Below are 57,000 nucleotides of genomic sequence, written 5' to 3' on the forward strand. Positions count from 1 at the left end.
CCCCGACGGCCCCTCCCACGCCGCCGCGTCCACCCGCCTGGGCCGCCGCCTGCTCCTCGACGCCCAGTTCGCCGTCGTCGCCCCCTTCGCCGGCCTGTTCTGGATATATGTCGCCGGCGGCGGCGTCCCCGCCTTCGCCGGAGCGACAGTGGTAGCCGCCGCCACCGCCACCTGGTTCGCCGCCATCCGCGGGTCCGACCCGAGCTGATCCCCACAGTCCCGTCGCGGTCGCCCGCGGCGGACTCGGCATCCCGGGCAGCGGCCGACCGCCACCTGGACCATCGATGGGCTCTCACATAGCATCGGGGCATGAGCGATAGTGGGGGGAATTCGCCAGGTCCCGGCCAAGATTTCACCGTTGCGCCCGAACGGGTACGCGATGTGGGCATCTACATCTACGGTTTGGCCGAAACACTGCACAATGCATTGGATTCCGCAGCCAAAGATGTTTCGGAATTGCTGTCCGACAGCTGGACCGGCGACTACGCCGACGAGTTCTCCGAAGGCTGGACCGAGGTCCACGACGGCGGCCGACAGATCTTCCAGGCCCTCGCCACCTTGGCCGACAAACTCGGCGTGACGGCGGAGACATTCCGGTCGGTCGACGCGAACAGTGCGGCGGCCCTGGACATCCCGAGACTGAACTGGACCTGACGTGCCCTCACGATTCTCGGTAGACCTCGAACACCTGGACCACATCGTCTCCCGCCTGTCCGGGCTGGCAGGCTTCATCGAGGACCACCTGTCGGATATCGAACAGCGAGTGGCGAGCTTGCAGGGCACCGGCTGGGAAGGCCTGGCCGCCCGCGCCTACGACGACGCACACCGCGAATGGATCAACGGAGCGAGGGAACTGGTCGAAGGCGTCAAGGATATGAGCGACGCGGCCAAAGAGGCCCATGCCGCCTACACTCGCGCGCTGGAACTCAACTGGCGAATGCTGCAGAGCGGACAGCGGTGATCCTCGACTGGGAGACGTACTACGACGCAGCCGCCAAGTGCCGTAATTTGGCCGAAAGCATCCGCACCGCAGACAAACCGGTTCACGAAGCCGCCAAAGGGCAGTGCGACGGAATGGCCGGGGACGCTCCGGGCTGCAAGGAATGGGGACAGGCATACGACGCGGCAGCCCGCAGCACCTTGCAGGCCTGCGCCAGCCTGGCCAATGCACTGACCAACTACGGCGCTGTCTTGTACGCCCAAGGCTACAACTGGGCCGTCGCAAATCGATCAGATCCTCCTCCGCCCCAGCCGGATATCAGTCAGGTCAGTGAATACAAGGTCGTCTTGCCGCCTTCCGCACGCGGCGGCGGGATCGGATTCGGCGACAATGGCGGTGCAAAGGCTTTTTTCGATGATCTGTTTCGAAAGGTTGTCAAATCTTTCGGGATGATTCCCAACGGGGACGCGGACAAACTACAGAAGGCTCATGAAACATGGAAGGCCTTCGCTGAGAATCGAGCGATATCCGGCGCTGCCGATCACATCATGCTGATCTCGGATCTCTTCACGGGAATGGACGACAGTAAACATAGATACGAAATCCAGCATCGTCTCAACGATATAAGGACCAGCGCCCAACTTGTTTCACTGGCCGCCGGTTATCTGGCTCCGCCGATCCACGACTATTACGAAGCAACGACAACGTTGGCCACAGCCTGCGCCGACACGATCAATCTGAGCGAAGGGAGCGTCGGCGTCGAAGCCGTTTCGCGACATGGCCGTTCAGGACGCCTGTTCGATGTAGGACTCTCGGAAAGTATGGCAGCACGCGGCAGTAAAGTGTCCGTCGACGGCACCCTGGACGCGATCCAAAGTGCTTACCGGGCGAGCACAATGCCGATTGTTCTCGGCTTATCCTCCCTCGATGCCCGTTCGAAGGGGGTTGTCGATGCATTCAAGAGTGTTCCGACAGATGGACTCAATCGAACCATAGACAGACTCTCTGTCATAATCGCAATGCGCGCGGAGATCGACTCCAGCGGGAAACCGGGTGCGCTAACCTATGAAAAGTCGCCGAAGCACGGAAAAGACCAGCGCGGCACCGCCGCACCAGAGCCGACCCATGGCCAGGAAACACTGGAGAACTCGGTGCTTATCAAGCCGACAACAAGCAGACGAGTCGGGTACGACGCCAATACTGGGGAATTCGATGTTTTCGATGAAACACACCCAGAATCGGGCATCTATCACGGACATCAGCGAAGCTGGGATCAGCTCACCCCGGACATGCAGAACGCCCTGGTGAACGCAGGTATCGTCGACAGAAAAGGTAAACCACGATGAACACGTACCAACGACTGGAACCTATCGACCGCGAAACCGCTCTGAGCATGATCGACTCGGGAGTATCGGAGTCGGCCGGTGAAGCCATCCTCCGGCTTGCACTGCACGACCCCGACTTGGGGTGGGTGACCGACCGGGCACTGGAGCTGCTTGCCAGTTCTGACTGGCGTATCCGCGCGGTCGCTGCGACGGCACTCGGACACCTCGCCCGTTTGCACGGCGGTATAGACAAGGAGCGCGTCGTTCCTGCCCTGCGAGCGCTTCTGGACGATGAGGCAACGGCGGGTCGGGCAGAAGATGCGCTGGATGACATCACTATGTTTGCGCCTTGAGCGCTTCAGACCATAGCCGACCAAGATAGGCACGGTAGCGCAGCCACTCGAATCGCGGCGGGTGGAGCGCGTTCACCCTTGGGCGCGTTTGGCTTTCGCGGCGGCGCGGCGTTCCATCTCTTCGCGCTCCAGTACCTTCGCCTGCTCCAATGTCGGTGCGGTACCGCCCAGTCGGGCGGGGACCCAGCGTGCGCCGGGTGGCATTTCGTAGTCTCGTTGTGCCGCGTCGAGCAGTTTTTCCATGCTGGAACGCAGGGTGGCGGTCAGGTCTTCGGCGGGTTCGGCGGGGGGTATGGGTTCGCCTACCTGGATGTTGATCGGGAAGTTGTTGCGGCCCAATTGTTTCGGGATGTCTTTGGTCCAGACGCGTTGGGCGCCCCAGATCGTCATGGGGACGATGGGGACGCCGGCTTCGATCGCCATGCGGGCGGCGCCGGATTTGAATTCCTTCAGTTCGAAGCTGCGGCTGATGGTGGCTTCGGGGTAGACGACGACGATTTCGCCGTCGCGCAGGGCGGTGACGGCGCGGGAGTAGGACTCGGCGCCGGCGGTGCGGTCCACGCCGATTGCCTTGCAGTGCTTCATGAGCCACCCGACGATGCCGTGTTCGAGTTCGGCCTTCATCATGTAGCGGACGTTGCGGCCGGATTCGCGGCCGACCAGTCCGACCTCCATGAAGTCCAGGTAGGCCGTGTGATTCACGGCCAGGACCGCACCACCGGTGCGCGGGATGTTCTCGCCGCCGACGATGTCGATCTTCAGGCCCTGTGCCCAGAAGATGGTGCGGACCAATCCCGTGAGGACGTCGAAAACTGGCTCTCGCGTCATCGGTGACACTCCTGGTACTACCGGGCCGATCCTGCCGTCAGGAGTCGGCATCTCCCGCTTCGGCGGCACGACGTGCCGCGCGCGCCTCCGCTTTCGCCTTCGCCTCGGCGGCGTCCATCGCGTCGGCCTCCTCCAGCGTCGGTGCGCCGCCGCCCAAGCGGGCCGGCACCCAATATGCGCCGGGCTCGTGCGTGTAGTCCTTCTGCAGGCCGAGCAGCATGTCCTGCATGGTCGAGCGCACGGTCTCGGTGAGTTCGGCGACGGCCTTCTCGTCCGCCTCGGCGGGCGGCAGGATGGGCTTGCCGACGGCGATCGAGATGGGAGTGTTGGTGCGGCCCAGGCGCTTCGGATGCCCCTTGGTCCAGACCCGCTGCGCACCCCAGATCGTCATCGGAATGATCGGGACACCGGCCTCGATGGCCATCCGGGCGGCACCCGACTTGAATTCCTTGATCTCGAAGCTGCGGCTGATGGTCGCCTCGGGATACACCCCGACCAGTTCGCCGCGGCGCAGATAGTCCACGGCCGCCTTGTAGGAGTCCGCGCCGGCCGCGCGGTCGACCGGGATGTGCCGCAGCACGCGCATGATCGGCCCGGAGATCGAGTTGTCGAAGACTTCCTTCTTCGCCATGAACCGGATATAGCGCTTCGGCGTCCGCGCAGGCAGGCCCGCGTAGGTGAAGTCCATATAGCCGGTGTGGTTGATCGCGATGACCGCGCCGCCCTGCGCGGGGATGTTCTCAGCCCCCGTGACGTCGAATTTCAGTCCCTGTACGAAGAAGACGGTCCGGGCCAGGCCGATGATCGTCCGGTATACGGGTTCCACAATTCCGCTAGCGTAGTCGCTGTCACATTTTCGCTACCGACCGCCGCACAGGAAACGAGGTTCAGCGCAGTGGAAAGCCCCAGTCCAGCATCGCGTGCAGGCGGCCGGAAACCACGAGGGGGTATGGGCGTGGCGCTGCATACCGGCCGCGCGGCGCGACGCGGCAGGCGGCTCTCGGCGGCGCGGGCAGGCGGTCTGGCGATCGTGGTCGCGGGCATCCTCGCCGGATGTGATTCGCAGGTCGGCATCGAGGGCACCGACTATCACAAGTCCGATAATTCTTCCGCGGCAACGCAATTCGCCGCTCCCTCGTCCTCCCGTATCGCCGCTCCCGCGCCCCGGGCCACCCCCGCGCCGCCCGAATCCGCGATCGCGGTGGCCCTCGTGACGGCCGATCCGCAGGCCACCGCGGCCATGACCCGCTGGGTGAACGATCTGCGGCAACTCACTCCGGCGGATATGGAAGCCAGGTGCTGGACGATGGCTCCTCGCAACGTCAAGACGATGTACTCCGACAAGTCGGCCATCGAGTCGGCGCTGGCGCAGCCGGGCAGCGACAACGGCACCGCCCTCGTGTGGAAGTCGGCGAGCGGAACCGCCGATGCCGTGACCGTGGTCGCCGAGCGAGCGGATATCGCCACCGGATACGCCTGCCCACGGGTCTACCCCGCCGGCGCCGAGATCGGTTTCGGCACCGGCAGCGAGGCCCAGACCGCCGACGCCCGCCACGCCGTCCGGCGCTATCTGTCACGCCAGACAGGACATCCGATCGACGCGGCGGACCAGGAAAACTCCCATCCTCTGGTGTGCACCGCCGACACCGCCTGGGATCCGAACGGCACCGGACGCACATCGCGCCCGCCGCTGGCGACCGATGCGGCCAAGCTCGCCACCGCGACCGCCTTCGCCGATCAGTCGCTCAGTTCCGCTGCTCTGAACAGCACTTATCTGTCCATATCGGCCACGGTCACGGCCGGCGGCAGTCAGCAGGAACGGACATACACCGTGAAGGCGACCGATAGCGGATATTGCATCGGCGACGTTTCCGCCTGATGCGCTGAGACGTTGCGGTAGCCCGGTAACCGCAACATCCCGACCTGACAACGGGGGTAACGCCTCAGACCAGTTCGGGGACGCGCAGATGGGCGAGCGCGATCTCGAAATCTCCGACATCGAGCACATCGATGCCGGCTCGGCGGGTGCCTTCGCGGCGCAACGTCGCGAGTCGTTCGCGGTTGCGTTCGATCGCCTCGTAGCTGTCGAACGTCTCGCATGCGACGCCGCGCCCGCCGGCCCAATCGACCAGCAGGCTCGTGCTGCAGAACCCCGGCATCTGCTCCACCTGCGGGACCACCACGGACTTGTAGGTGTCGACCGCGGCGCCGAACCCGCCCTCGGCCTTGGCCCATGTCAGCTGGGCGCATGCGCCCGCGCGGGTGCGATGGTCACGGTGCATGGCCACGACCTCCCACTGCTCGGCCCGCGCTTCGCCGGCACCGAACACCTGCACGGCGCGATCACGCAGCGAGCGCACCCGATCGGCGCTCTCGCGCATCATGTCCTCGGACTCCCACGAGCTCGTCGCGATGCAGCGACCGGATCGGCGGTCGACCAGCAACGACATCCCGATACAGCCGGGCATGTCCTCCAGCGCCGGCATCACCTCGTCGCGCATATGCGCGATTCCGGCGTCGATGGCGGAGAGATTGGCTTGAATAGTCGTAGAACGTGCGTACACGGTCCCTTCCTCCGTACTCGGGGCAGCGCCCCGGTGGCGCCACCGTGCACCTCTACACTGCGCCGGTGCGACGACCGAGGCAATAGCGGCCCTGAGGCCGAACAAGCCCGTTCAACCGCTACCCTGGGTGGCTGGTAGCCGGGTTCAGGAGGGACTTCTTCGTGCAGATCACCAGCGTCGGACATGCCGGATTCCACATCCGCACCGCGGCCGGGACGATCCTCTGTGATCCGTGGGTCAATCCGGCCTATTTCGCGTCGTGGGTCCCGTTCCCGGACAACACCGGGCTGGACTGGGACGAGCTGGGCAACTGCGATTTCCTCTACGTCTCGCACCTGCACCGCGACCACTTCGACGCGAAGAATCTGCTCGATCACGTGAACAAGGACGCCACCGTTCTGCTGCCGGACTATCCGGTGCCGGATCTGCAGCGCGAGCTGGAGAAGCTGGGCTTCCACACGTTCTTCGAGACCCAGAACTCGGTCAAGCACACGATCACCGGCCGGGACGGGCACGAACTGGACATCATGATCATCGCGCTGCGGGCGCCGGCCGACGGGCCGATCGGTGATTCGGGTCTGGTCGTCTCCGATCGCGAGACCGTGTGCTTCAACATGAACGACGCGCGGCCGGTGGATATGGACGTCCTGCACGAGCAGTTCGGGCATATCGACATCCACCTGCTGCAGTATTCGGGCGCCATCTGGTACCCGATGGTCTACGACATCCCGAGCAAGACCAAGGCGAACTTCGGCAAGCAGAAGCGCCAGCGCGGGATGGATCGTGCGCGCAGCTATATCGAGCAGGTCGGGGCCACCTGGGTGGTGCCCTCGGCCGGACCGCCGGTGTTCCTCGACGACGAGCTGCGCTACCTCAACGACGACGGCGAGAACCGCTACTCCGCCGACAACGGCAATATCTTCCCGGACCAGATGGTCTTCCTGGAGCAGATGCGCATCCACGGCAATTCCGGTGGGGTGCTGATGATTCCGGGTTCGGTCGCCGATGTGCGGGGTAAGGAACTGGATCTGACCCATCCGTTCGACCCGGCCGAGATCTACGACGACAAGGCCGGCTACATCGAGCGGATGGCGCAGCGCATGGCACCGGTGCTGGAGCGCGAAAAGGCTTCCTGGGCAACCGAAGACGGTACCCCGCTGCTGCCTCGGCTCAAGGAGCTGTTCGAACCGATCATGGCGCAGAGCGATCTGATCTGCGACGGTATCGGCTATCCGGTCGGGCTGGTGATGGGCGAGGAAACCGTGGTCCTCGACTTTCCGAAGCGGCTGGTGCGCGGGCCGATCGAGGGAGAAGGTAAGTACCGCTACGGGTTCCGCATCGCCCCGCAGCTGGTGCGCACCGTGCTGCGCGACAACGAGCCGGACTGGGTGAACACCATCTTCCTGTCCACCCGCTTCCAGGCGTGGCGAATCGGCGGCTACAACGAATTCCTCTACACCTTCTTCAAATGCCTCACCGACGAGCGCATCGCCTATGCCGACGGCTGGTTCGCCGAGGCGCACGACGATTCCGCCTCGTGTGAGCTGGCCGGGTGGGAGGTGCAGCGCCGATGCCCGCACCTCAAGGCGGATCTATCGAAATTCGGTGTGGTGGAAGGCAATACCCTCACCTGTAATCTGCACGGCTGGCAGTGGGATCTGGAGACCGGGCGGTGCAAGACGTCCAAGGGGCACGAACTTCGTTCCCGCAAGTTGTGAACAAGGGCGAACTATTCGTGCAAACCCAGGACGACTGAGCGGATTTCCGCACGGACGGCTCAGGTTTGCACGAATAGTTCACCCGTCCGCCCATCAGCCTGGGGCCAATCGGCTGAGCGACTCCCAGGCTCGATAACCGTCGGAGCGCGCCGCATAGAGGTCGGCGACCTGATCGAACGAGTTGCCGCCCACGATCAGACGTCGCGGCGGATCCTCCAGTTCGACCAGTTTCATGATCACCGGCGCTGCCGAACTCGGCGCCGGACCGGATTCGTCGCCCCACATGCGTGCGAGTTCTTCGCGCAGTGGTTCGTAGTGCGGCAGGGCCGCGGTGGCGGTCGTTCCCGCGGTGAACAGGCCGGTGTCGTAACCGCCCATCTCCAGGTTGGTGACCTTGATTCCGAAGGGTTCGACCTCCATCGCCAGCGCTTCGGTCAGTGAGGCCAGCGCCGCCTTCCCGGCGCCGTAGTAGCCGACGGCGGCCATACCGCCGGCGGTTCCCATCGAGGTGACCTGCAGGATGCGGCCGTGACCCTGTGCGCGCAGCCGCGGCAGCACGGCTTGGACCACCCACACCGCGCCGAAGAAGTTGACGTCCAGATGCGCGCGGATCTGGTCCTCGGTCGCCTCCTCGACCATGCCGTAGAGCATGCCGCCCGCGTTGTTCACCACGACGTCGAGCTCGCCGACCAGCGCAACGGCCTGCTCGACGGCCTCGAATACGGCCCGGCGATCCGACACGTCCACGCTGAGCGGAAACAGCCGATCCGTATGTGCGACAGCGGATTCCCGTAGCGGTTCGACGTCACGAGCGGCCGCGACCACTCGATCACCGGCATACAAGGCGGCCTCGGTGAACGCACGCCCCAGCCCACGGGAAGCGCCGGTGATGAACCAGGTCTTACCGGTGGTCATATCCACATCCTCTCATCATGAGACGGTCCGTCTCGTCTTGAGCAAGTGTGGTGATCGCGTCTCGACTTGTCAACACGAACCGTCTCGTCTCGGTAGAAATGCTAGGGTCGACCGCGTGTCCACTACCGCGAAACCCGAACCCGACAGCACCCGGCGCAGCGAGACGTCACGGCGGGCGATTCTGGCGGCCACACGCGAGTTGATCTCCGAGGTCGGGTATCGGAAGGTCTCGATCGAGGCGATCGCCGCGCGCGCGGGGGTCGGTAAACAGACGATCTATCGCTGGTGGCCGTCCAAAGGCGCGGTGATCTTCGAATCGTTCCTGCACCTGAGCGAAACCGACGGGCAGGACATCTCGCTGCCGGACACCGGGGATATCGAAGCGGATCTGAAACTCGTGATGCGAGCGACGGTCGCGGAATTCGCCGATGCGGACTTCGAGAAACCGGTGCGGGCGCTCAACACCGAGATCATCAACGATCCTGAACTGGCCGCACAGTACGACCGGCAGTTGCGGCGTCCCGTCGACGAGGCCAAGAAGGAGCGGTTACGCAGCGCGCAGGCGGCGGGGCAGGTCCGGGCGGATGCCGACCTCGATCTGATGCTCGAAATGCTGTATGCCCCGGTGTATCAGCGGTGGTTGCTGCGGTACGGGCCGCTCGACGACGCGTACGCCGACGCGCTGGTGGAGCTCACACTTCGCGCCTTCCGGCCCTGAGCGACCGGGCGCGCTGATTGGTGCGGCAGCGCGCCGATATCGCCGTCAGTCCGGTTCTGCGCGGCCCTGCCCGAGGACGCCTATGGCGGCGGCGAGCAACGTCAGTCCGCAGCCGACGACGGTCAGCGTCGACAGCCGGGTGCCCGTCGGCGCGACGACATCCAGGACCACCGAACCGAGGAGCTGGCCGGACACCGAGGTCAGGCCGAACAGGAGCACTCCGATCCAGCGCACGATCAGCGCCGCCACCGCGATGAAGAAGACCCCGATCGCCCCGCCGAGATAGAGCCACGGTTCGGTGGGAAAGCCGGTGGGCCAGCCGATCCGAGCGAGCTGCGCCGCCTCCACCACCAGCAGGCCCACGGTTCCGGTCGCGAAGTTGATCGTGGTGGCCGGCACGGGCCCGCCGACGGTCGCCAGCCGCCCGTTGACCGCCTGTTGCCACGCGAGACCGAGGCCCGCCAGAGCGGGCAGCGCGATCAGCAGATAGGCCGCACCTCCACCGGCCCCGGATTCGCCGCCGGAGCGGCCCAGGGCGGCGACACAGACCGCACCGACCGCGAGTACCGCCGCACCGAGTCGGACCGGCGTCACGGGCGTCACGCCGGCCGGTCCCACACCCAGACGGTCCACGACGAGTCCGCTGGTCAACTGACCCGCGACCACGGCGATGGTGAAGGCGGTGACGCCGATCGTCGCCACGGACAAGCCTTGGCAGGCAACGAAGAACGCACCGCACAATCCCCCGAGCAGATGCCACCACCGCAACCGGCCGGCGTGCACCGAACGGCGGATCGCGGCCAGGCCGGTACGCATTCGCCCGCTGAAACCGCTGACGAGAAGGAGCAGCAGCAGTCCGGAGCCGAAACTGATGACGGCCGCGGCGATTCCGTCGTTCAGCCGATCGCCGAGATCACCGTTGATTCGCGCCTGGACCGCCACACCGGCGCCGCAGCACAGGCCGAGCAGGACACCGATCCAGCGCCGCACGTCGGTTCGTTCGCGGACTGCGGTCATATCCGCCACGGTAGTTGGTCCGGGCGAGCCGATGCCGCGACCCGAATCGCCCGGCGGTCCGGGTCAGCCCCGATGGCCCAGGCCCTCCGGGTCGAAGCCGTTGTTGTCCACCGGGACCCAGCCCTTGGCGGCGAAATCCCGATCGGTCGTCCCGGCGCCGACCAGGCCGCGGTTGGAGTTCATATCGCTGATCAGCTCGGAGACCGGATGCGAATCGCTGTAGTGATAGCCCTGGGCGAGCGCGAAGCCGAGTTCGGTCAGCACCGCCGCCTGGTACTCGGTTTCCACACCCTCGGCGATCACCTGCAGATCCAGCGACTTGCTCAGCGCCGCAATCACTCCCAGCAGCGGCGGCGCGGGCGAATCGGAACGGATCGCGGCGACGAAGGACTGGTCGACCTTGAGGATGTCGCTGGGGATGGTGGCCAACCGGCTCAGCGAGGAGTAGCCGGTGCCGAAGTCGTCGATGGCGATACGAACGCCGCTGTCGCGCAATTGGTGCAGATTCGCGATGGCGGTCTGGGATTCGGCGGCCAATTCGCTCTCGGTGACCTCGAGGACGAGCTGGTCGGCGGGCCAGCCGGTGTCGGCGAGGATGCCGGAGACCCGGTCGGCGTAGTTGGTCTCGGCCAATTCGAGACCGCTGACGTTGACGTTCAAGGTCAGATCGAGCTGGGCGAAGGTCTCCTGCAGCCGGGCCGCATCCGCACACGCACGCCGCAGGACCAGTTCGTCGAGGTCGGAGATCAGGTCGTATTCCTCGGCTACCCGGATCAGCCCCTCGGTGGTGACGTCGGGCTGGGCGTTGGACGACCAGCGCAGCAGCGCCTCCACACCGACCGCCTGGGCGCCGTCCTCACCGAGGCTCACGATGGGCTGGTAGTGCACGTCCAACGCGCCGGTATCGATGGCCTCGCGCAGTTCGACCGCCAGCGGCAGCTGCCGCGACGATTCCAGCACCGTGCGATTGCGCCCGGCCTGCTTGGCCCGGTACAGGCCGACATCGGCACGACTGACCAGCAGCGAGCCGGACTCGCCGGGCTGCCAGGAGGTGACACCCGCCGAACATCCCGTGGTGACCGCGGCACGCAGCTGTTCGGTCAGCAGAATCGCGGCCTGTTCGGTGGTGTTGGGCAACAGCAGCGCGAACGCGTCGCCGCCGTATCGGGCCAGCAGCTGATCCGGGCCCAGCAGCTTCGACCAGGTGTCGCCGACGCGCTGCAGCACGGCATCGCCGGCGCGATGGCCGAGATGATCGTTGATCTTCTGGAACCGGTCCAGGTCGACCAGAACCAACGCGAGTCCCTGACCGGTACGCCCGGCATGTCCGATGGCGCTGTTGAGCGCGCGATCGAAACCGCGGCGGTTCAACAGCCCGGTGAGTGTGTCGATATCGGCGTCCGAGGCCATCCGGGTGAGGATGCCGACCACGATGCCGACGCCGACCGTGATTCCGGCCGGGATGATGCCCGACCACCAGGGCAGACCCCGGGACGGCACCACCCACAGACAGAGCACGACCGCGAACGCCACATGCGCCCCGGCCAGCCGCCAGGCGAAGAAGATCGCGGCATCCGCGGCGACGAAGACGTAGAAGGCGGCGAGCGTGATCGCGCCGACCGTATTCGGGAACCAGTGCACGGCGATGGTGACCAGCACCGTCGCCACCGCGACATACCCGTGGTGCACCCAGTGCGGCTGGCGAGGACCCCAGATCAGCAGGCTCACGCCGAGCAACAGCGCGACCGCTGCGGCCGAGCCGACCAGCGGGCGGTTGCCCTCGTTTCCCGGTGCGATGGCAGTGATCAGCAGGCCCAGGACCCCACCCATGACGTAGAACGCCCCGGTGGTCCGAGCCATGACCATTGCCGTCGCCAGCGCCGATGCCGCCCGAACCTGCGTGCGGGTATCGCCGCGAGACCCGAGTCCTCGCACGCCGTCCAGCCTAGACAACGCGGTGCATAGCAGTAGTGACAACCGCCGGATTCGAGGCCGAAGTCACCGCGGCGGTGCCGCCATCATCACCGCGGCGGTGCCGCCATCATCACCGCGGCGGCTCGAGCACCTCGCGGCCCACGAACGGGACCAGTGCGGCGGGCACCCGGACCGAGCCGTCGGCCTGCTGGTGATTTTCCAGCAACGCGACGATCCACCGCGTGGTCGCGAGGGTGCCGTTGAGGGTCGCGGCGATCTGCGGCTTGCCGTTCTCGTCCCGGTAGCGCACCGACAGGCGGCGGGCCTGGAAGGTGGTGCAGTTCGAGGTCGAGGTGAGTTCGCGATAGGTCTGCTGGGTCGGCACCCACGCCTCGCAGTCGAACTTGCGGGCGGCCGAGCTGCCGAGATCGCCGCCGGCCACATCGATGACCCGATACGGGACCTCGATCGCGGCGAGCATCTCCTTCTCCCAGTCGAGCAGGCGGCGGTGTTCGGCGTCGGCGTCCTCGGGACGGCAGTAGACGAACATCTCGACCTTGTCGAACTGGTGCACGCGGATGATGCCGCGGGTGTCCTTGCCGTAACTGCCGGCCTCGCGGCGGAAGCACGACGACCAGCCGGCATAGCGCTTCGGCCCGTCGTTCAGGTCGAGGATCTCGCCCGAGTGGTAGCCGGCCAGCGGGACCTCCGAAGTGCCGACCAGGTACAGATCGTCGTCGTCGAGGTGGTAGACCTCGGCCGAATGCTGCCCCAGGAAGCCCGTTCCGGCCATGATCTCCGGGCGCACCAGCACCGGCGGGATCATCATGGTGAAACCGTTGGCGACCGCGCGCTGGGCGGCCAGCTGAAGCAGGCCCAGTTGCAGCAGGGCGCCGTAGCCGGTCAGGAAGTAGAAGCGCGCGCCCGAGACCTTGGCGCCACGTTCCATATCGATCAGTCCGAGCGCCTCGCCCAGGTCGAGATGATCGCGCGGGGAGAAGTCGAATTCGGTGGGCGTGCCCACTGTTTCGAGCAGCACGAAGTCGTCCTCGCCGCCCGCGGGCGCGCCCTCCTGCACGACGTTCGAGATCGCGCGGTGGGCGGTGTCGAGTTCGGCGTCGGCGGCGTTCTCGGCGGCCTCGGCCTCCTTCACCTTCGCCGACAACTCCTGCGCATGCGCCAGCAGCGTCGCACGCTCGTCGGGGGACGCCTTGCCGACCTTCTTACCCAGCGCCTTCTGTTCGGCGCGCAGGTTGTCCGCCGTCGCGACCGCGGCGCGGCGGGCGGCATCCGCCTCGAGCAGGGCATCCACCAGCGCCGGGTCCTCACCGCGGGCACGCTGCGAGGCACGGACCGCTTCGGGATTCTCGCGCAGGAATCGGAGGTCGATCATGGGCAATCAGCCTAGTGGGAGGTGTCCACCGCATTTTCTGAGGATCCGGTGAAATCCGAACCGATCGTGGCAGGCCTCGCACGGGGCCTGCCATGATGGACGGCGATGTCCTCCGACGATGGGGCGCCAGCGGCGCCGGAACCGGGAAACGAAGAATCCGACATGCCTCGCCGCAGGCGTGCCGGGGCCAAACGTCGCCGCCCGTTGCCGGGCGCCGGGAAACGCCTGGGGCAGGATGGCAAGGCGTTGCATCCGCATCGGCTGCGGTGGGGATTGCTCGCGGTCGCCGTCGGTGCTGTGGTGGCGGCGCTGGTGACGCTGTCCATCTCGGGGTTTCGCAGTTCGCACGGACTGGAGGTGCACGATCCCGGATCGGGCAAACCGCCCGCGGGTCGTGCCGACGCCGCCTTCGGCGCCGCCAAGACCGGCGACTGCCTCACCTGGACCAGCACCAAAACCCTGGATCTGACCAAGGTCAACTGCGCCGACAAACATCTGTTCGAGGTCACCGCCGACATCGACCTGAGCAAATATCCGGGTCGCGAATTCGGGCCGGGCTCGGCCTTCCCCGATTCGCTGCGCTTCGGCGAACTGCGCGACGAACACTGCGCATCGGCCGCGGCCGCCTACCTCGGTGGCCGGCTCGACCCGCGCGGGCGATTCGTGGTCGGCATGGTCAACCCGGGTGAACCGGGCTGGCGCAACGGCGATCGGACCATCCGGTGCGGGCTGCAGTTGGTGAGCGCCACGGGCAACGCCACACAGCAGACCGTGGGCCGGGTGCGCGACAGCGACCAGTCCCGCGTCTTCGATCCGGGCACCTGCATCGGCATCAATCAGAACCTGCCGACCAACGAACCGGTCCCCTGCGGCCAGCCGCACGCCTACGAGGTGATGTCGACGGTGGATCTCGGCACCCACTTCAACGGCGGCCCGCCGGCGAACGCCGATCAGGACAAGTTCATGCAGGACGAATGTGGCCGCGCCGCAGGCGATTACCTCGGTGGCCAGGACGCGCTGATCAACAAGACGCTGACCATCTTCTGGGACAACCTCGACGCCCGCAGCTGGCTGGTCGGCAGCCACAAGCTGAACTGCCTGGTGGGCAAGGGCTCTCAGGACGGTTTCGCGACGATCACCGGATCGGCCAAGGGCGATGTGCTGATCGACGGCCAGGCTCCGGTGCCGCCGCCGAGTTCCGGGCGTTCCACCCCGGCGCCGCTGCCGGGCGCGGCTCCCGCGCCGATTCCGCCGCAGCGCTGACGCCATGCCGGTGTCGATGTCGGAGAGCCGGTTCGAAGAACTGGTCGGCGATGCGCTGGATACGATTCCGGCCGCGCTCACCCAGGCGATCGAGAACGTCGTGGTGTTGATCGAACCCCGCAATTCCGAGGATCCGCATCTGCTCGGGCTTTATCACGGCATCGCCCTGACCGACCGGGTGGACAGTCAGTACGGCGGCGCGCTGCCGGACACCGTCACCATCTACCGCGACACGATTCTGGAAATGTGCGACGACGAACGGCAGGTCGTCGAGGAAGTGGCCATCACCGTGATCCATGAGATAGCTCACTATTTCGGGATCGACGAAGAGCGACTGCATCAGCTGGGATGGGGCTAGTTTTTACGCGCGTAGCGGGTAAAGTCGAATCGATTCGTGACTCGAGGGAACCGAACCGGGGGCCGTCGCGTCCAATCATCTCGTAGGGGGAATTCTCGTGGTTCCACCGACGGGTCTGCCGGATTCTCTGTGCCGGAACAGCACTGAGGCTCGGGCAGCCTCGACACTTGCATAGCCGCCACAAGAAGGAGTTCGAGTCATGGTTGGTCTGCTCGGTGTACAGCCCGAAGTCGTCCTCGCGGCCTCGGCGGAACTCGATCTGCTCGCCGAACGTCTCACGGCCGCCACTGCTTTGAGCGGTCCGGCCACCCACGTCGTCCCCGCCGGCGCCGAAGAGGTATCCGTCGCCGCGGCAACCCATCTGAACGAGGGCGCTCTCAGCCACGACCGCGCGGCCGCGCAGGCCATCCTCGAGCTGCATCACGCGGCCGCCATCCTGCGTCAGCAGCTGGCCTCCTACATCGCCCAGGACGCGGTCAACGCGGCCGGCACCGCCGCCATTCAGTTCTGACCGGCGCCGATCCTTCACCACACCATTCGTTCAGGGGAGAGACAATGACCGCAGGGATCACCGGAATTTACTGGCTGCCCCGGCTCGCCGAGGGCAACTCGAGTTTGCTGACCGCGGGTCCGCATGCCGTTCCGGCCGCTGCCGCGGCCACGGCATGGGGTGGGCTGACGGCGGCGTGGGTCGACGCGACCGCGACCGTCACCCGGGTCATGGCCGAACTGGGTGTCGGCATGATCGGCCTCAACGGCGCCGTCGCACTGACCAAACTCGCCGGCTTCACCGGCTGGGCCGAACAGCAGGGCGTGCAGGCGGCGGCGATGGCGGCCAAGGCCTCCGCACACGCCACCGCCAATACCGTTGCCACCCTTGCCATGCCGAGCCTGCCCGAAATCGCCGCGGTGGATGCCGCGCGCGTCGCGGCACATGCCCACGGCGGCGATCTGGACGGTAGCGGCGAGGCGGCCGAAGCCGCCAAGGCCGCACTGGATGTGCAGGCCGCCCTGGTCATGGACACCTACGAATCCACCGTCGAGGCCATGACGGCGACTCCGGCCGAATTCCTGACGCCGCCGCCGATCGCGGCGGGCGCCGGACTGGCCGACAGCGGCGCCGAGGCGGCGTCGCAGAACACCAGCAGCGACCCGGTGCAGACCGCCATCGGTGTGGCACAGGCGCTCGCGAGCGATCCGGGCGTGGTCAGCGCCGCGACCCAGGCGGCCAATGTCGCCGGATCGGTGGCCTCGACGGGTGTCTCCACGGTGGGCAATGTCGCCGGTACCGCGATCGCCGCGGCCACCGGCCATGCTGCGCCGGCCGCGAGCATGTCGCCGATGATGATGGGCGGCATCGGTGGTGTCGCCGCCGCCGGTGGCGCCGCGGCCGCCACTCGCGCCGTGTCCTTCGGTGGAAGCACCGTCGGTATCGGCAACGGCGCCGGCACGCTGCAACTCCCCGAGGGCTGGGGCGCCGGCAATGTGATCGGTGGTCCGGCCGCGACCGCGCCGGTGGCGGAGACCGCACCCGTCGCGCAGATGGGCGCACCGGCTCCGGCCCGCGCGAACAACGCCGCCGGTAACCCGCTGCTGGGCCGCCAGGTGAACAGCGACGACGACGACGAGGGCGAGCACCAGGGCAACGACTATCTGCGCGGTGAGCACTTCGCCGACGGCCGGGTCATCGCGTCCGGTGTCATCGGAGCGGACCCGGTCGCGGGAGCGCGCTAAGTGACCGTACTCGGCGCCGGCCGCGGGCCGTCGATGCTCGAGCCCGTCGTGTTGTCGCTCGACGAGATGCAGTTTCTGCTGGAGAAACTGGAGATCGACGAGGTGCCGGTCGTGCTGAATGCGATGGGCCGCTACGACAACGTCGTCGACCACGACCGGGCGATGTCCGCGGCCGCCGAATCGCTCACCGCGCGTGAGCTACTCGTCGACGGGGTCGTCCATCACGACCTGGAAGACCGGCTGCGCGGGCTGTACCGCCCACACTGGGTGATCTCGATGCGCTGGTACGTCGGCGACCGGGTGAACCGATTCTGCCTCGCGAAGGGCGACAACCTCGATGTCGTCGCCCTGCGCGGGCCGAATTCCTACAGCATCGACGAGGCCGGACACGACCTGCCGGGCACGATCATGGCGGCGCTGGGTCCGGCGGAGGCGCTCGAGCTCAGTGGAATGAACGTCCTGACCGAGGAACTCAAGCCGATCCTCGGTGATGCCGGGGATGCCACGACCACCGCCCAGCGCCTGGGCCGGGTGGGGCGGCCGCCCCGCGACGCGCAGGCGCTGGCCTCGGCGCTGGTCGAAATCCATTCGCATGCTTCGATCGTCGGCGTGGTGTACAACGATGCCAGCCGTGACATCTCCGACGGGATGATCGCGGTGTACAACACCCGCAACGGGCGATTCATCGGGGTCACCACCCGCTCCGACGACGAGGTCATGTGGACCTCGCTGGCGAGCGGAACACCGGGCCGGCTGCGGACCGCGATCAAGGACCTCATCGAAAAGCTTCCGCTCCGCGAGGATTTCAAGCCGACGACGCCCGGCGTCGGCTAACCCATCGGGTCGTCGGCCTTCGGTTCGACCTGGTATCCGAACGGCGGGGTATAGCGGCCCCAGCGGACACAGGTCCAACCGCCGTCGGCCGTCGGGGCCAGTTCGATGGTCTCGGTGTTGTCCAAATGGTTGTTGGTCGTGAACGGCGGTGCGACGCCGGTGAGTTCACGGGCCGCCAGTCGCATCGCGGCGCCGTGACTGACCAGCAGCACGTCGCGCGAATTCGAACCGGGGAGCAGATAGGTGTCCCGGAGTTGTTCCAGCACGGGCAGATACCGCTCGAGGACCTCCTCGCCGGATTCGCCGCCCGGCAGCCGCGTATTCAGCTCGCCCAGATGCCAGGACCGGTAGACGCGCTGGAATTCCCGATGCGCCGCTTCGGAATTCTGCCCCTCCAGCTCGCCGACCTGTACCTCGTACACGCCGTCGACCACCTCGGCCCCCACACCGGTCACCGATTCGATATGGCCCGCGGTCTGCTGAGCACGCAGCGCCACCGAGGAATACAACCGCACCGGCGGCACCGCCAACCGCGCGGCGAAGGACTTGGCTTGAGCCACACCGCGTTCGGTGAGCGGTAAGCCGGGAACGCGGGTATCCAGAAGTTTCGCGACATTGCCCTCGGTCTCGCCGTGACGGACCAGCACCAACCTGCCGGAACCACGGACGGGATCGAGAGTCGCACCGATTTCGGTCATGAGGCGTCCACCCCCTTTTTCACATCGTCCAACCAGGCCGCCGCCGGCTCGTCGGCGGGCGGCGGCGAACCACTCGGTGAACTGGCCGGCCAGGAGCCCAGGTACCGGATCCGCCCGGCGGTCCGGTGCAGCGCTTTCAGGGCCTCGGCGACGGCGGTGTCGTCGATATGGCCGACACAATCCAGATAGAAGCGATAGGTACCCATCCCGGTGCGCGTCGGCCGGGATTCGATCCGGGTCAGATCGACACCGCGAGTGGCGAATTCGGCGAAAACCCGCATCAGCGACCCGGGTTCGTTCGCCAATTCGAGCACCACCAGCGAGGTGCGGTCGGCGCCGGTCCGGGCCGGCGCCTCGCACGGCGGAGTGACCAGCACGAAGCGGGTGATGGCTTGGTCGTGGTCGGCGACGCCGGTGGCCAGTTCGATGAGGTTCAGGCGCTGACCGGCCAGCGTGGTCGAGACCGCGGCGTCGGCATGGCCGGCCACGACATCCTCGGCCGCGGCCGCGTTGGAGGCCGACGTGTACAGCGCTGCCTGCGGCATCCGATCCGCCAGCCACAACCGCACCTGCGCGGCCGCCACCGGATAGGCCGCGACCGTGCGCACCCGCGACAGTTCCATACCGGGTTTCGCCACGATCGTGAACGCCACGTCGAGCTCGGTTTCGGCGATGATCTGCAGCCGCGGGCCCACCGCGAGGGCGTCCAGGGTCGCCGAGATGGAACCCTCCACCGAGCTCTCGATCGGCACCACCGCGCCGTCGGCCGCACCGGAGCGGATCATCTCGAGTGCCGCGCCCTGACTGGGTGCGGCGATCCGCTCGACCGGCTCGTCGAAGGCCCCGTCCGATTCGAGTCGGGCCAGGGCCATCTCGGTGAAAGTTCCCGACGGTCCGAAATAGGCGATACGCGGCACGGATACGACATTACTGGCAGTTGGCTGCGCGCTCGCCGTTTGCGCGTACCCAGCGGTAACAGCCCAGGTCGTGGCGGGCGGCGATCAGGGCGCCAGCACCCGCAGCGCCGCCGTCACCGCCTCCACCCGTTCGGTTTCGACGGCCAGCAGCACCTCGCGCAGCGCCTGAACGGCCGGCGCCGACAGGCCGCGCAGGAATTCGATATCGGGGCTGGTCAGTGCGGTCCGGATATTCTCGCCGCACAACGCGGCCACTGTGGCGGCGACGATCGCGACCGCCCGCTCGCCCGAGGCGGTCACGGCGACGAATCCGGTATCGGAATGTGCCACGCCGACCAGGAATTCGGCGACGCGCTCATCGGACAGGGTCAGGTCGAGCACCGACGCCTGGGGATTCGCCGACGGCAGCCGGACCAGCCCGTCCACCAGATCGGACGGGCCCGTGGTGGGCACGCTCAGCGACAGCAGAACGGGTTCGGAGGCGGGCGTCGAATCGTGCGGCACATTTCCACCGTAGCGAGCGCAATGCTTGCGCAACGACGGGCCGTGACTTAGCTTAGGTTTACCTAATTATCCGCCGTATCCGTCCCGGGTTCGTCACTGGAGGTCTGTATGCGCCGCACGATCACGTCCGCCGCTCCATCCGCCGCGGAGCGGATCCGCAGCGCGTGCGCCCATGCCGAGAGTTCCGTCCTGGCCCTGCCCGGCACCGATCCGATTCCCACGACCGTGCATCATCTGCGCGCGTGCGGCGATGTGGTCGTCGCCGTCGCGCGCAATTCGGCGGCGGCGTCCGCCGCGGCGGCCGAGGTCGGTTCGCCGGGGGTGCTGGAGCTGACCGACCACGCACCCCTGGCGTTGCGCGAGCCCGTGCGGGCGCTCGTCTGGCTGCGCGGGCGGGTGCGCGCGGTACCCGGACATGCCCAGCGCGCCTTGGCATCTCAGGTCGCGAGCGAATATCCGCATCCGGGTCTGCTCGATGTCGGTCACACCAGCACGCTGCTGCGAGTGGTGCTGGAATCGGCAGTCGTCGCCGATTCCGCCGGCGCCGAATCGGTCTGCCCGCACGATCTGCGCAGCGCCGACGCCGACCCGTTCTGGGAGCTGGAAGCGGCCTGGCTGCACCATATGGACTCCGATCACGCGGATGTGATCGCCCGGCTGGCCCGCCACCTGCCGGTCCGGCTGCGCGGTGGTTCGGTGCGGCCGCTGGCCATCGACCGCTACGGCGTCACGCTCCGGGTCGAGGGACCCGACACCGATCACGATGTGCGACTGCCCTTCCACGCACCGGTGGACGATGTGCAGTCACTGAGCCGCGCGGTGCGGATCCTCGCCGGCTGCCCGTTCCTCGACCGCATGCACGGCTCCGATCGCTCCGCCTGAGAGCACGCCGGATACGCGGCACTCGGCGGAGCACCCCTAGATTGTTCCTATGGTTCCGGGTGATCGTTTCGCAGCTACCTGGCCCGATCCCGCTGCGGAGCGCGACCGGTTCGCCGTCCGGGTGGAGATCGCGATCGTCCTGGTCGTCACCTTCGGGACGAGCGGGGCCGGTGCGGCACTGTCGCTACTGGAAAGCGCGCTGGCGCCGGGCGGAATCGGCGGGCAGCAGGTCGCGCTGAATCCCTCGCGGGCCGCGCAGTCGACGATCGATCTGCTGTTTCAGCTGTTGAGCGTCGCACGACTGATCGGCTGGGGTGCGCTGGGACTGTATCTGTTGTGGCGCAGCGGAATCGGGCCGCGACTGATCGGGCTGGCGCGGCTCCGGTGGCGTGGTGACGTGGTCCCCGGCCTCGTCCTCGCCGCGGTGATCGGCCTGCCCGGACTGGGTCTGTATCTGGCCGCCCATGCGCTGGGGCTCAGCGTGACGATCGTGCCCAGTTCCCTGCACGACCACTGGTGGCGATTGCCGGTGCTGGTGCTCTCGGCCATCGCGAATGCCGTGGCCGAGGAGATCATCGTCGTCGGGTATCTGATCAGCCGGCTGCGCACGCTCGGGTGGTCGGAGAACCGATCACTGGCCGCGTCGGCGCTGCTGCGTGGCAGTTATCACCTGTATCAGGGGTTGGGCGGAGGCATCGGCAACCTGGTGATGGGGGTGATCTTCGGCCGGTACTGGCAGCGGACCGGACGGCTGTGGCCGCTGATCCTGGCACACGCGACGATCGATTCGGTCGCCTACATCGGCTACACCGCACTGCACGGCCACGTCTCCTGGTTGCCGTAAGACCGGGCCGACCTGCGGGAATCAGCCACGTTCACCCCCGCGGACGCATTGTGCCGACGAGCACAACGCCCCGGTCAGTACCATCTCGGTGGTGAACGGCGACGACCCCCAGCAGTATCCGCGGACCCGCCGGGTGCCGCCGCCGGCGGGCCCGGACGGTCGGCGCATGCCGCCGCCGGATCGGCACGGCCACGATCCGCGAGTTCCGCCCGGTTCCGGACGGCCGATGCCACCCGGCTCGGGCCGCCCGCCGAATTCGGGCCGTCCTCCCGGCTCGGGCCGGCCGCTGCCGCCCGGGCGCCCACCGATCGAACCGACCCAGGTCATCCACCGCGACGGCAACAATCCGCCGCTGGCCTGGTCACAGGTCCCGAGCAGTCCCGCCCGGCCGCGCGGTAACCCGCAGCCCTTCGAACACGGCGTCGCACCCGGCGGCGAACCGCCCACCCACGCTCCGACGCAGCGCCCGGTTCCGTACCGGGAACCACCGCCGCCGCCCCCGGCACGTCCCCGCCGCACCGAACGCCCGCCGCGCGAACCACGTGCGCCGCGCACCCGCCGGAAACGGCATTGGGGCAGGTGGTTGCTGATTCTGCTGCTCATCATCGTTCTGCTGCCGGTCGCGGGGGTGATCTATCTGGATCGCTCACTGCACCGCATCGACGCCCTGTCCGCCTATCCCGACCGGGTCGCGCAGACCGCCGGCACGAACTGGCTGCTCACCGGATCCGACACCCGCGTCGGTCTGACGCCGGAACAGGAGAAGGAGCTGTCGACCGGCGACAGCGCCGATGCCGGTGGTGAGCGCAGCGACACCATCATGCTCGTGCACATCCCGAAATCCGGTGCGCCCACCGTGGTGAGTCTGCCGCGCGATTCGTATGTGAGCATTCCGGGCGTCGGCAAGGACAAACTCAACGCGGCGTTCTCCGCGGGCGGTCCGAAATTGCTGGTGCAGACGGTCGAGAACGCGACCGGCCTGCGGATCGATCATTTCGCCGAGATCGGCTTCGGCGGTTTCGCGGGCATGGTCGATTCGCTCGGCGGGATCGATATGTGCCTGCCCGATGCGATCGACGATCCCAAGGCCGGCATCGACCTCCCGGCGGGATGCCAGCATCTGTCCGGCTCCCAGGCGCTCGGCTTCGTGCGTACCCGGGCCACGCCCCGGGCGGATCTGGACCGCATGAACAATCAGCGGCTGTTCCTTTCCGCGCTGCTGGACAAGGCGACCAGCGCCGGTACGCTCGCCAATCCGTTGAAGGTGTGGCCGCTGGCTCGCGATGTGGCGTCCTCACTGCAGGTCGACAAGGGAGATCACATCTGGGATCTCGGCCGGCTGGGCTGGGCGCTGCACGGTAAGACGATTGCCACCACGGTGCCGATCGGCGGTTTCACCGACGAGTCCGGCTCGGGCAATGTGCTGTTGTGGGACAAGGATCGGGCGAGCCGATTCTTCGACGCGCTGGCACACGACCAGGCGATCCCGGACGATCTGCTCACCCGGTAGCGTCGGGGACATGCCCGGTACCGGCCCCTTCCCCGAACTCCTGCGCGCGCAGATACGGCACGAATTCACCGCCTCGCAGCAATATCTCGCCGCCGCCGTCTATTTCGACGCGCAGCGACTGCCGCAGCTGGCACGTATTTGCTATGCAGGCGCGGAGGACAAACGCGCCCATGCTTTGCGGATGGTGCAGTATCTGCTCGACCGGGATGTCGCCGTCACGGTCACGGGTACCGACGAGGTGTGTTCGGAATTCGAATCACCCTCGGCCACCGTGGAATTCCTGCTTGCTCGCGAACGGGAGCTGACCGATCTCATCACCACACTGACCCGGATCGCCCGGGATGCGGGCGATTATCTCGGCGAACAGTTCATCCGCTGGTTTCTCGAAGACCAGCTCGAGGAGGTGGCGCGGCTCACCACACTGGTGGCGGTCTGCGAGCGCGCGGCCGGCAATCTGTTCGACATCGAGGAGTTCGTGGCGCGCGAGATTCCGGCCACACGCGCGCCTGATGCCTCCGCGCCGAAACCCGCGGGAAGCGCGCGGCGATGAAATGCGGGCGAGGCTCGAAATCGCAGGCAGTCGACGAATTCACCGAATGCGGCCCGTCGCAAGGGTGCGACTGCGATAACTAAGGCAACACTTGCCTCATTAAGGGTGTACTTGGATGACAGCCGAAGTTGACCAGCACTAATGTCGGGCCCATGTCCAGCCACCCCGATTCCTCGCACAGCAAATTTCACGCCCTGCTCCACGATCAGATCAGGCATGAATTCAATGCCGAGCACCAGTACATTGCGATCGCGGTGTGGTTCGACAACGCCGACCTGCCGGTTCTGGCGAAGCACTTCTATGCCCAGGCCATCGAGGAACGCAATCACGCGATGATGATCGTGCAGTATTTCCTCGATCGGGATATGAGCGTCGAACTCTCCGGAGTCGATGGCGCGCGCTCGCAATTCGAGAATGCGCGCGAGCCGATCCAATTGGCGCTGCAGCAGGAGAAGACCGTCACCGAGCAGATCATCCAGTTGGCCAGTACCGCCCGCGAAGAGGGCGATTACCTGGGCGAGCAGTTCATGCAGTGGTTCCTGAAGGAACAGGTCGAAGAGGTGGCGCGGATGACCACGCTGCTCACCGTCGCGGATCGGGCCGGGTCGAATCTGTTCGATCTCGAGTATTTCGTCTCCCGCGAGATGAGCGGTCCGAGCGATGCCTCGGGGGCGCCCTCGGCGGCCGGCGGAAACATCTGACGCGAGACGAAACGTGAAGAACGAACTCGGCCTGCCGTCCGGCGGGCCGAGTTCGTCGTCTGAAGCCGATGCGAAACGCTTGTCCCGCAGCGGGTTTCGCTAGCGCAGGGTGACCTGGCGCGAGCGCAGCCCGTCGCGCGAGCGCCGCTCGTCGGAACTCATCGGGGCTTCGGAGGCCAGCGCTTCGGCCAGACGAGCGCCGAATTCGTTTGCGGGGGTGACCCATTCACTCGGGTGGCGTTCGCGATCCAGATCGAAGACCGGCACCAGCAGGCCGTGCGTGCGGAACGAGCCCGCGAATCGGGAACCCTCGCCCAGGTGCAGTCCGCCCGCGGCGTGCACGCGCGCGAGGGCCAGCATCAGGTCATCCTCGTCCTCGGGCCGGACCCAGCGCAGATGCGCCTTCTCCCCCGCGTCGACCCACCACGCCGCGCCCACGGATTCGGCGCCGAGAGCGAGCCGATCCGACGGCATGATCGCCTGATCGGCCTGGTCGATCGTCGCGGCGACCTGCGGATCCGGCGTGACGCCCTCCGGGACCCACCACTGGAAGTTCTGGTGGACGGTCAGATCCAGAGGCGCCTTGGGGTCGATCACCTCGGTCAGCGGGGGCACCGTGTCCTGGGCGGCCTCACTTGCCGCGGTGAGCGATGCGCCGGGTTCGGCGGCCTGCGTCCACAGAATCGCGGCGGCCAGGTCGGCGGCCGGATTCTCCGACTGGAACTGCACCTGCGACCCGACGAAACCGGTCGGCTCGTCACCGGCACGGACCAGGGCGGCGACGGCGCCGGGCAGCACGGTGGCCAGGGTCACCGGACGCTCGGCGGAGACGCCGGCGGCCAGTTTCAGGGTCGCGGTCGCCGACGGAACGAACTCGCGGAGTGCGACCAGGTCGCATTCGGCGGCCAGCCCGGCGAAGGGACGCGTGACGGCCGAGGCGGCCTGCTGTTGCGCCGCACGACGTTCGGCGAGGCGCTGAGCCCGATTACTGTCGGGCTTGGGAGTATTGCGCTTCTTCTTACCCACGAACGCAGAACCTACATGTTCCGCGGCCATCGGCGCGCAGGGGCGCACCGAATCCGCCGCGCAGGGGCGCCGAATCCGCCCCGCGGGACGCATCGAGTCGGCCGCCGGGGCCGGCCGGGTGGATCAGATACCGTCCAGCACGGTTTTGGTCCGGCCGGGATGGTTGGTCGCGACCCAGCTGACGCCCAGCTCCGCGCACAATTCGACGTCCTGGGGATCGTCGACGGTCCAGCAGTAGGTGGCGCGGCCGGCCGCCGCGGCCTTGTCGACGAGTTCGGGATGTTCGCGCAGGGTTTTCACCGACGGGCCGACCGCGGTGGCGCCGACCGTCGTGGCGGCGCTGCCGCCCAGATACCGCGAGGATTCACCGAGCAGCACGGTCGGCAGCAGCGGCGCGGCGCGGCGGATGCGCCATACCGCGGTGGCGGCGAACGACATCACGACCGCTCGGGAATGGTCGGCCGAGGCCGGTGTGGCGATGCCGAAGCGCTGCAATTCGGCCAGCACCTTGTTCTCCACCAGCGCGCCGTAGCGGACCGGATGCTTGGTCTCGATGAACAGTTTGGTCGGCCGGCTGCGCCAGTCCAGTACCAGCGTGATCAGCTCGGTCAACGTCAGCACGGGTGCGGGGCTGCCGTCACCGCCGAAGTCGAGTTCGCGCAGCTCGTCGAGGGTCATCTCGCTGACCAGGCCGGTGCCGGACGAGGTACGGTCCACGGTCCGGTCGTGCACACAGACCAGGTGACCGTCACGGGTCAGCCGGACATCGCATTCGACACCGTCGGCGCCCTCCTCCAATGCCAGCTCGTAGGCGGCGAGGGTGTGTTCGGGACGGGTCCCCGACGCACCCCGGTGCGCGACCACGAACGGTGCGCGATTGCCCTGGCTCACTTGGCCATGACCTCCTCTTGTTCGACGCGCTCCGCTTCGGTGTGCTCGGCTTCGGTGTCCGGTGCTTCGACGTGGTCGCCGGCCGACCGGTTGTCGGCTTCCACCGCGGCGACCGGATGGACGGGCTCGATCACCGGCACCGCCGGACCGGTCGCGGGCAACCAGCGCTTGGGCATCCGGATCCGGCCGCGCAGATCACGACCCTCGCACATCCGCAGCACCCACAGCGACAGCACCGCCGCCGCGACCGCGACCAGATCGGTGTAGACCGTGAAGATCACACCGTCGGCTTGGCCCTGCAGCGTATCGGCCGTACGCCAGAACAGCGACGCGATCACCATCACACCGTTGAGAACCCAGACACACCACCAGATCCGCACCGCGCGCAGCGCGCGCGGATCGCCACCCAGCTGACGCACCAGTTCGGTGAGGAAAACGCCGGGCCAGACCAGATTGACCACCGGAATGATCCCGCCGCACAGCAGCGCCCGCAGGGAGCGGGGATCGCGGCGGCCGTTGTCGGCATAGGCGCTGCGGCGCGCGCGGACCAGCCAGCCGATCAGGCCCACCGCGGTGACCAGCGCGCAGATCAGCGCGGCGACCGAGGTCGCGTAGACGGTGAGGTCGGAGAAGAACAGCAGCAGCGGCTGGATCAGCCGGGTGCGGTTGCGCAGCAGAATCAGATAGCGGCCGAATTCGGCGACCGCCGACAGTCCGAACAGGATGACGGTGGCGAGCAGCAGACCGGCCACCCGTTCGGTCAGCCAGTGCAGGACGGCCTGGACCCGGTTCTGCGGCGTGACGGCGACGTGCGGCGGCCGATCCCGCAGTCCCCAGCGCGGAATCTCGGTGTAGCGCGGGGTGGCGGGATCGACTGCGGGCGCCGGACGCGGACGTTCGCCCCGCGGGCCGCGCCCCGGCGGGCGGGCCACCCAGCGGTAGTTACGCCGTTCCGGCGGCGCGTCGACGGGTGCCGGCGACAGCAGCACACCGCGACAGCGCGGGCACCAGTGCATCGGGGTGCCGTGCACCGCCCAGCGGGCGCCGCACCGGGCGCAGGGTTGCACGACCGTACTCACCGGGCTGCTCCCCCTTCCATCCAGTCGACCTTCATCATCGGGTGTGCGGTTGCGCTCGTGGTGTTCGACGGCTCGTCAGTAGATTTTCGCCTCGTGATCGCCCGGGGTGCTCAGTGGGCGTCCGGCCTGCTGCCAGGCGACCATGCCACCGACGACCTGGTAGACCTCGAATCCCACGTACGCCAGATATTTGGCGACCTCGATCGAGCGCCCGCCCTGCCGGCAGACCACGTAGATCTCGGCGTCGTAGTCCAGTTCGTCCAGGCGTGCGGGCACGTCGACCATCGGGATGTGCAGCGCGGCCGGCGCGTGGCCGAGCTGCCATTCGTCGGCTTCGCGGACATCGAGCAGGATCGCGGACGGGGCGCCGGTACCGGATCCGGCACCCGCCGACGGTGCGGCGTCGAATTCGGCAGGCAGATCCTGGACCGGCACCGAGGGGATTTCGGAGCTCGTCACAATGGACGATCCTGCCATGTCCCCCGGATCGGCGGGGAGACCCGGCAGTCGATCGCCCGGGTGAACTCCAGGTTTGTTCCGGCCGTCGATACCGTGCCGCACACCCCGGGCAAACCGACCTGTGTATATCTCACCCCCAGTTATCCACATAATCCACAACCTCATCCACAGGTTGCGACTTGCGAGACCGGTCGGTTCGCATCATCCGATTCGGGAAAACGGAACGGGGGCCGCTCCGGGACTCCCCTCCTCGTCCCGGAGCGGCCCCCGCCGCCGCCTGCGGGCCTCTGCGCTGGTCAACGGCGTATGACCGGCCGCTACGAGAACCCGACACATACTTGGACGGGCCGTCTGACCGATCGGTTCCCTCTCTCCGGCAAAAAACCGACAACACTAGCGAGAAACCGAAATACCGAGCTCGACGGCGGGGAATCGGTAGCCTGACGCTATGGACGCGAGCAGGGCGTTACTCGACGGATTGGATACGGCCGGGCTCAACACCGCACTCGCCGAGGCGACCTGTCTCGGACTCGTGGTCGACGCCGCGGACGCACGACTTCGAATCGAACTGGAGGTGCTCACCCTCCCCGGTGACGGGCAGCCCGCCGACGGCCGGGTGTCGCTCACACTGTCCGGGGTCAGCCGGGTCGCGGCATCCCTGCGCCAGCAGCGCTGGGATGATCTGGAACCGCATATCTTCCCCCTCACCCTCGACACCCTCGGGGACGCCATCGCCGGATTCGGCGGCGGCGCCCTGCACGGCTGGGATTTCATCGACGTCGACGACAGCGGCTGGGCGCTGTGGCGCGAGCTGCTGAGCTTCGACACCACGATCAGCGATCGGACCCCTGCCCACGTCCTCGAGTTCTCCCAGCAGGAGGGCACCGATCCCCGCGAACTGGATGTGCGGGTCTGGTTCGAGGACGTCACCATCGAGACCGCCGACGGAAGTCTGGTCGGTCTCGACGAATTCGCGGCCGGCGCGCGGCGCTGGTGGGAGGCACACGACTCGTGCGATCCGCGCACCATGCTGCCCGACGTCGCACCGCCGATGTAGGCCCGGATCGCGCCGCCGAAGTGGCGGAACCCGGTATCGGGATCCACGCGAAATGTGCGCCGACATGCGTTCAGCGTGAATAAATCTCCGAGCCGGGGCATATCTCGGGCATGCGCCCTCGATCCTGGCCGCACAGTCGATTTCGGGCCGTGGGAATCTAGGGTGGACCGGACCCGGTTGCATCGAGCGGGTGTACGAATGAAGGTTGGTGTGCTCGACAAGACCGGGTACACGCGCCGACATCATGAGGAAGGGACATCGTGGCTGAGTACACGCTGCCAGATCTGGATTACGACTACGGCGCCTTGGAGCCTCACATCTCCGGGCAGATCAACGAGATTCACCACTCGAAGCATCACGCCGCATACGTCGCCGGCGTCAACACCGCGCTCGAGAAGCTGGAAGCCGCGCGCGAGGCCGAGGACCACGGCGCGATCTTCCTGCACGAGAAGAACCTGGCCTTCCACCTCGGTGGTCACGTGAACCACTCGATCTGGTGGAAGAACCTGTCCCCCAACGGCGGCGACAAGCCGGTCGGGGACCTGGCCGCCGCGATCGACGACCAGTTCGGATCGTTCGACAAGTTCCGCGCGCAGTTCACCGCTGCCGCCAACGGCCTGCAGGGTTCGGGCTGGGCCGTGCTGGGTTACGACACCCTCGGCCAGAAGCTGCTGACCTTCCAGCTGTACGACCAGCAGGCCAACGTGCCGCTCGGCATCATTCCGCTGCTGCAGGTCGACATGTGGGAGCACGCCTTCTACCTGCAGTACAAGAACGTCAAGGCCGACTACGTGAAGGCGTTCTGGAACGTCGTCAACTGGGCCGACGTGCAGGAGCGCTTCGCCAAGGCCGTCGCTCAGGGCAAGGGCCTCATCTTCGGCTGAGCCGATCCGCCTCTCCGCGTACTCAGGCCATACCGTTCCGGTATGGCCTGAGTTGCGTTCGGGGCCGTGTTTCGACCGTGTTACCTGCGATTTAGCACTCTCTGGTACTTGTGTGCCAGACATTGTTCGAGTCATTCTCGGGTACTCCTATCGCACGATAGGCCGAGGACGGGCTCGCTCACCGCGGAGCCGCCCCCGTTGACAGTTCGGGAGGCATCCGATGCGTACGAACAATCCGGTCGGGGTCACGCCGTTCCAGGCCCGCGGCCTGCTGCGTGGCTTCGTGATCTCCGGGCGCTGGCCCGATACGACCAAGGAATGGGCGCAACTGCTGGCGCTCGCGGTGCGGGTGGCGAGCCTGCCCGGCCTGCTGACCACCACGACGGTCTTCGGGGCGCGCGAAGAACTGCCCGACGACCCTCATCCGGGCACCGTCGGACTGGTGGTGGCCGAGGGGCCGGTATTGGGCGAGGAAGCGATCGAGCCGGGGCGCTTCGCCGATCATGTGCCGCCCGCGCTGATGATGTTGCATCCGCCCTCCGAGACGAATCCGTCGCTACCCGAATGTGTCGGCGCCGCGTCGGGATGCGTTCTGCTGCCGGGCGTTCCGCATCTGGGGCTGGCGCACCGGGCGGCGTGGGTGGAGGCCGAACTCGACGGCACCGTCACCTCCATGGTCAGCCGCGTGGGCGTGGATCCGATCTCGGATCCCGATACCGCGGTGCTGGCCATGCTGCTCGCCGCCTGAGGTCCACGACGCCCCTTCCCACCCGCGACACGGCGGTCCGAACGAGGTGCCCAGCCCCGGCGAAACCCCTTCGACGGGTACCCGAAACTTTTCGGCCGCATCGCCAAACTTATTGCGCGCATTGCGATTTCGGCAACAGGGAGTTGGCAGCCGGGTAGGGGTAAGGGTAAGCTGAGATACAGCGAAGGGGAGTAGCCCGCAATCGCATGGTCGACATACTGATCCGCTGGACGGATCCGGCCATGCGAACCGGTTTTCCGGTGGACGAGACCTTCGGCCGACGACACACCGTTCATGCGGCGTGGTCGGCTGAGGGCGCCCGTCTTCGGCCGATACGCCGGAGACCTGGGAGCCGATAATGATCGCCGCGATACTACTGAGCTTCGGCGTGCTCTTCGTCGCCGAACTCGGCGACAAATCGCAGCTGATGGCCTTGACCTTCGCTCTGCGTTACCGCTGGTGGATCGTGCTGGGCGGTATCACCGTCGCGAGCGTGCTGGTGAATGTGATCGCCGTCGGCGTAGGACATTTCCTCGGAGCTGCCCTGCCCACCGAGTTGATCGCACTCTGCACCGGCATCATCCTGCTGGCGGTCGGTGTGTGGACGCTATGGGCGTCCCGGCACGAGGAACCCGATCCCGACGAACCCGTACCCACCGGCCCCACCTCCGCCGGCCGCGCCTTCCTCATCGTGATCTCGTCGTTCCTGCTCGCCGAACTCGGCGATCGGACCATGTTCGCCACCATCGCGCTGGCGTCCAATCACAACTGGGTGGCCGTCTGGGCGGGTTCGGTCGCGGGCATGGTCGCGGCCGGCGGTCTCGCCATCGCGATCGGCATCACGGTGGGCAAGCACATTCCGGAACGAGCGGTCGCGGTCGCTTCCGGCCTGCTGTTCCTCTACATCGGTGCCGCCACCCTGCTCGGCGCGGTGGCGCCGGACCTGGGCAAACTCGGCGAATACTCGCTCGCGGCCGTCGTGCCGCTGCTCGGCGGTGCGGTGTGGGGCCTGCTCGGGCGCCCGGATCGGCCCGAGGAGGAGCCGGCGGAACCGCATTCACTGCAGGGGCGCTGAGCGGCCGGCGGCCCGGCCCGGTTCGGCTATCGCCGACAGATCGCGGGCCAGACGGGCCGCGGCCTCCCGCAATTCCGGCGGCTCGACGACGTCGACCTCGAAACCCAGGCGCACGATGCGGACCGCGAGCGAGTCGAGGTCGTCGCCGGCCACCGTCAATACCGACCAGCCGTCGCGATCGTCTTCGACGCGGCCGACCTGGGGCGGAATCAGGTCGCGCACCCGGGCGGAGTCGGCGTGCACACGGATTCGGGCGAGGTGGCGGTACGGCGCCTCGGTCACCGATCGCTGGACGTAGCCGACCGGGTCCGGATGGTCGCGGGGACGGAAACGCCAGGTCGTGGCCTGCACCTCCCGCATGCGGTCGAGGCGGAAGGTGCGCCAGTCGTCGCGGTCCACATCGCGGGCCATGAGATACCAGCGCTGGCCGGTGGTGACCATGCGGACCGGTTCGACGGTGCGTTCACCGGCGGCCCCGGTGCGGCCGGCGTAGTGGAAGCGGACCCGGACGGCGTCCCGGCAGGCCCGGGCGAGCGTCATCAGCAACTCGGCGTCGATCTCGATTCCCGGACCGGCCATGGTCTCGGTCGCGTCGTGGACCGCGCGCACCTCGGCCCGCAATCGGGGCGGCATCACCTGATCGAGCTTCGTGAGCGCCCGCAGCGCCGCCTCACCCGCGCCCGCGACGGTTCCTCCGGTGGCCAGGCGCAGCGACACCGCGGTGGCGATGGCCTCCTCGTCGTCGAGCAGCAGCGGCGGCAGCCGCTTACCCGCGCCGAGTTGGTATCCCCCGCCGACACCGGCCGTGGCCTGGACGGGATAACCGATCGCGCGCAGACGCTCGACGTCGCGGCGCACCGAACGATCGGTGACGCCCAGCTCGGCGGCCAGTTCGGTGGCCGTCCACGACGGCCGCCGTTGCAGCAGGGCCAGCAGCCGCAGCACCCGTTCGGTAGTCGCCTCGACGGTCATGTGCTCATGGTGGCACAGATTGCGGAAGGTTTCTGTCCGCTATTCGCGCGAAGCTGTGTCCATGACCGACTGGAACAAACTGCTGCGCGAGCAGATCGACTGGCACTGGACCAACCAACTCCGGCCCCGGCTCGACGGGCTCACCGACGACGAGTACTTCTGGGAACCCGTGCCCGGCTGCTGGAACCTGCACCCGCGCGGCGCCGGCAGCGCACCGATCCAGGGTGGTTCCGGTGCGATGACCATCGACTTCGCCTTCCCGCCGCCGGAGCCCGCGCCGTTCACGACGATCGCGTGGCGGCTCGGCCATGTGATCGTCGGCGTACTCGCCGTGCGCAACGCCGCGCACTTCGGGCGCGCGGCCACCGACTACTATTCGTTCGAGTACGCCGAGACCGCGAAAGAAGCACTGGCCCAACTCGATTCGGAATATGCCACCTGGCTGGGCGGCATCGAATCGCTGGGCGAAGACGGCCTCGACCGTCCGTGCGGTGCGGCCGAGGGGCCCTATGCCGAACTCCCGCTCTCGGCACTGGTTTTGCACATCCATCGCGAACTGATCCACCATCTGGCGGAGGTCTGCCTGCTGCGCGACCTCTACCTGCACCGGAACCGACAGGAGGCGAGCTGATGGCCCGCGATGTCCAGATCACCTTCGACTGCGGCGATCCCGCGACATTGGCCGAGTTCTGGGCCGACGCCCTCGGCTACCGGCTGCAGGATCCACCACCCGGATTCCGGACCTGGGACGAGGCGCTGGCGGCCATGAATGTGCCGCCCGAACGGCGCAACGACGCTTCGGCGCTGATCGACCCCGAGGGCGCCGGTCCGCGGCTGTTCTTCCAGCGGGTGCCCGAGGGCAAACAGGCCAAGAACCGCGTACACCTGGATGTGCGGGCGGCCCCGGGCCTCAGCGGCGACGAACGGATGGCGGCCTTGGAGGCCGAGGCCGAGCGGCTCGTATCCCGCGGCGCGACCAGGCTGCAGCGCCACGAACCCGCTCCCCCGCTGGGCAACGGGCATATCGTGATGGCCGATCCGGAGGGCAACGAATTCTGCCTCGACTGAGTCGGCATCCCGCGGTGGTCACCAGGGATCGAAATGCTCCCGCGGATCGGTGCGATCGAGGGCGCCGGGGTCTGCGGGCACACCGCCGAACAGATCGCCGCTGCGGCGGACCAACTCGAGCATGGGCTCGCGCAACTCGCGCAGCCCGTCCAGATCATCGGCCGCGACGTGGGCTGTCACCATGGCGCTGAGGGCGGCCACCATGGTGCGGCACGCGAAGCGCTGCTGATCGGTGCGGGCGTCGAGAATGTCCGCGACGAGCGAGACGAACGATTCCTGCAGTTCCGCGCGCCGCGCGATCGCCTTGGGCCCCGCGGCGTAGACCTCGACGAGGAACAGGCGCGCATAGGCCGGTTCGGAGGCCAGACCGTCGAGGTAGGCGTCGAGCAAGGCGCCGATCGGCGGGCCGGCCGGGGCATCGGGCCGGCGCGCAGGATTTCGTGCGGAATCGCTGCCGCCGGTGCCGGTCCCGGCGGACCGATCCGGGACCGGTGGCAGCGCGTCCTGCATGCGTGCGATCAGCAGTTCCACCGCTCGCTCGTAGGCCGCCTCGAAACATTCCTCTTTCGAGCGGAACTGCTCGTAGAAGGTCTCCCGCGACACACCCGCTCGCTTGAGCACCGCCGCGACCGACGTGCCCACATAGCCGTGCGCGGCCATCGCATCCGCCATCGCCGCGAGGATTCGGTCGCGCTGGTCCTGGACGACCGTTTCCCGTGGGATTCCGTGCCGGCCCCGAGGGAGCCGGCGGTCCGCGGGGGCCGAGGCGGTCATGTGGTTACTCCATCGATCGATCGCGTACCGGTTCGCAAACGAAACTAGCTGGTTGTCTTCCATTCTGCGCGGTGCCGGCTTCCCACGCGGCGCACCCCCGGCTGTGACCGCACCCACGCCCGATATGGTGCTGTTGACGGAAGGCCAGTACCCATAGGGCCGTCACTAACGAGAGGACCAAACACCGTGGAGATTTCGGGCTCCGCCGCGATCATCACCGGAGCTGCGTCCGGTCTGGGCGCCGCGACCGCAAAACGCTTCGCCGACCAGGGTGCGACCGTATTCGGTCTCGATCTGGCTCAGTCGATCGAACGGGCCGGCGACAGCGTCCCCGCCGGTGTCACCCTGATCCCGACCGACGTGACCAGCAACGACGAGGTCGCCGCCGCGGTGGCGAAGGTCGTCGAATCCGGTGTGCCGCCGCGCATCGTGGTCAACTGCGCCGGTGTGGGCTGGGCGGGACGCATCCTGTCCAAGAACGGCCCGCACGATCTGGAGCTGTTCCGGACCGTGATCACCGTGAATCTGCTGGGCACCTTCAACGTGATGCGCCTGGCCGCCGATGCCATCTCCAAGACCGAGCCGGTCGACGAGTACGGCCAGCGCGGCGTCGTGATCAACACCGCGTCGGTGGCGGCGTTCGAGGGCCAGATCGGCCAGATCGCCTACTCCGCCTCCAAGGGCGGCGTCGCCGGCATGACCGTTCCGGCCGCGCGCGACCTGGCCCAGTTCGGCATCCGCGTCAACACCATCGCCCCCGGCATCATCGACACCCCGATGCTGGCCGGCGTCACCGAGGAGTACCGCAAGGGCCTCGAGGCCGGTGTGCCGTTCCCCTCGCGCCTGGGCCGCCCGGACGAGTACGCGCAGCTCGCGCAGTACATCACCGAGCACGACTACCTGAACGGCGAGACCTTCCGCATGGACGGTGCGCTGCGCATGGCGCCGCGCTGACGCCGGCTCGCGATTGCGCTCGAGGCCGACACGGGATTCCGTGTCGGCCTTTCGATTTCGTGGACGAACGGCTGCGCGGGCCGTGGGCTGCGCTCGGGGCCGGCGGGTCGACGGTTGTGAACGGCCACAATTTTTGCGGCGCGGTTTCGGGGCGGCTGACGATGAATTTCTCCCCAGCGGGAAATACGGCTATGTTAAAGCCTATTCTACTGGGAAGTAAGTTCATAAGGCCAGGTCGTAACGATGAAGTTGGATCGCAGTGCACAGGACTCGAGGGCGAGTGGATCGCCGAGACGGCGCCGCGGGGGCATACGTCGGATCGTGGCGCTCGGGGCCGCGGCGTGTGCGGGGGCGACGCTCGGTGGCGTGGCCGCCGGTACCGCCACCGCCACCCCGGTGAGCGAGTTCTACACTCCCCCTGCGCAATTCGCGACCGCGCCGGGATCGGTGATCAAGACCGAGCCGATGCCGGTGTTCATCGCACCGCCCGGACTCGGGCCATGGCCGGTGAGCGCGCAGAAGGTCATGTACACCTCGCAGACCCAGGACGGTGAGCCGGTCGCGGTCAGCGGCACCTACATCGACGCGACTCGCCCGTGGCAGGGCACCGGGCCGCGGCCGACCGTCGTCATCGCGCCCGGCACCTCCGGTCAGGGCGATCAGTGCGCGCCGTCGGAGGCCTTCTCCACCGGCCTCTACGCCGACATCACGCCGCCGAGCGTCTCCGCGAATCAGGAGGCCGTCTCGGCCATGGCCTGGAACTCGCTCGGCGCCCGGGTCTTCGTGACCGACTACATCGGGCTCGGCACCCCCGGCGTCCATACCTACGTCAACCGCGTCGAGGAGGCGCACGCCGTCCTCGATGCCGCGCGCGCCGCGAATGCGCTCTCCGGCACCGGCCCGCGCACACCGCTGGCCTTCTGGGGCTATTCCCAGGGCGGCGGCGCGACCGCGGCCGCGGCGGAACTACAGCCGAGTTACGCCCCCGAACTGGACCTCAAGGGCGTCTGGGCGGGCGCGCCGGTGGCCGATCTGTCGGCGGTCCTGCAGAAGATCGACGGCAATCTGATCGGCGGCGTGGTCGGATACGCCCTCAACGGATTCCTGGCTCGTTATCCGGACCTGAAGCCCGAACTGGACAAGCGGGTCACGCCGCAGGCCCAGGAACTGCTCGCGGATCTGCAGAACGAGTGCATCGGCGATGTGATCCTGAAGCACCCGTTCCTGCACGGCAGTGATTTCACGGCCGATCACCGGTCGATCCTGGACAACCTGCGCGAGGTACCGGCCGCCATCGACATTCTGGATCGGCAGCGCATCGGCACGCTCACGCCGAGCGCGCCCGTCCTGATCACCAGCGGCATCAACGACGACACCGTCCCCTACGACCAAGCCCGGCGGCTGGCCGGCGACTGGTGCGGTCACGGCGCGACCGTCACGTTCCGCACCGACACTCTGCCGCCGATCCTGCCCGGTGCGGCGCTGCCCAATCACTTCGGACCCGAAATCATCGACGGGTTCGGAACCGACAACGCCATCTCGTATCTGGTCGATCGGCTGAACGACAAGCCGGTCGCCGGCTGCACCGTCGACTGAGGACACGGCCATCGGCGCACCGCGCCGAAAGGATAAGGCTCGCACGGACTTCCGTGCGAGCCTTACCGTGTTTCCGGAGGTGCGGTCAGACGGTCTTCGTGAGCCGGTCCGCCAGCAGTTGCGCGAAGTGGGCCGGATCCTTCAATTCGCCACCTTCGGCGAGAATCGCTGTGCCGTAGAGCAATTCGGCGGTAGCGGCCAATTCTCCGGACTCCTCGGCGGTGTCCTTGTTCGCGGAGTACGCATCGCGCAGTCCGGTGACCAGCGGGTGCTCCGGGTTGAGTTCCAGAATTCGCTTGGATTCCGGCAGGGCCTGGCCGGACGCCCGGTACATGCGCTCCAGCTGCGGGGTGAAGTCGAAGACGTCGCCGACGACACAGGCCGGGGAGGTGGTCAGGCGGGAGGACAGGCGGACCTCCTTGACGCTGTCGCTCAGCGTCTCCTGCAGCCACTTCAGCACATCGCCGAAATCCTTCTCCTGCTGCTCACGCAGCTGTTCGGAGGCCTTCTTCTCCTCCTCGGTCTCCAGATCGACTTCGCCCTTGGCGATCGACTGGAACGGCTTGCCGTCGAAGTCCGGCACCGAGCCGACCCACATCTCGTCGACCGGATCGGTGAGGATCAGCACCTCGAGGCCCTTCGCCTCGAACGCCTCCATATGCGGCGAATTCTCGATCTGCTGCCGGGATTCGCCGGTCATGTAGTAGATCTTGTCCTGGCCTTCGGCCATGCGCTCCACGTACTGCGCGAGCGTGGTGGGCTCGGAATCCGAGTGCGTCGAGGCGAAAGACGAGACCTGCAGGATGGTTTCGCGGTTGTCGAAGTCGGAGAGCAGGCCCTCCTTGAGAACTCGGCCGAATTCGTTCCAGAAGGTCCGGTACTTCGACTCTTCCGCGGTGGCGTCGCCGTCGCCGGATTCGGCCGACTCGGCGCCCTGCATATCCTTGATCGTCGACAGCACCTTGCGCACCAGGCGCTTGCGGATCATCTGGATCTGCCGGTCCTGCTGCAGAATCTCGCGCGAGACGTTGAGCGAGAGATCCTGCGCATCCACCACGCCCTTGACGAAGCGCAGATACTCCGGCATCAGCTCTTCGCAGTTGTCCATGATGAATACGCGGCGCACGTACAACTGCACCCCGCGCTTGTGCTCGCGCATGAACAGATCGAACGGCGCGTGCGACGGGATGAACAGCAGCGCCTGATATTCGAACGTGCCCTCGGCCTTGAGCGGAATGATCTCCAGCGGGTCGTCCCAGGCGTGCGAGACGTGCTTGTAGAACTCCTTGTACTCCTCGTCGGAGACGTCGCTGCGCGGGCGCGTCCACAGCGCCTTCTGGGAATTGAGCGTCTGCTCCTCGAGGATGGTCTTCTCGGTCTTCTCCTCGCCCTCGCCCTCGGTGACGGTGCGCTCCACCTGCATCCGAATGGGCCAGGAGATGAAGTCCGAGTACTTCTTGACGATCTCGCGGAGCTTCCACTCCTGCGTGTAATCGAAGAGGTGATCGTCCTCGTCCGCGGACTTCAGGTGCAGCGAAACCGCGGTGCCCTGAGGCGCCTCGTCGAGGGTTTCGATGGTGTAGGTCGAGCTGCCGGCCGCGGACTCCCAGCGGGTGCCCTCGGACTCACCCGCGCGGCGGGTCGTCAGCGTGACCTTGTCGGCCACCATGAAGGTCGAGTAGAAGCCGATACCGAACTGGCCGATGAGGTCCGCGGGAGCGGAGCCCGCGGAGCGACCCGGAGAATCGGCGTCGGCTCCGTTCATTTCCAGCAGCTGACGACGCAGTTCGGCGGTGCCGGACTTGGCCAGGGTTCCGATGAGGTCGACCACCTCGGCGCGCGACATGCCGATGCCGTTGTCGCGGACGGTCAGCACCCGGGCGTCCTTGTCGACCTCCAGTTCGATATGCAGATCCGAGGTGTCGACCTCGAGATCCTTGTCCCGGAACGACTCGAGCCGGAGCTTGTCCAGCGCGTCGGAGGCGTTCGAGATCAATTCCCGCAGGAACGTGTCCTTGTTCGAGTAGACCGAGTGGATCATCAGTTCCAGAAGCTGATGGGTCTCGGCCTGAAACTCCAGTTGTTCGACGTGATCGGTCACGTGCAGATATTACGACGGACCGCGGGTGGCTCGCGAAAGTCGGTCATCGCGGGAACCTCGGCATCGGCGCTGTGCGCGCGGGGCTGCGCGGGCGCCATCCATTCGCGCAGCACCTGGGTCGCGCGCACATCGTCCTCGTTGTATTCCAGCAGCCGGGTGCGCTGCGACAGATCGGGCGCACCGTCGTAGCCGACCGCCAGGCGATACCAGCTCATCGACGCCTCGCCGCCGGCCTCGGGATCGCGCCACCCGAATCCGGCGACCGGAGCGATCTTCTTGAGCCCCTTGCCGTTCGGGCAGATGAACTGCTCCGACACCGCCTGGAACATATCCACCCACTGCGGGCTGTCGACGAAGGCGCGGACCTCGTCCGCGCTGGGTACCCCGGGCCGTCCGGCGAAGCGGCGCGCCGATTCGTAGAGCCACTTGTCCTCGGCGGTGCGCGAGTAGCAGTAGGCGGCGAACGTCTTGCCCGCCGCGGCCGCATCGGCGCGCACCGCCATCAGCCAGGTCCAGAATTCGGCGAACGAGCGGGCCTCGTCGGCGGTCGGCAGCGGGTCCCAGGTGAAGAAGGGGCGATACACGCCGTCGAGCAGGGTGCCCCACAGATAGGCGCCGTATTCCTGATAGCTCTCCAGGTCGACGTCGACCTCGACGTCGGCCCGGGTGACCCGCACCCGATCCACGCGGCGGACCAGCGGCGCGCCCGAGATCCAGGCGCGCGCGGTCACCACCGTCTCGGCGAACGGCTCGTACTGCCAGTCCTCGGGTTCGTCCGCGGTCCACTCGGCCAGATCGTCGATGGTCTGCACGCCGTGGCGGCGCAGCAGTTCGGCGCGGGATCCGGGTGCGACGAGGCTGACGTCGCGATGGTCCGCCAGCCAGCCCTCACAGCTCACCGCGGGAGGTTCGGTGATCCCCGTTCGCTCGACGATCGGCGCCCGTGTCCACCACGGGCACTGCCGGCATTCGGGCACCTTCGACGGCACGGTCGGCAGCTCACCGCGCACCACCGCGATGCGGTCGGCATAACGCCGGTCGTACTCGTCGAGCACCGGACCCAGGTCGTGCACCAGGATCCGGTCGAAGTGATAGCCGATCGCCCCGCCGACCAGGGCGGGACTGGCCAGCCCGTGCCGCTGCAACATCCGGTAGAGGTGGGCCAGCCGCTGCTGGTCTCGCGGCTGGGTGCGGACGCGGACGTGCCGGTCGGGGCGCGGATCCCAGTGGTACAGATCGGAGGTGGTGGGGTGGAAATCGGCCGGATCGGGCTGGCGCGGATCGGTCACCTTGTGGTTGACCACGATGATCGGGATATAGCCGCCCCGATCGGTGTCGCGCAGCAGGATCTCGCAGCCGCCGCGACGACCGGTATCGGGCTCCTGGGGCAGCAGCGCACCCCAAATGCGCTGCGCCCCTTCCGAACACGCGCGCAGCGTATCCTCGGCGCGACCGCTCGCGGCCTGATCCGGATCGATGATCACCCACGCCTGTGGGTCGGCGGCGACGAGTGTGTCGCGGACCTTGGTGCGATGCGCGGTGGCGGCGTCGCGGCGCTGTTTGACACCCGCGTCCTCGGGCACCCCGAGCAGCCGTTCCGGATGGGTGGCGTCCAGATGCAGCCGATGCCGGCAGCCGACCAGTGCGCGCGCGTCGACGTAGGCGATTCGCGGCGGATGTTCACCGGCCTCGGCGGGGGTCGAGATATTCACCGTATCGGCCGAAACCTGCTGCGCCCGTTCCACTTCGGCGGGCACTACGGCGGTTCGGCGAGCAGCAGCCCGCCGCTCGTCGCCTCCGCCGTCCTCCTCGCGACCGTCCCGGTCGCCGCTGCCCGAATACACGGTAAGCAGTATGGTCCCTACCTCCGACACTCCCGCGAACCGCCTGCGTGCTGGGTGTACGCGGGGCCGCTACCTCGGCACTCCCGCCGTCCGGAGCTCGGATCGCCGCGAACCGTCCGCCGCGGCGGCGCCCTCGGGTCCGCATCCCGCTACAGTTGGCGCAAACCGTGTGGCATGTGGGTATATCAGCATGACGGAACTTCGTGACGGAGGGCTTTCGATGGGGTTGTTCACCAAGCGCAAGCGGCGTGCGGACCGCAAAGCCGAGGCGAAAGCCCTCAAGCACAAGGCCGCGATGGAGGCCAAACTCGGCGCCCGCAACGAACGCAAACGCCAGCGCGCCGAGATCCGCACCCAGCGCGAGGTGGCGAAGGCTCAGATCGCGACCTTGAAGGCGGAGGAGAAGGCCGCCCTCAAGACCGCCGAACGAGCCGACCGCGAACTGCTCACGGCGAGCCAGGTGAAGAAGTATCTGGGCGTGGCGCGCGTGCTGGTGCCGGTGCTGGCGCCGCTGGCCTACCGGGCCGCCACCTTCATCCGCGGCCAGATCGACACCCGCCGCGCCCATCGACTGGGTATCGGCATCGGCGAACTGGGCAACTTCACCGGCCACGGCGCCCGCCTGCAGGCCCGTATCACCGGTGTCGAATCGACCCTGGCCGGTATCGAGAACTCCGGTGACAAGAGCGGCGAGACGCAGAAGTTCGTGGCCGCCACCCGCGACCGGCTCGCCAGCCTGTCCGCTGCCGTGCGCACCGCCGAGCAGATGCCCGCGCCGCGCCGGCGTGCGGTGCACAACTCCATCTCGCACGAACTGGCCGGCGTCGAAGCCGATATCCTCGCGCGCCTCGGCGTGCACTGACCGACCGCTCGCCATGCCGCATCGTGCCCGGCCCACAACCGGATCTCCGCCTTACCGGCGAGCGGTCCGGCGGCCGGGCATCGATGGCCTGCGGGGCGGGCTGGTCGGTATGGCGGTGGTGGTCCTCGCGGTGGCCGCGCACGGATGGGCCGACGGCGGCTATCCCGGCTCGGCGACGCTGGCGCTGCTGCTGCTGAGCGCGGCGGCCACCGGAACCTTCGCGTCGATGCTGCCGCCCACCGGTGGTGCGCGTGGCCGGATCGGCATCCTGGCGGCACTCGGTGGCGGACAGGCGGTCTCGCATATCGCGCTGAGTCTGCTGCCCGCTCATCGGCCCGGTGAAACATCGTGCGGGAGCGGCCTTTCCGGGCTGATCTCGATCTTCCCGAACAACTGGATGACACTGGCGCACACCCTCGCCACCGTGGTGTGCGCGGTGCTGATCGTGGCCGTGGAACGGCTGTATGCCGCGGTCTCCCGATCGGTCCGCGCCGTCACCACCCGGCCGCAACCGCCGGTGGATATCGCCACACCCCGGTGGCGGACCTCCGCGCGGCAAGCGCGGCAGCAATGGAGCGCCGGCGCCCTCGGCTCCCGCGCACCCCCGGTACTCGCCTGAACCGATCCTCGACCACAGGCAATTCCTCCGGCATCTCGCCGAGTACCGAGAAAGTCACCCACCGTGAGCTTTACTATGTCCACCTCACTGTCGCGCGCCCTGGTCGCCACGGGCGCCGCCGCCGGTCTCGCCCTGCTCGCCTCCGGCACCGCGGCCGCGCACGTCACCGCCGACGCGCCCGGCGCGGCCCAGGGCGGCTACGCGGTCATCACCTTCCGCGTGCCGACCGAATCGGCGACGGCGTCCACCACCAAGCTGACCGTCGCGCTGCCGCAACTGTCCGCGGCTCGCACCGAACCCGTTCCGGGCTGGACCGCCAAGACCGAGAAGAACGACAAGAACCAGTTCACCTCCGTCACCTGGACCGCCAACCCGGGCACTCCCGGCATCACTCCCGAGCAGTTCCAGCGCTTCGCCGTCGCGGTCGGGCCGCTGCCGAAGCAGGATAAGATCAACTTCCCGGCCACTCAGACCTACAGCGACGGAAAGGTCGTCAACTGGAGCGAGCCCATGCCCGCCGGCGGTGACGAACCCGAGCATCCCGCTCCGAGCATCACGCTGGGAGCCGCCGGATCCGACGACGATCACGCCGGTATGCCGAGCGCTGCCCCCGACAAGTCCGACAGCGACGAGTCCGACAACACCGCGCGCTGGCTGGGCGGTATCGGACTGGTTCTCGGCGCCCTCGGTGCCGCGCTCGGACTCGGCAGCCTGATCCGGAGCCGGCGCTCATGATGCGCCGCATCGTGTTCGCCCTGGTCGGCGCGCTGGCGCTGGGCGCACTGACGATCACGGTCGCCGGGCCGGCCGCCGCGCATTCGACGGTGGTATCCACCGACCCCGCCGACGGCGCGAAGGTCGAGACCGGTCCCGCGCGGGTGAGCGTCACCTTCAACGAGAATCTGCAGCCGAGTTTCCCGTCGCTGACCGTCGTCGGCCCGGACGGAAATCTGTGGTCGAAGGGCAAGCCGGTGGTGGACGGCCCGACCGTCACCGTCGAGGTCGGTGACCTGGGCCCGGCCGGCACCTACACGATGGCGTACCGGGTCACCTCCGCCGACGGCCATCCGGTCAGCGGTACCCGCAGTTTCGAGCTGACCACGCCCGGCCACGGCACACCGGGGCCCAAGGCCGATGCCAAGAGCGGCAACTCCGGCGGCGGCGATTCCGGGGGCGTGCCGCTGTGGGTGTTCATCGTGGCCGCGGTCGTGCTGTTCGGTGGTGGACTGGCGTTCGCGCTGTTCGGCGGTCGCTCCCGACGGTCGGGCAGCGGCGGCAAACCATGAGGCCGGGGACGGCCGGCAGCAGATCGACCGCACTGCGTTACGCACTGCTGCTGGTCGTCCCGGCCGCCCTCCTCGGTGCCGCCGCCGGATGGGCGCTCGCCGCACCCGATCCGGTACAAGCCGAGGCGCCGGTGCGCACTCTGGCCGACGGGCTGGGCGCGACGGTTCTCGGCCTGGCCGCGCTGCCGCGCCTGCACGACCGGCTGCGGCCCGCGTGGCGGCTGCTGGCCGTCTTCGGCGGCCTCTGGGCGGTGGCTGAATTCGTCCTGCTGGCCACCGAGGCCGCCGAGGTGGTGGGGGTACCGCTCACCCGGTTGCGCGCCGGCGATTTCGGCGACTACCTCACGCATGTCAGCGGGGGCCAGATCGGCATCGCCGTGCTGATCGGCACCGCGGCCGTCGCCTGCTACAGCACGCTGGCCTTCCGGCGACCGGACCGCGCGACCGCCGACCTGGTGCTGGTCTTCGCCGCGGTGACGCTGGTGCTGCGCCCGATCACCGGCCATATGTCACAGCAGACGCTGGGATCGGTGCTGGCTGCGGTCCACGCCCTGGCCGCCGCCGTCTGGTTCGGCCTGCTGCTGGCGCTGGCGCTGGTCGTGCGCACCCGCGGTGAGTGGGCGGTGATCCTGCCACGCTATTCCGGCTGGGCGCTGCCCGCGGTGGCCGCGGTGACGGTGACCGGCGTGGTGAACGGGCTGGTCCGGGTCGGCGGTCCGGCCGCCCTGGTCGATACCGGATACGGCCGCATCCTGCTGGCGAAGACGGTGATGGCGGTCGCGCTGCTCGGCCTCGGCTGGTGGTGGCGGCGCAGCTGGGTTCCGGTGGCCACCGACCACCGGATGACCGCGGACTCCTCGCTGCGCCGCGCCCTGATCGAGGTCGTGGTGATGGCCGCGGTGTTCGGCCTGGCGGCGACGCTGGCGGTGACCGCCTGAGTCCGAGCCCGGGCCGGACAGGCCTCCGAACTGGAGTGATAGCAATTACATCCGGTCCGGGCCGGACTGGAACACGTTACGGTTACCGCATGACCGCAGTGAAGATCGTGGCCGATTGCGCCGCGCCGGCCGAGACCGCGTTCGACTACGTCAACGACCATCGCCATCTGCCGGAATTCGTCACCGAGGTCCATTCCTTCCGCCCGATCACCGATCAGGTGGCCGGGCTGGGCGCGACGTTCGACACCGAGATCAAACTGGGCCCCGCCTCGCTGACCTCGCGGTTGGAGATCGTGCGCTGGGAGAAGAACGTCGCGATCTCGGTGAAGGCCGTGACCGGATTCGAGATCGAATCGACCTTCCTGTTCCATCCCCGCGGCGACCGCGACTGCACGGTGGACGCCATCGTCGAATACCGGGTGCCGGGCGGACTCGCGGGCAAGGTGCTGGGCAAGACCATCGAGCCGTTCGTCAAACTGTCGGTCAAACACACCACCCACAATCTGACGACCAAGATCGCGGAGTATCAGCGCACCCTCGACAGCTGAACCGGGCGGCCCCGCGTCACGCGGCGAAGGTCTCAGGATCCGATCGTCGCCCGCATGGCAAGCTTATTTCGTGACCGATTCAGCAAACCTAGTGGCAACCGCCGACCTCGCCGACGAGATCGGCCCCGAGATTCGTAGCTGCGATACGCAATTCACGCAGTTCGGCGGCAATCCGGTGTTCAGCGGGCGCATCGTCACCATTCGCTGCTTCCAGGACAATCTGTTGGTCAAGCAGACTCTCAGCGAACCCGGTGACGGACGTGTGCTGGTCGTGGACGGCGGCGCGAGCATTCACACCGCCCTCGTCGGTGACGTGATCGCCGGCCGTGGAGTCGACAACGGCTGGTCCGGCGTCGTGATCAACGGCGGCGTCCGCGATTCGGCGATTCTGCGCACCCTGCCCATCGGCATCAAGGCGCTGGGCACCAACCCGCGCAAGAGTACCCAGACCGGATCCGGCGAACGCGATGTGCCGGTCGAATTCGGCGGCGTCACCTTCGTTCCGGGCGAGATGCTCTACAGCGATCACGACGGGGTCGTCGTCCGCGCGGAATGAGTCGCCGATCGCCGCCGGGCCGGCCGGCCCCGCGCCTGCCGAACTATCCGCCTGCCACCCGCACGCGGTGGCCGGCGAGTGCGACCACGTCTCCGGCATGGAGCTGGCGGCCCCGCCGTAGTTCCACCTCGTCGTTGACGCGCACGAGTCCGGCGGCGATCACGGTCTTGGCCTCCGACCCGCTGTCGATGAGATTGGCCAGCTTCAGGAATTGCCCGAGTCGAATGACTTCGTCTTCGATCGGCACATCGACTGGATCCGACATGGGTTACATCTTTACCGCCGCGCTCGGCGGGCCGCACGCCGCCCCCGTCCCGGTCGGCACCGGGGTCCGGCGAAAGGATCGAATATGACCGTGCACGAGCAGGACTCGCCCGGTGGCCTTCTCCCCTCGGGCGGCCCCAGCCCGCACACTGGTGCGGTGACTTCCACGCAAGACCAGCTCCACTCGCGCGACCGCAGATCACCTTCGTCACCGGTTCCGCATCGCGCCCACGGTCGGCTGAGCGAAGTCCCTCATCTGGCCGGCCTGGTGCTCGGCGTGTTCTCGGCTCTGTGTGCGCTGTGGAGTATTTCGCCCGGCCTGCGCTACATCACCTCGGTCCCGCGGCACTACCTCGACGCCTACTATTTCGACGCGCCCGACACGAACCTGATGTGGGCGGTGATCGTCGGTCTGCTCGCCGGCGCGACGGCCTCCCGTAAACGCATCGCCTGGTGGCTGCTGGTCGGGTACATGGCGCTGTTCGCGCTCGCCAACGGACTGGATTTCGCCGAGGAACAGGATCCGCACGCGCTGGCCGCGCTGTTCGTCCACCTCGCGGTGATCGGCCTGATGATCGCGGCATGGCCGGAGTTCTACACCCGGGTGCGGCGGGGCGCGGTGTGGAAGGCGCTCGGCGTCCTGGTCAGCGGGCTGGTGATCAGCAGCCTGCTCGGGTGGGGGCTGGTGGAACTGTTCCCCGGCAGCCTGCCGCGCGGTGCGCAGCGCCCGCTGTGGGCGATCTCGCGGGTCACCGCGACAATTCTGGTAGCCGACAACAACTTCGACGGCCACCCGCCGCATGTGGTGAATCTGCTGCTCGGCCTGTTCGGTGCCATCGCACTGCTGGCCGCCGCGCTGGTGCTGTTCCGGTCGCAACGCGCCTCCAACGCGATGACCGGGCTGGACGAATCCGCGGTGCGCGGCCTGCTGGCCCGCTCCGATGTCGAGGATTCGCTGGGCTACTTCGCGACTCGCCGCGACAAGGCCGTGGTTTTCGCGCCCAGCGGTAAGGCGGCGATCACCTTCCGCGTCGAACTCGGCGTATGCCTGGCCTCCGGTGATCCGATCGGTGTGCGGGAGGCGTGGCCGCAGGCCATCGATGCCTGGTTGCGACTGGCCGACGAATACGGCTGGGCCCCGGCGGTGATGGGCGCCGGGGAACTCGGCGCCACCGCCTACCGCCGGGCCGGCCTGTCCGCGCTGCGGCTGGGCGACGAGGCGATTCTCGACACCCGTTCGTTCTCGCTGGCCGGGCCCGAGATGAAGCAGGTGCGCCAGGCCGCCAACCGCCTGCACAAACAGGGCTTCACCGTCCGGGTCCGCCGCCACAGCGAACTCTCGCCGGACGAGATGGCGCAGATGATCGCCCGCGCCGATTCCTGGCGCGATACCGAAACCGAACGCGGCTTCTCGATGGCGCTGGGCCGGCTCGGCGACCGGCTCGACGGCGACAGCCTGCTGGTGGAGGCGCTCGATCGCGACGGCCGGGTGTGGGGCATGCTGTCGCTGGTGCCCTGGGGCCGCAGCGGGGTCTCGCTCGACGTGATGCGACGAGATCCCAAGGGCCCCAACGGAATCATGGAATTCATGATCTCCCAGCTGGCGCTGACCTCGGAACAGTACGGGATCACCCGGGTATCGCTGAACTTCGCGGTATTCCGCTCGGTCTTCGAGGAGGGCAGCCGGATCGGCGCCGGCCCGGTGCTGCGGCTGTGGCGCAGTGTGCTGATGTTCTTCAGCCGCTGGTGGCAACTCGAGGCGCTGTACCGGTCGAATGTGAAATATCAGCCGCAGTGGGTGCCGCGGTTCTTCATCTTCGAGGAGCGCCGCCAGTTGCCGCGGGTCGCGCTCGCCAGCGCGCTGGCCGAGGGCTTCCTGCCGCGCTTCGGCAAGCAGCCGGATGCCTCCGCCCACACCGGTCTGCATTCCGCGGTGCCGGCCACCATCACCGGGCTGCACGCCGACGGCAGCCCGCCCGAGGCGCCGCCCTCGGCCCTCGAACAGGCCGCCGCCCGCCGCCCCGAACAGGTGCGGGTGCGGATGGACAAGGTGCGCCGGCTCGAATCGGCCGATATCGACGCCTATCCGGTGGCCTACGCCCCGACCCATTCGATCGCCGATGCCCGCCGCTCCCCCAAGGGCACCACGGTGCGAGTATGCGGACGGCTGTTGCGGATCCGCGACCACGGCGGCGTCACCTTCGCGACGCTGCGCGACTGGTCCGGCGATATTCAGATCCTCATCGACCGAGGCCGGGTCGGCCAACGCCGCTCGAGTTCGTTCGGCGAGTACTTCGATCTGGGCGATCTGATCGAGGTGAGCGGCCAGATCGGCGCGAGCCGCCGGGGCGAGCTGTCGCTGCTCGCCCAGGACTGGCGGATGATCGGCAAATGCCTGCATCCGCTGCCGGACAAGTGGCGCGGACTCGCCGACCCCGAGGCGCGGGTGCGGCAGCGCTACGTCGATATGACGATCAACGTCGAGGCGCGCGAGGTACTGGCCAAACGCAGCGCCGTGGTGCGGTCGCTGCGGGATACGTTGACCGGCTGGGGTTTCCTCGAGGTCGAGACGCCGGTGCTGCAGCAGGTGCACGGCGGCGCCAACGCCGCGCCCTTCCGCACCCACATCAATGCCTACGATCTGGACCTGTACCTGCGCATCGCACCGGAGCTGTACCTCAAGCGGCTGTGTGTGGGCGGGATGGAGAAGGTCTTCGAACTGGGCCGGGTGTTCCGCAACGAGGGTGTGGACTACAGCCACAATCCGGAATTCACGATTCTGGAAGCCTATGAGGCGCACAGTGATTACGAGCGCATGATGCACGCGTGCCGCCAGCTGATCCAGAATGCGGCTATCGCGGCCAACGGCGCCTGCGTGGCCCTGCGGCCGGGTGCGGACGGGACGCTGACCGAGGTCGACATCTCCGGCGACTGGCCGGTGCGCACCGTGCACGGCGCCATCTCCGAGGCCGTCGGCGAGACCGTCACTCCCGATACCCCGGTGGATCGGCTGCGGTTGCTGTGCGACAAGGTCGAGGTGCCGTATCAGCCGGGCTGGGACGCCGGGCAGATCGTGCTCGAGATGTACGAGCACCTCGTCGAGGAACGCACCCAGGAGCCGACCTTCTACATCGACTTCCCGACCTCCGTGTCACCGCTGACGCGCGCGCATCGCCGCATCGACGGTGTGGCCGAACGCTGGGATCTGGTGGCCTGGGGGGTCGAACTGGGTACCGCCTACAGCGAATTGACCAATCCGATCGAACAGCGCCGCCGCCTGACCGAACAGTCGCTGCTGGCCGCGGGCGGTGATCCGGAGGCCATGGAACTGGACGAGGACTTCCTCGAGGCACTGGAATTCGCGATGCCGCCGACCGGCGGTCTGGGTGTGGGTGTGGATCGTGTGGTCATGCTCATCACCGGCCGCAGTATCCGCGAAACCCTGCCGTTCCCACTGGTCAAACCGCGCACGGGACAGGGCGAGGGACGCTGACCGCACCGCCGGCGCCGGGGCGCGCGCACCCGTTCGCGAACCCGGAACCCGCGTCCGGCACAGTAGATCCGTGCAGCTTGTTCTCGTGCGTCATGCCCAGCCCGGCCGGGTGCTGACCACCTCCGGTCCCGCCGATCCCGAACTCACCGAACTCGGTGTCGAGCAGGCTCGGCGGGTACCGGCCGTGATCGCCCGGTTCGCCGGGGGCGAGCATCGCATCGCGCGGGTGGTGAGCAGTCCGCAGCGGCGGGCCCGCGATACCGCCGCGCCGACGGCCGAGAAGTTGGGACTGCCGGTCGAGGTACTCGACGGGCTGGCCGAATACGACCGCGATCTGCCCGCGTATATCCCGATCGAGGACGCCAAGCGCGATTTCCGCGCCACCTACGACCGGATCAAGGCCGGACATCTGCCCGAACAGATCGACGGGCCCGCGTTCGTGGCGCGGGTGCTGGGCACGGTGTCGGAACTCGTCGCGGCCGCCGAACCGGCCGATACGGTTGTCGCCTTCGCCCACGGCGGAGTGGTGAACGTGCTGCTCCAGGACATTCTCGGACTCGAACGCCCCCTGACCTTTCCGATCGACTACTGCTCGATCACCCGGATTCTGTTCTCCCGTAGCGGTAATCGCACCGCCGCGACGATCAACGAGAACAGCCACGTGTGGGATCTGCTGCCGCGGAATCGTCCCGCTGCGGCCGGCGACGCGATCTGAGCAGAGCGTAGGGGCGGGAGCATCCGAAAGCTGTGCGGGTGGCGGAAGTTCACAGCCGATTGCCAGCCCGAAAGCCTGCCGGACACAGCAACGAGTCGTTCCATGAATGACCACGGGCCCCGCCCGGCGGCCCGTGTTCCGAGAAAGGTAGTCCGTTGCTCTCCTCCACGAGTTCCTCGCGCCGCCGGCTGATCGCCCGCGTCGCCGTCGCCGGCGCGATCGCGGCCGCCCCCGTCGCCGCGGTCGCGGTACCCGCTTTCGCCGATACCCCGTCCGCCACGCAGATCGACTGGCACGACCACGATCACGACCACGACGGGTGGCGTCATCATCACGATCGCGATCACGATCACGACAACGGCCCGTGGCAGTCCGGTCCCGGCGGCTTCCTGCCCGGACCCCCGCCCACCGGCTCGTTCGGCTGATCGAACCGCACAGCCGAGGAACATACGAGGGCCGTTCCCTTTCCGGGAGCGGCCCTCGTCCGCTGTGTGGAACACGGATTCGGTGCTCGTGACCGGGATCGCGGCACCGTGGCCTGGTCGCTTCAAAGTTCATTCACAGTTCGCGAACATCGCCGTCCCAGCCGGCGGCGTTTCGATGTACTCGTGAGCCGCCGGGCCGCCCGGTCCGAATCCCCAGCACGGCTCCGTATTTCGCAGACGAAAGGCCGAAACCTTGCAGACCACCGCGAAGCCGAAGAACCGCACCCGCCGCCTCGCGACCCGCGTCGCCATCGCCGGTGCGCTCGTCGTCGTTCCCCTGTCCGCGCTCGCCGTGCCGGCCTTCGCCGACGCCCCGGCCAACACCCCCAGCGCGGTCGCCATCGACCGCGACAACCACCCCGGCGACCGCGATCACGACGGCGACCACCGCGGACCCGATCGCGACAACCGCGGCGACAACCACGGCGATCGAGACCGCGGACCGGAGAACCAGCCGGCACCCGGCCCGCAGCTGCCCCAGCTCCCGCCGACCGGTTCCGCCGGCTGATCCCGGCTGATCCCCGAAACGGTGAAGGCCACCCCGCTCGACGCGGGGTGGCCTTCACGGGCGCCTTACCGGCTCATGCCATTCCGGCGATCCAGTTGTGCATCCAGGAGATCGCGGTCTGGCCGCCGCCCACCGAATAGCTGCCGTAGGAGGTGTGCGTGCCGGACTGGTAGAAGTGCTCGAGCTGTTCCACCCGCTGCTGGTTGGCGTCGTCGGTGAGCTGCGACTGCAGGGCCGCGACACCGCCGTGCGCCATCAGGTCGCCGATGATCGACCCCGCCTCGAGCTGGTAGCGCCACAGGTTCGCCGCGCTCGCACCGGAGGCCTGCGCCAGGAAGCCGGCGAAGCGGGTGACGTAGTCGGTGTCCTCGGTGGAGCAGTACAGGTCACCGGCCGCGCAGATGGTGCGCACCCGGTCGCTGAGGAAGCCGAATCCACCCACGCGCGGGCCACCGGCGCCCGCGCCGCCGACCACCGGGCCGACCTGGACGTCGGTGGGCGAACGCCGCGGATCGGAGATCAGGCCGACACCCGAAACGCGGTCCGGCGAAACGGCGCCCAGGCCGGTGCCGATCTCGGCGGCCAGATCGCCCGCGGCATCCGCACCCTGGCTGTAACCGACGATCGCGTAGTGCGTACCGGCGCAGCGGGCCGCCATCGCCTGGATGAGGCCGCGCGCGTTGTCGGTCGCTTCCTTCTTGGAGGCGCCGTAGACATCGCCCTCCCACGGGAAGGCGGTCGCGGCGTAGCTGACGTAGTCGACGTCCGTCGAACTCGGCAGGCCGCGCGTCACACCCGACAGCATGCCGGGGCCGACCATATGGTCGGGCTTGTGATCACCGGTCTCCCAGGTGCCCGGAATCGCGACGACATACAGGCTCGGGCAACCGGGATCCGCGCTCGCGGAACCGCTTCCGACCGCGGTACCCGACACTGCCATACCAGCCAGTACCGCGACTGCCGCCCCGGCGGCCGCGACAACCTTCTTCAACCGCATGCTGCTCCAGTTCAAGCCAGCCCTCGCCGGGGCTCCCCATATGTATTCGCCGCTGATGATGCCGCCGCCACATTGCCGCGCGGTAAATTCCCGGCGAAGCAAAAACCGCCCGCGTCCGTGAACTCGTGAACGAGTTCGGACGCGGACCAAGAGCATTTACGACATACCGGTGCTCAGGATAACGGCGGCACGGTGGAACTGCCATCCGAGCTCGAAATCCCGTCCGATTTCCGATGTTTGGGACGCGGGTACACGTTTTCGCAGTACAGGGCGAAAAAACAGGCGTCCACGGGCTTTCGAGCCGGTGGCCGCCTCGTATTTTCGATTGTTCGACCGACAGTCGGCCCCCGCCGTCCCGGCCGGGACTCAGCGCTGGGCGACCGCCGTCGGAGCGATCGGCGCCGGCAGCGCGGTCTCACCCTCGAGGTGCTTGTCCACCGCCGAGGCGGCGGCGCGGCCCTCGGCGATGGCCCACACGATCAGCGACTGACCACGCCCCATATCGCCGGCGACGAAGACGCCGGGCACGGTGGTCTGGAAGTCCTTACCGCGCTTGACGTTGCCACGCTGGTCGTAGCCCACGCCGAGATCCTCGAGCAGACCCGGCTTCTGCGGGCCGACGAAGCCCATCGCCAGCAGGACCAGATCGGCCTCCAGGGTGAAGTCGGTGCCCTCGACCTTCTCGAAGCGGCCGTTGACGTTACGGACCTCGTGCGCCTGCAGGCCGGTGACCTTGCCGTCCGCACCGATGAACCGTTCGGTGTTCACCGAGAAGACGCGCTCGCCACCCTCTTCGTGCGCCGAGGAGACCCGGAACATCAGAGGGTAGGTCGGCCACGGGGTCGACTCGGCCCGCTCCTCCGGCGGCCTCGGCATGATCTCGAACTGGTGGACGCTCGCCGCGCCTTGGCGGTGCGAGGTGCCCAGGCAGTCGGCGCCGGTGTCACCGCCACCGATGATGACGACCTTCTTGCCCTTGGCGTGGATCCTCGGCAGGCCCTCCTCGTCGGCGACCGGGTCGCCCAGCTGAACCCGGTTGGCCAGCGGCAGGAATTCCATCGCCTGGTGGATGCCGTCCAGATCGCGACCCGGAATCGGCAGGTCCCGCGCGATGGTGGAACCACCCGCGAGCACCACCGCGTCGAACTGCTCACGCAGCTGCTCGGCGGTGATGTCGACACCGACGTTCACGCCCGCCTTGAAGATGGTGCCCTCGGCCTCCATCTGCGCCAGGCGGCGGTCGATGAAGCGCTTTTCCATCTTGAATTCCGGAATGCCGTAGCGCAGCAGGCCACCGATGCGGTCGTCGCGCTCGAACACCGTGACGGTGTGGCCGGCGCGGGTCAGCTGCTGGGCCGCGGCCAGACCGGCCGGACCCGAACCCACGACCGCGACCTTCTTACCGGTCAGGCGGGTCGGATAGACCGGCTGCACCCAGCCCTCGTCGAAGGCGTTCTCGATGAGTTCGACCTCGACCTGCTTGATGGTGACCGGATCCTGGTTGATACCGAGCACACACGACGCCTCACACGGCGCCGGGCACAACCGCCCGGTGAATTCCGGGAAGTTGTTGGTCGCGTGCAGACGGTCGATGCCCTCGCGCCAGCGATCCCGGTAGACCAGATCGTTCCACTCGGGAATCAGGTTCCCCAGCGGGCAGCCGTTGTGGCAGAACGGGATGCCGCAGTCCATGCAGCGGCTGGCCTGGGTCTGCAGGGTCTGGTGGGAGTAGTTCTCCTCGTAGACCTCTTTCCAGTCCATCAGGCGCAGCGGTACCGGACGCCGAGTGGGCAGTTCCCGGCTGGTGTGCTTCAGAAATCCCTGTGGATCACCCACGTGCGGCCTCCGTATTTTCGCCTCTCAGGACCGTCCGTGCGTCTTGCACGCGTCTCACGTTATCCACGTGCGGCCTCCATGATCGCCTCGTCGACATCCCTTCCGGCCTTCTCAGCCTCGGAGATAGCGAGCAATACCTTCTTGTAGTCGCGAGGCATAACCTTCACGAAGTGGTTCACCTGCTGCGACCAATCGCTGAGGATGCGTTCGGCCACTGCCGAACCCGTCGCGTCGCGATGGCTCGCGACGACGTCGCGCAGCCAGGTGAAGTCCTCGCCCTCGAGCTGTTCGATATCCACCAGCTCGGTGTTGAGGTTGGCTTCGAACGTGCCGTTCGGGTTGTAGATGTAGGCGATACCGCCCGACATACCGGCACCGAAGTTGCGCCCGGTCTCGCCGAGGATGACGACCCGGCCACCGGTCATGTACTCGCAGCCGTGATCACCCACGCCCTCGACCACCGCGGTGGCGCCCGAGTTACGCACGCAGAACCGCTCGCCGACCACACCGCGGATGAACGCCTCACCGCTGGTGGCGCCGAACAGGATCACGTTGCCCGCGATGATGTTCTCTTCGGCGACAAAGGACTCCGGCGCGTTCAGCGACGGCCGCACCACCAGGTGTCCGCCCGAAAGGCCCTTGCCCACATAGTCGTTGGCATCACCGAACACCCGCAGGGTGATACCGGCCGGGACGAACGCGCCGAAACTGTTGCCCGCCGAACCGGTGAAGGTGATGTCGATGGTGTCGTCGGGCAGGCCGGCGCCACCGTAGAGCTTGGTCACCTCGTGGCCGAGCATGGTGCCGACCGTGCGGTTCACGTTCGTGATCTTGGTCTCGAACTTGACGGGCTTGCCGCGCTCGAGCGCATCCGCCGCCTGAGCGATGAGCTGGTTGTCCAGCGCCTTGTCCAGGCCGTGGTCCTGAGTCTTGGTGCAGCGGCGGTCCTGGTACATGAACGCCGTCTCGACATCGTCGAGGATCGGCGACAGATCCAGCTTGCTCGCCTTCCAGTGCTCCTTGGCCTTGGTGGTGTCGAGCAGGTCGACCCGGCCGATGGCCTCGTCGAGCGAGCGCAGACCCAGCGAGGCCAGCAGCTCCCGCACCTCTTCGGCGATGAACATGAAGAAGTTCTCGACGAATTCGGGCTTACCGGTGAAGCGCTGGCGCAGCACCGGATTCTGGGTCGCGACGCCGACCGGGCAGGTGTCGAGATGGCAGACGCGCATCATGACGCAGCCGGAGACCACCAGCGGAGCGGTCGCGAAGCCGTACTCCTCGGCGCCGAGCAAGGCGCCGATCAGCACGTCGCGGCCGGTCTTCATCTGGCCGTCGACCTGCACCACGATGCGGTCGCGCAGACCGTTGAGCAGCAGGGTCTGCTGGGTCTCGGCCAGGCCGAGTTCCCAGGGGCCGCCCGCGTGCTTCAGCGAGGTCAGCGGCGAGGCGCCGGTGCCACCGTCGTGGCCGGAGATCAGCACGACGTCGGCGTGAGCCTTCGACACACCGGCCGCGACCGTTCCGACACCCGGCTCCGCGACAAGTTTCACGTGAATCCGAGCCTGCGGATTCGCGTTCTTCAGGTCGTGGATCAGCTGGGCCAGATCCTCGATCGAGTAGATGTCGTGGTGCGGCGGCGGCGAGATCAGGCCGACACCCGGCGTCGAGTGCCGCACCTCGGCGACCCACGGGTACACCTTGTGCGCGGGCAGCTGACCGCCCTCACCGGGCTTGGCGCCCTGGGCCATCTTGATCTGGATGTCGGTGCAGTTGGTCAGGTAGTGCGCGGTCACGCCGAAGCGACCCGACGCCACCTGCTTGATCGCGCTGCGCCGCCAGTCACCGCTGTCCTCCGGCTCGAAGCGAGCCGGCGACTCGCCGCCCTCGCCCGAGTTGGAACGGCCGCCGAGGCGGTTCATCGCGATGGCGAGGGTCTCGTGCGCCTCCGCGGAGATCGAGCCGTAGCTCATCGCGCCGGTGGAGAAGCGCTTCACGATCTCGCTGGCGGGCTCGACCTGCTCGACCGGAATCGCGTGCCGGCCCTCGGTCTTGAACTTGAACAGGCCGCGCAGCGAGGCCAGGCGCTCGGACTGGTCGTCGACCAGCTTGGTGTACTCCTTGAAGATCGAGTACTGACCCGAGCGGGTCGCGTGCTGCAGCTTGAACACCGTGTCCGGGTTGAACAGGTGGTACTCACCCTCGCGCCGCCACTGGTACTCACCGCCGATCTCGAGCTCGCGGTGCGCGCGCTCGGTGCGGTTCTCCAGGAAGGCGATCCGGTGGCGGGCGGCGACCTCGGCGGCGATGTCGTCGAGACCGATGCCGTCCAGCGGCGAGGTCAGGCCGGTGAAGTACTGGTCGCAGAGTTCCTGCGACAGACCCACGACCTGGAACAGCTGCGCGCCGCGGTAGGAGGCGATGGTGGAGATGCCCATCTTGGACATCACCTTCAGTACGCCCTTGCCGGCCGCCTTGTTGTAGTTCTTGACGGCCGCCGCGTAGTCCGCCGCCTTGTCGCCGATGCTGCCGGGCATCTCCAGCGCGCCGCGCTCGAGCATGTCCTCGATCGACTCGAAGGCCATGTAGGGGTTGATCGCGGCCGCGCCGAAGCCGACCAGCATGGCCATGTGGTGCACCTCGCGGGCGTCACCGGCCTCGACCACCAGGCCGACCTTGGTGCGGGTGCGCTCGCGCACCAGGTGGTGGTGCACCGAGGCGGTGAGCAGCAGCGACGGAATCGGCGCCAGCTTCTCGTTGGATTCCCGGTCGGACAGCACGATGATCCGCGCGCCGCCGTCGATGGCGGCCGACACCTGGGCGTTGATCGCCTCGAGTGCCTTGCGCAGGCCCTTGCCACCCTTCTTCACCGAGTAGAGGCCGCGCAC

At 67.8% G+C, this 57,000-nt stretch carries 58 protein-coding genes and 1 pseudogene (1 of these 59 only partly in view); 37 read left to right on the forward strand and 22 right to left on the reverse strand.

The annotated features are described in order from the left end of the window. From A5780_RS40815 to A5780_RS11050, 5 genes and pseudogenes are all read left to right on the forward strand, one after another. Positions 1 to 208: pseudogene (locus A5780_RS40815) on the forward strand (hypothetical protein); the annotation flags it as partial. A gap of 101 nt (positions 209 to 309) precedes the next feature. Next, on the forward strand, positions 310 to 654 hold the full coding sequence (locus A5780_RS11040; protein WP_064908362.1) for a WXG100 family type VII secretion target: 345 nt from the start codon (positions 310 to 312) through the stop codon (positions 652 to 654). A gap of 1 nt (position 655) precedes the next feature. After that, positions 656 to 961: a WXG100 family type VII secretion target gene (locus A5780_RS11045; RefSeq protein WP_064902463.1), complete on the forward strand. Its 306-nt coding sequence runs from the start codon at positions 656 to 658 to the stop codon at positions 959 to 961. Next, positions 958 to 2,286: a hypothetical protein gene (locus tag A5780_RS39885; protein ID WP_156769442.1), complete on the forward strand. Its 1,329-nt coding sequence runs from the start codon at positions 958 to 960 to the stop codon at positions 2,284 to 2,286. Before A5780_RS11045 ends, A5780_RS39885 begins: the two co-directional genes overlap by 4 nt. Next, a complete protein-coding gene (locus A5780_RS11050) occupies positions 2,283 to 2,618 on the forward strand; it encodes a hypothetical protein (RefSeq protein WP_064902464.1) in 336 nt (111 codons plus the stop codon). The genes A5780_RS39885 and A5780_RS11050 overlap by 4 nt, the downstream gene beginning before the upstream one ends. Before the next feature lie 72 nt (positions 2,619 to 2,690). Here A5780_RS11050 and A5780_RS11055 read toward each other — a convergent pair whose 3' ends face one another. Both A5780_RS11055 and A5780_RS11060 read right to left on the reverse strand, forming a co-directional pair. Then, on the reverse strand, positions 2,691 to 3,446 hold the full coding sequence (locus A5780_RS11055) for a 1-acyl-sn-glycerol-3-phosphate acyltransferase (RefSeq protein WP_064902465.1): 756 nt from the start codon (positions 3,444 to 3,446) through the stop codon (positions 2,691 to 2,693). 37 nt (positions 3,447 to 3,483) lie between these two features. Then, the gene (locus tag A5780_RS11060) at positions 3,484 to 4,272 is read right to left on the reverse strand and encodes a 1-acyl-sn-glycerol-3-phosphate acyltransferase (protein ID WP_063016435.1); all 789 of its coding nucleotides are present in this window, start codon (positions 4,270 to 4,272) and stop codon (positions 3,484 to 3,486) included. Positions 4,273 to 4,395: 123 nt separating this feature from the next. On the opposite strand from A5780_RS11060, the gene A5780_RS11065 reads away from it, so the two are divergent. Then, positions 4,396 to 5,325, forward strand: a complete 930-nt coding sequence (locus tag A5780_RS11065) for a hypothetical protein (protein WP_064908363.1) — start codon at positions 4,396 to 4,398, stop codon at positions 5,323 to 5,325. Positions 5,326 to 5,389: 64 nt separating this feature from the next. Here the strand turns inward: A5780_RS11065 and A5780_RS11070 are convergent, their stop codons facing one another. Further along, positions 5,390 to 6,010, reverse strand: a complete 621-nt coding sequence (locus tag A5780_RS11070) for a hypothetical protein (protein WP_064902467.1) — start codon at positions 6,008 to 6,010, stop codon at positions 5,390 to 5,392. Between the two features lie 161 nt (positions 6,011 to 6,171). On the opposite strand from A5780_RS11070, the gene A5780_RS11075 reads away from it, so the two are divergent. Next, positions 6,172 to 7,728 (forward strand): Rieske 2Fe-2S domain-containing protein, encoded by a 1,557-nt coding sequence (locus tag A5780_RS11075; protein WP_063016441.1) that lies wholly within the window; start codon positions 6,172 to 6,174, stop codon positions 7,726 to 7,728. A gap of 93 nt (positions 7,729 to 7,821) precedes the next feature. On the opposite strand, the gene A5780_RS11080 is transcribed toward A5780_RS11075, so the two are convergent. Continuing rightward, positions 7,822 to 8,643 (reverse strand): SDR family NAD(P)-dependent oxidoreductase, encoded by an 822-nt coding sequence (locus A5780_RS11080; protein WP_064908364.1) that lies wholly within the window; start codon positions 8,641 to 8,643, stop codon positions 7,822 to 7,824. A 115-nt stretch (positions 8,644 to 8,758) separates the two neighbouring features. On the opposite strand from A5780_RS11080, the gene A5780_RS11085 reads away from it, so the two are divergent. Continuing rightward, positions 8,759 to 9,361, forward strand: a complete 603-nt coding sequence (locus A5780_RS11085) for a TetR/AcrR family transcriptional regulator (protein ID WP_064908365.1) — start codon at positions 8,759 to 8,761, stop codon at positions 9,359 to 9,361. Between the two features lie 45 nt (positions 9,362 to 9,406). Here A5780_RS11085 and A5780_RS11090 read toward each other — a convergent pair whose 3' ends face one another. From A5780_RS11090 to serS, 3 genes are all read right to left on the reverse strand, one after another. After that, positions 9,407 to 10,378 carry a DMT family transporter gene (locus A5780_RS11090; protein WP_064908382.1) on the reverse strand — a complete coding sequence of 324 codons (972 nt, stop codon included), beginning with the start codon at positions 10,376 to 10,378 and terminating at the stop codon, positions 9,407 to 9,409. Between the two features lie 63 nt (positions 10,379 to 10,441). Next, on the reverse strand, positions 10,442 to 12,313 hold the full coding sequence (locus A5780_RS11095; protein ID WP_227463015.1) for a bifunctional diguanylate cyclase/phosphodiesterase: 1,872 nt from the start codon (positions 12,311 to 12,313) through the stop codon (positions 10,442 to 10,444). A gap of 109 nt (positions 12,314 to 12,422) precedes the next feature. Then, complete coding sequence (gene serS / locus A5780_RS11100) at positions 12,423 to 13,685, reverse strand: serine--tRNA ligase (RefSeq protein ID WP_064908366.1); 1,263 nt, start codon at positions 13,683 to 13,685, stop codon at positions 12,423 to 12,425. 105 nt (positions 13,686 to 13,790) lie between these two features. Here serS and A5780_RS11105 point away from each other — a divergent pair, with 105 nt between their 5' ends. The 5 genes from A5780_RS11105 (at position 13,791) to A5780_RS11125 (ending at position 17,874) form a co-directional block, all read left to right on the forward strand. Beyond that, positions 13,791 to 14,948, forward strand: coding sequence for a septum formation family protein (locus tag A5780_RS11105; RefSeq protein WP_369829518.1), 1,158 nt, complete (start codon positions 13,791 to 13,793; stop codon positions 14,946 to 14,948). A gap of 4 nt (positions 14,949 to 14,952) precedes the next feature. Further along, entirely contained in the window at positions 14,953 to 15,306 is a 354-nt protein-coding gene (locus A5780_RS11110) for a metallopeptidase family protein (protein ID WP_063016452.1), read from the forward strand. Between the two features lie 199 nt (positions 15,307 to 15,505). Continuing rightward, the gene (locus A5780_RS11115; RefSeq protein WP_030516766.1) at positions 15,506 to 15,817 is read left to right on the forward strand and encodes a PE family protein; all 312 of its coding nucleotides are present in this window, start codon (positions 15,506 to 15,508) and stop codon (positions 15,815 to 15,817) included. A 44-nt stretch (positions 15,818 to 15,861) separates the two neighbouring features. Beyond that, the gene (locus A5780_RS11120) at positions 15,862 to 17,040 is read left to right on the forward strand and encodes a PPE domain-containing protein (RefSeq protein ID WP_064908367.1); all 1,179 of its coding nucleotides are present in this window, start codon (positions 15,862 to 15,864) and stop codon (positions 17,038 to 17,040) included. Further along, positions 17,041 to 17,874: an ESX secretion-associated protein EspG gene (locus A5780_RS11125; RefSeq protein ID WP_082976404.1), complete on the forward strand. Its 834-nt coding sequence runs from the start codon at positions 17,041 to 17,043 to the stop codon at positions 17,872 to 17,874. Here A5780_RS11125 and A5780_RS11130 read toward each other — a convergent pair. The 3 genes from A5780_RS11130 to A5780_RS11140 all read right to left on the reverse strand — a co-directional run bounded on the left by A5780_RS11130 (position 17,871) and on the right by A5780_RS11140 (position 19,993). After that, positions 17,871 to 18,572 (reverse strand): histidine phosphatase family protein, encoded by a 702-nt coding sequence (locus A5780_RS11130; protein WP_063016461.1) that lies wholly within the window; start codon positions 18,570 to 18,572, stop codon positions 17,871 to 17,873. The genes A5780_RS11125 and A5780_RS11130 overlap by 4 nt on opposite strands. After that, a complete protein-coding gene (gene pheA, locus A5780_RS11135; RefSeq protein ID WP_063016463.1) occupies positions 18,569 to 19,489 on the reverse strand; it encodes a prephenate dehydratase in 921 nt (306 codons plus the stop codon). The genes A5780_RS11130 and pheA overlap by 4 nt, the downstream gene beginning before the upstream one ends. Positions 19,490 to 19,573: 84 nt before the next feature. Further along, positions 19,574 to 19,993, reverse strand: coding sequence for a hypothetical protein (locus A5780_RS11140; protein WP_064908368.1), 420 nt, complete (start codon positions 19,991 to 19,993; stop codon positions 19,574 to 19,576). Positions 19,994 to 20,101: 108 nt separating this feature from the next. Between A5780_RS11140 and A5780_RS11145 the strand changes: the two genes are divergently transcribed. The 5 genes from A5780_RS11145 (at position 20,102) to A5780_RS11165 (ending at position 24,480) form a co-directional block, all read left to right on the forward strand. Then, complete coding sequence (locus A5780_RS11145; protein WP_063016468.1) at positions 20,102 to 20,875, forward strand: DUF2470 domain-containing protein; 774 nt, start codon at positions 20,102 to 20,104, stop codon at positions 20,873 to 20,875. Between the two features lie 49 nt (positions 20,876 to 20,924). Further along, the gene (locus A5780_RS11150; RefSeq protein WP_063016471.1) at positions 20,925 to 21,719 is read left to right on the forward strand and encodes a CPBP family intramembrane glutamic endopeptidase; all 795 of its coding nucleotides are present in this window, start codon (positions 20,925 to 20,927) and stop codon (positions 21,717 to 21,719) included. Between the two features lie 91 nt (positions 21,720 to 21,810). Then, complete coding sequence (locus tag A5780_RS11155; protein WP_369817497.1) at positions 21,811 to 23,229, forward strand: LCP family protein; 1,419 nt, start codon at positions 21,811 to 21,813, stop codon at positions 23,227 to 23,229. A gap of 10 nt (positions 23,230 to 23,239) precedes the next feature. Beyond that, positions 23,240 to 23,779: a ferritin gene (locus A5780_RS11160; protein WP_063016474.1), complete on the forward strand. Its 540-nt coding sequence runs from the start codon at positions 23,240 to 23,242 to the stop codon at positions 23,777 to 23,779. A gap of 152 nt (positions 23,780 to 23,931) precedes the next feature. Continuing rightward, the gene (locus A5780_RS11165; protein ID WP_030516756.1) at positions 23,932 to 24,480 is read left to right on the forward strand and encodes a ferritin; all 549 of its coding nucleotides are present in this window, start codon (positions 23,932 to 23,934) and stop codon (positions 24,478 to 24,480) included. Between the two features lie 99 nt (positions 24,481 to 24,579). Here the strand turns inward: A5780_RS11165 and A5780_RS11170 are convergent, their stop codons facing one another. The 4 genes from A5780_RS11170 to A5780_RS11185 form a co-directional block, all read right to left on the reverse strand. Further along, a complete protein-coding gene (locus tag A5780_RS11170; protein ID WP_064908369.1) occupies positions 24,580 to 25,536 on the reverse strand; it encodes a DUF5926 family protein in 957 nt (318 codons plus the stop codon). 93 nt (positions 25,537 to 25,629) lie between these two features. Next, positions 25,630 to 26,397: a glycerophosphodiester phosphodiesterase gene (locus A5780_RS11175; RefSeq protein WP_063016478.1), complete on the reverse strand. Its 768-nt coding sequence runs from the start codon at positions 26,395 to 26,397 to the stop codon at positions 25,630 to 25,632. Continuing rightward, the gene (locus A5780_RS11180) at positions 26,394 to 27,476 is read right to left on the reverse strand and encodes a DUF4328 domain-containing protein (protein WP_231982919.1); all 1,083 of its coding nucleotides are present in this window, start codon (positions 27,474 to 27,476) and stop codon (positions 26,394 to 26,396) included. Before A5780_RS11180 ends, A5780_RS11175 begins: the two co-directional genes overlap by 4 nt. Positions 27,477 to 27,551: 75 nt before the next feature. Beyond that, positions 27,552 to 27,935, reverse strand: coding sequence for a rhodanese-like domain-containing protein (locus A5780_RS11185; protein ID WP_174555014.1), 384 nt, complete (start codon positions 27,933 to 27,935; stop codon positions 27,552 to 27,554). 448 nt (positions 27,936 to 28,383) lie between these two features. Here A5780_RS11185 and A5780_RS11190 point away from each other — a divergent pair, with 448 nt between their 5' ends. The 4 genes from A5780_RS11190 (at position 28,384) to A5780_RS11205 (ending at position 31,699) form a co-directional block, all read left to right on the forward strand. Continuing rightward, positions 28,384 to 28,992 (forward strand): hypothetical protein, encoded by a 609-nt coding sequence (locus A5780_RS11190; RefSeq protein WP_063016479.1) that lies wholly within the window; start codon positions 28,384 to 28,386, stop codon positions 28,990 to 28,992. Between the two features lie 260 nt (positions 28,993 to 29,252). Beyond that, positions 29,253 to 29,876 carry a superoxide dismutase gene (locus tag A5780_RS11195; RefSeq protein WP_030516750.1) on the forward strand — a complete coding sequence of 208 codons (624 nt, stop codon included), beginning with the start codon at positions 29,253 to 29,255 and terminating at the stop codon, positions 29,874 to 29,876. A 220-nt stretch (positions 29,877 to 30,096) separates the two neighbouring features. Next, positions 30,097 to 30,624: a hypothetical protein gene (locus tag A5780_RS11200; RefSeq protein WP_030516749.1), complete on the forward strand. Its 528-nt coding sequence runs from the start codon at positions 30,097 to 30,099 to the stop codon at positions 30,622 to 30,624. Between the two features lie 358 nt (positions 30,625 to 30,982). Then, a complete protein-coding gene (locus A5780_RS11205) occupies positions 30,983 to 31,699 on the forward strand; it encodes a TMEM165/GDT1 family protein (protein ID WP_064902478.1) in 717 nt (238 codons plus the stop codon). Here the strand turns inward: A5780_RS11205 and A5780_RS11210 are convergent. After that, on the reverse strand, positions 31,682 to 32,671 hold the full coding sequence (locus A5780_RS11210; RefSeq protein WP_064908370.1) for a YafY family protein: 990 nt from the start codon (positions 32,669 to 32,671) through the stop codon (positions 31,682 to 31,684). The two genes, A5780_RS11205 and A5780_RS11210, sit on opposite strands and share 18 nt — an antisense overlap. Positions 32,672 to 32,732: 61 nt before the next feature. On the opposite strand from A5780_RS11210, the gene A5780_RS11215 reads away from it, so the two are divergent. Beyond that, positions 32,733 to 33,302: a DinB family protein gene (locus tag A5780_RS11215; RefSeq protein ID WP_064908371.1), complete on the forward strand. Its 570-nt coding sequence runs from the start codon at positions 32,733 to 32,735 to the stop codon at positions 33,300 to 33,302. Further along, positions 33,302 to 33,739 carry a VOC family protein gene (locus A5780_RS11220; RefSeq protein WP_064908372.1) on the forward strand — a complete coding sequence of 146 codons (438 nt, stop codon included), beginning with the start codon at positions 33,302 to 33,304 and terminating at the stop codon, positions 33,737 to 33,739. Before A5780_RS11215 ends, A5780_RS11220 begins: the two co-directional genes overlap by 1 nt. 18 nt (positions 33,740 to 33,757) lie before the next feature. On the opposite strand, the gene A5780_RS11225 is transcribed toward A5780_RS11220, so the two are convergent. Beyond that, on the reverse strand, positions 33,758 to 34,513 hold the full coding sequence (locus tag A5780_RS11225; RefSeq protein ID WP_064908373.1) for a TetR/AcrR family transcriptional regulator: 756 nt from the start codon (positions 34,511 to 34,513) through the stop codon (positions 33,758 to 33,760). Between the two features lie 186 nt (positions 34,514 to 34,699). Between A5780_RS11225 and A5780_RS11230 the strand changes: the two genes are divergently transcribed. Both A5780_RS11230 and A5780_RS11235 read left to right on the forward strand, forming a co-directional pair. Next, positions 34,700 to 35,467, forward strand: a complete 768-nt coding sequence (locus A5780_RS11230; protein ID WP_030516743.1) for an SDR family NAD(P)-dependent oxidoreductase — start codon at positions 34,700 to 34,702, stop codon at positions 35,465 to 35,467. Between the two features lie 243 nt (positions 35,468 to 35,710). After that, entirely contained in the window at positions 35,711 to 37,063 is a 1,353-nt protein-coding gene (locus A5780_RS11235) for a lipase family protein (RefSeq protein WP_063016489.1), read from the forward strand. A gap of 85 nt (positions 37,064 to 37,148) precedes the next feature. On the opposite strand, the gene htpG is transcribed toward A5780_RS11235, so the two are convergent. Further along, positions 37,149 to 39,164, reverse strand: a complete 2,016-nt coding sequence (gene htpG, locus A5780_RS11240) for a molecular chaperone HtpG (RefSeq protein ID WP_064908374.1) — start codon at positions 39,162 to 39,164, stop codon at positions 37,149 to 37,151. Beyond that, on the reverse strand, positions 39,161 to 40,831 hold the full coding sequence (locus tag A5780_RS11245) for a TM0106 family RecB-like putative nuclease (RefSeq protein WP_063016504.1): 1,671 nt from the start codon (positions 40,829 to 40,831) through the stop codon (positions 39,161 to 39,163). The genes htpG and A5780_RS11245 overlap by 4 nt, the downstream gene beginning before the upstream one ends. A 397-nt stretch (positions 40,832 to 41,228) precedes the next feature. On the opposite strand from A5780_RS11245, the gene A5780_RS11250 reads away from it, so the two are divergent. From A5780_RS11250 to rraA, 7 genes are all read left to right on the forward strand, one after another. Next, positions 41,229 to 41,870, forward strand: a complete 642-nt coding sequence (locus tag A5780_RS11250) for a DUF6474 family protein (protein WP_030516739.1) — start codon at positions 41,229 to 41,231, stop codon at positions 41,868 to 41,870. A gap of 109 nt (positions 41,871 to 41,979) precedes the next feature. Further along, entirely contained in the window at positions 41,980 to 42,489 is a 510-nt protein-coding gene (locus A5780_RS11255; protein ID WP_063016494.1) for a hypothetical protein, read from the forward strand. A gap of 75 nt (positions 42,490 to 42,564) precedes the next feature. Next, entirely contained in the window at positions 42,565 to 43,224 is a 660-nt protein-coding gene (locus A5780_RS11260; RefSeq protein WP_064908375.1) for a YcnI family protein, read from the forward strand. After that, entirely contained in the window at positions 43,221 to 43,775 is a 555-nt protein-coding gene (locus A5780_RS11265; protein WP_082857247.1) for a copper resistance CopC family protein, read from the forward strand. Before A5780_RS11260 ends, A5780_RS11265 begins: the two co-directional genes overlap by 4 nt. Next, positions 43,772 to 44,713 carry a CopD family protein gene (locus A5780_RS11270; RefSeq protein ID WP_064902485.1) on the forward strand — a complete coding sequence of 314 codons (942 nt, stop codon included), beginning with the start codon at positions 43,772 to 43,774 and terminating at the stop codon, positions 44,711 to 44,713. The genes A5780_RS11265 and A5780_RS11270 overlap by 4 nt, the downstream gene beginning before the upstream one ends. Positions 44,714 to 44,802: 89 nt before the next feature. Further along, a complete protein-coding gene (locus tag A5780_RS11275) occupies positions 44,803 to 45,261 on the forward strand; it encodes an SRPBCC family protein (RefSeq protein ID WP_063015305.1) in 459 nt (152 codons plus the stop codon). A 70-nt stretch (positions 45,262 to 45,331) separates the two neighbouring features. Beyond that, positions 45,332 to 45,817 carry a ribonuclease E activity regulator RraA gene (rraA, locus tag A5780_RS11280; RefSeq protein WP_030516733.1) on the forward strand — a complete coding sequence of 162 codons (486 nt, stop codon included), beginning with the start codon at positions 45,332 to 45,334 and terminating at the stop codon, positions 45,815 to 45,817. Positions 45,818 to 45,860: 43 nt separating this feature from the next. On the opposite strand, the gene A5780_RS11285 is transcribed toward rraA, so the two are convergent. Continuing rightward, positions 45,861 to 46,082, reverse strand: coding sequence for an RNA-binding S4 domain-containing protein (locus tag A5780_RS11285; protein ID WP_030516732.1), 222 nt, complete (start codon positions 46,080 to 46,082; stop codon positions 45,861 to 45,863). Positions 46,083 to 46,238: 156 nt separating this feature from the next. Between A5780_RS11285 and lysX the strand changes: the two genes are divergently transcribed. The 4 genes from lysX (at position 46,239) to A5780_RS11305 (ending at position 51,282) form a co-directional block, all read left to right on the forward strand. Further along, positions 46,239 to 49,574: a bifunctional lysylphosphatidylglycerol synthetase/lysine--tRNA ligase LysX gene (lysX, locus tag A5780_RS11290; RefSeq protein WP_063015317.1), complete on the forward strand. Its 3,336-nt coding sequence runs from the start codon at positions 46,239 to 46,241 to the stop codon at positions 49,572 to 49,574. A 70-nt stretch (positions 49,575 to 49,644) separates the two neighbouring features. Then, positions 49,645 to 50,289: a histidine phosphatase family protein gene (locus A5780_RS11295; RefSeq protein WP_063015304.1), complete on the forward strand. Its 645-nt coding sequence runs from the start codon at positions 49,645 to 49,647 to the stop codon at positions 50,287 to 50,289. A 155-nt stretch (positions 50,290 to 50,444) separates the two neighbouring features. Continuing rightward, positions 50,445 to 50,714 carry a hypothetical protein gene (locus A5780_RS11300; RefSeq protein ID WP_064902487.1) on the forward strand — a complete coding sequence of 90 codons (270 nt, stop codon included), beginning with the start codon at positions 50,445 to 50,447 and terminating at the stop codon, positions 50,712 to 50,714. A gap of 253 nt (positions 50,715 to 50,967) precedes the next feature. Beyond that, positions 50,968 to 51,282: a hypothetical protein gene (locus A5780_RS11305; protein ID WP_064908376.1), complete on the forward strand. Its 315-nt coding sequence runs from the start codon at positions 50,968 to 50,970 to the stop codon at positions 51,280 to 51,282. A 73-nt stretch (positions 51,283 to 51,355) separates the two neighbouring features. On the opposite strand, the gene A5780_RS11310 is transcribed toward A5780_RS11305, so the two are convergent. From A5780_RS11310 to gltB, 3 genes are all read right to left on the reverse strand, one after another. Continuing rightward, the gene (locus A5780_RS11310) at positions 51,356 to 52,279 is read right to left on the reverse strand and encodes a cutinase family protein (protein WP_082857092.1); all 924 of its coding nucleotides are present in this window, start codon (positions 52,277 to 52,279) and stop codon (positions 51,356 to 51,358) included. Between the two features lie 366 nt (positions 52,280 to 52,645). Next, on the reverse strand, positions 52,646 to 54,115 hold the full coding sequence (locus A5780_RS11315; RefSeq protein ID WP_063015301.1) for a glutamate synthase subunit beta: 1,470 nt from the start codon (positions 54,113 to 54,115) through the stop codon (positions 52,646 to 52,648). A 59-nt stretch (positions 54,116 to 54,174) separates the two neighbouring features. After that, positions 54,175 to 57,000: the 3' portion of a glutamate synthase large subunit gene (gene gltB, locus A5780_RS11320; RefSeq protein ID WP_064908377.1), read on the reverse strand. It continues 1,827 nt past the right edge of the window; only the last 2,826 of its 4,653 coding nucleotides appear in the window; its start codon lies beyond the right edge, outside the window; the stop codon is at positions 54,175 to 54,177.

The organism is Nocardia sp. 852002-20019_SCH5090214, assembly GCF_001665865.1.
Classification (GTDB): Bacteria; Actinomycetota; Actinomycetes; order Mycobacteriales; family Mycobacteriaceae; genus Nocardia; species Nocardia nova.

Coding starts and splice junctions, on each gene's coding strand:
- A5780_RS11040 (WP_064908362.1), top strand. CDS start 310: ATGAGCGATAGTGGGGGGAATTCGCCAGGTCCCGGCCAAGATTTCACC.
- A5780_RS11050 (WP_064902464.1), top strand. CDS start 2,283: ATGAACACGTACCAACGACTGGAACCTATCGACCGCGAAACCGCTCTG.
- A5780_RS11055 (WP_064902465.1), bottom strand. CDS start 3,446: ATGACGCGAGAGCCAGTTTTCGACGTCCTCACGGGATTGGTCCGCACC.
- A5780_RS11065 (WP_064908363.1), top strand. CDS start 4,396: ATGGGCGTGGCGCTGCATACCGGCCGCGCGGCGCGACGCGGCAGGCGG.
- A5780_RS11080 (WP_064908364.1), bottom strand. CDS start 8,643: ATGACCACCGGTAAGACCTGGTTCATCACCGGCGCTTCCCGTGGGCTG.
- A5780_RS11090 (WP_064908382.1), bottom strand. CDS start 10,378: ATGACCGCAGTCCGCGAACGAACCGACGTGCGGCGCTGGATCGGTGTC.
- serS (WP_064908366.1), bottom strand. CDS start 13,685: ATGATCGACCTCCGATTCCTGCGCGAGAATCCCGAAGCGGTCCGTGCC.
- A5780_RS11105 (WP_369829518.1), top strand. CDS start 13,791: ATGTCCTCCGACGATGGGGCGCCAGCGGCGCCGGAACCGGGAAACGAA.
- A5780_RS11110 (WP_063016452.1), top strand. CDS start 14,953: ATGCCGGTGTCGATGTCGGAGAGCCGGTTCGAAGAACTGGTCGGCGAT.
- A5780_RS11115 (WP_030516766.1), top strand. CDS start 15,506: ATGGTTGGTCTGCTCGGTGTACAGCCCGAAGTCGTCCTCGCGGCCTCG.
- A5780_RS11120 (WP_064908367.1), top strand. CDS start 15,862: ATGACCGCAGGGATCACCGGAATTTACTGGCTGCCCCGGCTCGCCGAG.
- A5780_RS11130 (WP_063016461.1), bottom strand. CDS start 18,572: ATGACCGAAATCGGTGCGACTCTCGATCCCGTCCGTGGTTCCGGCAGG.
- A5780_RS11145 (WP_063016468.1), top strand. CDS start 20,102: ATGCGCCGCACGATCACGTCCGCCGCTCCATCCGCCGCGGAGCGGATC.
- A5780_RS11150 (WP_063016471.1), top strand. CDS start 20,925: ATGGTTCCGGGTGATCGTTTCGCAGCTACCTGGCCCGATCCCGCTGCG.
- A5780_RS11160 (WP_063016474.1), top strand. CDS start 23,240: ATGCCCGGTACCGGCCCCTTCCCCGAACTCCTGCGCGCGCAGATACGG.
- A5780_RS11165 (WP_030516756.1), top strand. CDS start 23,932: ATGTCCAGCCACCCCGATTCCTCGCACAGCAAATTTCACGCCCTGCTC.
- A5780_RS11170 (WP_064908369.1), bottom strand. CDS start 25,536: ATGGCCGCGGAACATGTAGGTTCTGCGTTCGTGGGTAAGAAGAAGCGC.
- A5780_RS11190 (WP_063016479.1), top strand. CDS start 28,384: ATGGACGCGAGCAGGGCGTTACTCGACGGATTGGATACGGCCGGGCTC.
- A5780_RS11200 (WP_030516749.1), top strand. CDS start 30,097: ATGCGTACGAACAATCCGGTCGGGGTCACGCCGTTCCAGGCCCGCGGC.
- A5780_RS11205 (WP_064902478.1), top strand. CDS start 30,983: ATGATCGCCGCGATACTACTGAGCTTCGGCGTGCTCTTCGTCGCCGAA.
- A5780_RS11210 (WP_064908370.1), bottom strand. CDS start 32,671: ATGACCGTCGAGGCGACTACCGAACGGGTGCTGCGGCTGCTGGCCCTG.
- A5780_RS11215 (WP_064908371.1), top strand. CDS start 32,733: ATGACCGACTGGAACAAACTGCTGCGCGAGCAGATCGACTGGCACTGG.
- A5780_RS11220 (WP_064908372.1), top strand. CDS start 33,302: ATGGCCCGCGATGTCCAGATCACCTTCGACTGCGGCGATCCCGCGACA.
- A5780_RS11225 (WP_064908373.1), bottom strand. CDS start 34,513: ATGACCGCCTCGGCCCCCGCGGACCGCCGGCTCCCTCGGGGCCGGCAC.
- A5780_RS11235 (WP_063016489.1), top strand. CDS start 35,711: ATGAAGTTGGATCGCAGTGCACAGGACTCGAGGGCGAGTGGATCGCCG.
- A5780_RS11250 (WP_030516739.1), top strand. CDS start 41,229: ATGGGGTTGTTCACCAAGCGCAAGCGGCGTGCGGACCGCAAAGCCGAG.
- A5780_RS11255 (WP_063016494.1), top strand. CDS start 41,980: ATGGCGGTGGTGGTCCTCGCGGTGGCCGCGCACGGATGGGCCGACGGC.
- A5780_RS11260 (WP_064908375.1), top strand. CDS start 42,565: ATGTCCACCTCACTGTCGCGCGCCCTGGTCGCCACGGGCGCCGCCGCC.
- A5780_RS11265 (WP_082857247.1), top strand. CDS start 43,221: ATGATGCGCCGCATCGTGTTCGCCCTGGTCGGCGCGCTGGCGCTGGGC.
- A5780_RS11270 (WP_064902485.1), top strand. CDS start 43,772: ATGAGGCCGGGGACGGCCGGCAGCAGATCGACCGCACTGCGTTACGCA.
- A5780_RS11275 (WP_063015305.1), top strand. CDS start 44,803: ATGACCGCAGTGAAGATCGTGGCCGATTGCGCCGCGCCGGCCGAGACC.
- A5780_RS11285 (WP_030516732.1), bottom strand. CDS start 46,082: ATGTCGGATCCAGTCGATGTGCCGATCGAAGACGAAGTCATTCGACTC.
- A5780_RS11310 (WP_082857092.1), bottom strand. CDS start 52,279: ATGCGGTTGAAGAAGGTTGTCGCGGCCGCCGGGGCGGCAGTCGCGGTA.